General features: G+C 54.0%; 56 protein-coding genes (2 of these 56 running past the window's edge). 33 read left to right on the top strand and 23 right to left on the bottom strand.

Annotation, left to right across the window (positions count from 1 at the left end):
* The 11 genes from SYNCC9902_RS03070 to SYNCC9902_RS03115 form a co-directional block, all read left to right on the top strand.
* Positions 1 to 932, top strand: the end of a protein-coding gene (locus tag SYNCC9902_RS03070; protein ID WP_011359419.1) for a DNA-directed RNA polymerase subunit gamma. Its footprint begins 973 nt before the window's first position; 932 of the gene's 1905 nt are visible here — the last part of the coding sequence; the start codon falls outside the window, past its left edge; it ends in the stop codon at positions 930 to 932.
* A 47-nt stretch (positions 933 to 979) separates the two neighbouring features.
* Entirely contained in the window at positions 980 to 5074 is a 4095-nt protein-coding gene (locus SYNCC9902_RS03075) for a DNA-directed RNA polymerase subunit beta' (protein ID WP_011359420.1), read from the top strand.
* A 33-nt stretch (positions 5075 to 5107) separates the two neighbouring features.
* Positions 5108 to 5260 carry a high light inducible protein gene (locus tag SYNCC9902_RS03080; RefSeq protein WP_011359421.1) on the top strand — a complete coding sequence of 51 codons (153 nt, stop codon included), beginning with the start codon at positions 5108 to 5110 and terminating at the stop codon, positions 5258 to 5260.
* The gene (gene rlmN / locus SYNCC9902_RS03085) at positions 5257 to 6312 is read left to right on the top strand and encodes a 23S rRNA (adenine(2503)-C(2))-methyltransferase RlmN (RefSeq protein ID WP_011359422.1); all 1056 of its coding nucleotides are present in this window, start codon (positions 5257 to 5259) and stop codon (positions 6310 to 6312) included. The genes SYNCC9902_RS03080 and rlmN overlap by 4 nt, the downstream gene beginning before the upstream one ends.
* 217 nt (positions 6313 to 6529) lie before the next feature.
* Complete coding sequence (locus SYNCC9902_RS03090; RefSeq protein ID WP_011359423.1) at positions 6530 to 8293, top strand: sodium:solute symporter family protein; 1764 nt, start codon at positions 6530 to 6532, stop codon at positions 8291 to 8293.
* Positions 8290 to 8439, top strand: a complete 150-nt coding sequence (locus tag SYNCC9902_RS12365; protein ID WP_011359424.1) for a hypothetical protein — start codon at positions 8290 to 8292, stop codon at positions 8437 to 8439. The genes SYNCC9902_RS03090 and SYNCC9902_RS12365 overlap by 4 nt, the downstream gene beginning before the upstream one ends.
* Before the next feature lie 39 nt (positions 8440 to 8478).
* Positions 8479 to 9291: a HEAT repeat domain-containing protein gene (locus SYNCC9902_RS03095; protein ID WP_011359425.1), complete on the top strand. Its 813-nt coding sequence runs from the start codon at positions 8479 to 8481 to the stop codon at positions 9289 to 9291.
* A 62-nt stretch (positions 9292 to 9353) separates the two neighbouring features.
* Positions 9354 to 9557, top strand: coding sequence for a DUF2997 domain-containing protein (locus SYNCC9902_RS03100; protein ID WP_011359426.1), 204 nt, complete (start codon positions 9354 to 9356; stop codon positions 9555 to 9557).
* Positions 9557 to 9949 (top strand): DUF1257 domain-containing protein, encoded by a 393-nt coding sequence (locus tag SYNCC9902_RS03105; RefSeq protein WP_011359427.1) that lies wholly within the window; start codon positions 9557 to 9559, stop codon positions 9947 to 9949. The genes SYNCC9902_RS03100 and SYNCC9902_RS03105 overlap by 1 nt, the downstream gene beginning before the upstream one ends.
* 2 nt (positions 9950 to 9951) lie before the next feature.
* Positions 9952 to 10299, top strand: coding sequence for a ferredoxin (locus SYNCC9902_RS03110; protein WP_369776183.1), 348 nt, complete (start codon positions 9952 to 9954; stop codon positions 10297 to 10299).
* Positions 10299 to 11501, top strand: a complete 1203-nt coding sequence (locus SYNCC9902_RS03115) for an aldo/keto reductase (RefSeq protein WP_011359429.1) — start codon at positions 10299 to 10301, stop codon at positions 11499 to 11501. Before SYNCC9902_RS03110 ends, SYNCC9902_RS03115 begins: the two co-directional genes overlap by 1 nt.
* Before the next feature lie 7 nt (positions 11502 to 11508).
* Here the strand turns inward: SYNCC9902_RS03115 and rsmG are convergent, their stop codons facing one another.
* Complete coding sequence (gene rsmG / locus SYNCC9902_RS03120; protein WP_011359430.1) at positions 11509 to 12240, bottom strand: 16S rRNA (guanine(527)-N(7))-methyltransferase RsmG; 732 nt, start codon at positions 12238 to 12240, stop codon at positions 11509 to 11511.
* A 26-nt stretch (positions 12241 to 12266) separates the two neighbouring features.
* Here rsmG and SYNCC9902_RS03125 point away from each other — a divergent pair, with 26 nt between their 5' ends.
* Positions 12267 to 12809: a J domain-containing protein gene (locus SYNCC9902_RS03125; protein ID WP_011359431.1), complete on the top strand. Its 543-nt coding sequence runs from the start codon at positions 12267 to 12269 to the stop codon at positions 12807 to 12809.
* A gap of 16 nt (positions 12810 to 12825) precedes the next feature.
* Positions 12826 to 13023 (top strand): DUF3143 domain-containing protein, encoded by a 198-nt coding sequence (locus SYNCC9902_RS03130; protein ID WP_011359432.1) that lies wholly within the window; start codon positions 12826 to 12828, stop codon positions 13021 to 13023.
* 28 nt (positions 13024 to 13051) lie between these two features.
* Here SYNCC9902_RS03130 and bioA read toward each other — a convergent pair whose 3' ends face one another.
* From bioA to SYNCC9902_RS03160, 6 genes are all read right to left on the bottom strand, one after another.
* Positions 13052 to 14326, bottom strand: coding sequence for an adenosylmethionine--8-amino-7-oxononanoate transaminase (bioA, locus tag SYNCC9902_RS03135; protein ID WP_011359433.1), 1275 nt, complete (start codon positions 14324 to 14326; stop codon positions 13052 to 13054).
* Positions 14327 to 14456: 130 nt separating this feature from the next.
* Positions 14457 to 14612, bottom strand: a complete 156-nt coding sequence (locus SYNCC9902_RS12660) for a hypothetical protein (protein ID WP_198001748.1) — start codon at positions 14610 to 14612, stop codon at positions 14457 to 14459.
* Positions 14609 to 15268 (bottom strand): dethiobiotin synthase, encoded by a 660-nt coding sequence (bioD, locus tag SYNCC9902_RS03145; protein ID WP_011359434.1) that lies wholly within the window; start codon positions 15266 to 15268, stop codon positions 14609 to 14611. Before bioD ends, SYNCC9902_RS12660 begins: the two co-directional genes overlap by 4 nt.
* Positions 15265 to 16029 (bottom strand): methyltransferase domain-containing protein, encoded by a 765-nt coding sequence (locus tag SYNCC9902_RS03150; RefSeq protein WP_011359435.1) that lies wholly within the window; start codon positions 16027 to 16029, stop codon positions 15265 to 15267. Before SYNCC9902_RS03150 ends, bioD begins: the two co-directional genes overlap by 4 nt.
* The gene (locus SYNCC9902_RS03155) at positions 16011 to 16700 is read right to left on the bottom strand and encodes an alpha/beta hydrolase (protein WP_011359436.1); all 690 of its coding nucleotides are present in this window, start codon (positions 16698 to 16700) and stop codon (positions 16011 to 16013) included. Before SYNCC9902_RS03155 ends, SYNCC9902_RS03150 begins: the two co-directional genes overlap by 19 nt.
* Positions 16697 to 17842, bottom strand: coding sequence for an aminotransferase class I/II-fold pyridoxal phosphate-dependent enzyme (locus SYNCC9902_RS03160; protein WP_011359437.1), 1146 nt, complete (start codon positions 17840 to 17842; stop codon positions 16697 to 16699). The genes SYNCC9902_RS03155 and SYNCC9902_RS03160 overlap by 4 nt, the downstream gene beginning before the upstream one ends.
* A 42-nt stretch (positions 17843 to 17884) precedes the next feature.
* On the opposite strand from SYNCC9902_RS03160, the gene SYNCC9902_RS03165 reads away from it, so the two are divergent.
* Positions 17885 to 18820: a bile acid:sodium symporter family protein gene (locus tag SYNCC9902_RS03165; protein ID WP_011359438.1), complete on the top strand. Its 936-nt coding sequence runs from the start codon at positions 17885 to 17887 to the stop codon at positions 18818 to 18820.
* On the opposite strand, the gene SYNCC9902_RS03170 is transcribed toward SYNCC9902_RS03165, so the two are convergent.
* The gene (locus tag SYNCC9902_RS03170; protein WP_009790345.1) at positions 18817 to 19080 is read right to left on the bottom strand and encodes a hypothetical protein; all 264 of its coding nucleotides are present in this window, start codon (positions 19078 to 19080) and stop codon (positions 18817 to 18819) included. The genes SYNCC9902_RS03165 and SYNCC9902_RS03170 overlap by 4 nt on opposite strands.
* 240 nt (positions 19081 to 19320) lie before the next feature.
* On the opposite strand from SYNCC9902_RS03170, the gene SYNCC9902_RS03175 reads away from it, so the two are divergent.
* Positions 19321 to 22101 (top strand): DEAD/DEAH box helicase, encoded by a 2781-nt coding sequence (locus tag SYNCC9902_RS03175; protein WP_011359439.1) that lies wholly within the window; start codon positions 19321 to 19323, stop codon positions 22099 to 22101.
* Positions 22102 to 22103: 2 nt separating this feature from the next.
* On the opposite strand, the gene SYNCC9902_RS03180 is transcribed toward SYNCC9902_RS03175, so the two are convergent.
* Positions 22104 to 23501, bottom strand: a complete 1398-nt coding sequence (locus SYNCC9902_RS03180; RefSeq protein ID WP_011359440.1) for a class II fumarate hydratase — start codon at positions 23499 to 23501, stop codon at positions 22104 to 22106.
* 105 nt (positions 23502 to 23606) lie between these two features.
* Between SYNCC9902_RS03180 and SYNCC9902_RS03185 the strand changes: the two genes are divergently transcribed.
* The 4 genes from SYNCC9902_RS03185 (at position 23607) to SYNCC9902_RS03200 (ending at position 27113) form a co-directional block, all read left to right on the top strand.
* Complete coding sequence (locus tag SYNCC9902_RS03185) at positions 23607 to 24122, top strand: DUF1997 domain-containing protein (RefSeq protein ID WP_011359441.1); 516 nt, start codon at positions 23607 to 23609, stop codon at positions 24120 to 24122.
* A 75-nt stretch (positions 24123 to 24197) separates the two neighbouring features.
* On the top strand, positions 24198 to 24998 hold the full coding sequence (locus SYNCC9902_RS03190) for a hypothetical protein (protein WP_011359442.1): 801 nt from the start codon (positions 24198 to 24200) through the stop codon (positions 24996 to 24998).
* 18 nt (positions 24999 to 25016) lie between these two features.
* Positions 25017 to 25850: an ABC transporter permease gene (locus SYNCC9902_RS03195; RefSeq protein ID WP_011359443.1), complete on the top strand. Its 834-nt coding sequence runs from the start codon at positions 25017 to 25019 to the stop codon at positions 25848 to 25850.
* Positions 25851 to 25901: 51 nt separating this feature from the next.
* Positions 25902 to 27113, top strand: coding sequence for a sugar ABC transporter (locus SYNCC9902_RS03200; protein ID WP_011359444.1), 1212 nt, complete (start codon positions 25902 to 25904; stop codon positions 27111 to 27113).
* Positions 27114 to 27133: 20 nt separating this feature from the next.
* Here the strand turns inward: SYNCC9902_RS03200 and SYNCC9902_RS03205 are convergent, their stop codons facing one another.
* The 6 genes from SYNCC9902_RS03205 to SYNCC9902_RS03230 all read right to left on the bottom strand — a co-directional run bounded on the left by SYNCC9902_RS03205 (position 27134) and on the right by SYNCC9902_RS03230 (position 37234).
* A complete protein-coding gene (locus tag SYNCC9902_RS03205; RefSeq protein WP_011359445.1) occupies positions 27134 to 30619 on the bottom strand; it encodes a rhamnan synthesis F family protein in 3486 nt (1161 codons plus the stop codon).
* A 15-nt stretch (positions 30620 to 30634) separates the two neighbouring features.
* A complete protein-coding gene (gene rfbB, locus SYNCC9902_RS03210) occupies positions 30635 to 31762 on the bottom strand; it encodes a dTDP-glucose 4,6-dehydratase (RefSeq protein WP_011359446.1) in 1128 nt (375 codons plus the stop codon).
* A gap of 49 nt (positions 31763 to 31811) precedes the next feature.
* The gene (rfbD, locus tag SYNCC9902_RS03215; protein ID WP_011359447.1) at positions 31812 to 32699 is read right to left on the bottom strand and encodes a dTDP-4-dehydrorhamnose reductase; all 888 of its coding nucleotides are present in this window, start codon (positions 32697 to 32699) and stop codon (positions 31812 to 31814) included.
* Entirely contained in the window at positions 32696 to 33286 is a 591-nt protein-coding gene (gene rfbC, locus SYNCC9902_RS03220; RefSeq protein ID WP_011359448.1) for a dTDP-4-dehydrorhamnose 3,5-epimerase, read from the bottom strand. Before rfbC ends, rfbD begins: the two co-directional genes overlap by 4 nt.
* Entirely contained in the window at positions 33283 to 34215 is a 933-nt protein-coding gene (rfbA, locus tag SYNCC9902_RS03225; RefSeq protein ID WP_011359449.1) for a glucose-1-phosphate thymidylyltransferase RfbA, read from the bottom strand. Before rfbA ends, rfbC begins: the two co-directional genes overlap by 4 nt.
* 100 nt (positions 34216 to 34315) lie before the next feature.
* Complete coding sequence (locus SYNCC9902_RS03230) at positions 34316 to 37234, bottom strand: rhamnan synthesis F family protein (RefSeq protein ID WP_011359450.1); 2919 nt, start codon at positions 37232 to 37234, stop codon at positions 34316 to 34318.
* A gap of 239 nt (positions 37235 to 37473) precedes the next feature.
* Here SYNCC9902_RS03230 and SYNCC9902_RS03235 point away from each other — a divergent pair, with 239 nt between their 5' ends.
* Both SYNCC9902_RS03235 and SYNCC9902_RS03240 read left to right on the top strand, forming a co-directional pair.
* Positions 37474 to 38520 (top strand): hypothetical protein, encoded by a 1047-nt coding sequence (locus SYNCC9902_RS03235; protein WP_156771049.1) that lies wholly within the window; start codon positions 37474 to 37476, stop codon positions 38518 to 38520.
* A gap of 13 nt (positions 38521 to 38533) precedes the next feature.
* Positions 38534 to 40093 carry an LPS biosynthesis protein gene (locus tag SYNCC9902_RS03240; protein WP_011359452.1) on the top strand — a complete coding sequence of 520 codons (1560 nt, stop codon included), beginning with the start codon at positions 38534 to 38536 and terminating at the stop codon, positions 40091 to 40093.
* On the opposite strand, the gene SYNCC9902_RS12370 is transcribed toward SYNCC9902_RS03240, so the two are convergent.
* Both SYNCC9902_RS12370 and dusB read right to left on the bottom strand, forming a co-directional pair.
* Positions 40032 to 40373 carry a hypothetical protein gene (locus SYNCC9902_RS12370; RefSeq protein WP_011359453.1) on the bottom strand — a complete coding sequence of 114 codons (342 nt, stop codon included), beginning with the start codon at positions 40371 to 40373 and terminating at the stop codon, positions 40032 to 40034. The genes SYNCC9902_RS03240 and SYNCC9902_RS12370 overlap by 62 nt on opposite strands.
* Positions 40374 to 40426: 53 nt before the next feature.
* The gene (dusB, locus tag SYNCC9902_RS03245; RefSeq protein ID WP_011359454.1) at positions 40427 to 41497 is read right to left on the bottom strand and encodes a tRNA dihydrouridine synthase DusB; all 1071 of its coding nucleotides are present in this window, start codon (positions 41495 to 41497) and stop codon (positions 40427 to 40429) included.
* Between dusB and SYNCC9902_RS03250 the strand changes: the two genes are divergently transcribed.
* The 7 genes from SYNCC9902_RS03250 (at position 41496) to proC (ending at position 46725) form a co-directional block, all read left to right on the top strand.
* Positions 41496 to 41948, top strand: coding sequence for a DUF1823 family protein (locus SYNCC9902_RS03250; protein ID WP_011359455.1), 453 nt, complete (start codon positions 41496 to 41498; stop codon positions 41946 to 41948). The two genes, dusB and SYNCC9902_RS03250, sit on opposite strands and share 2 nt — an antisense overlap.
* Before the next feature lie 69 nt (positions 41949 to 42017).
* Positions 42018 to 43385, top strand: coding sequence for a ribosome biogenesis GTPase Der (der, locus tag SYNCC9902_RS03255; RefSeq protein WP_011359456.1), 1368 nt, complete (start codon positions 42018 to 42020; stop codon positions 43383 to 43385).
* 3 nt (positions 43386 to 43388) lie between these two features.
* Positions 43389 to 44297, top strand: coding sequence for an energy-coupling factor transporter transmembrane component T family protein (locus tag SYNCC9902_RS03260; RefSeq protein ID WP_011359457.1), 909 nt, complete (start codon positions 43389 to 43391; stop codon positions 44295 to 44297).
* A 15-nt stretch (positions 44298 to 44312) separates the two neighbouring features.
* Positions 44313 to 44579, top strand: coding sequence for a PipX family protein (locus tag SYNCC9902_RS03265; protein ID WP_011359458.1), 267 nt, complete (start codon positions 44313 to 44315; stop codon positions 44577 to 44579).
* Between the two features lie 4 nt (positions 44580 to 44583).
* Positions 44584 to 45246, top strand: a complete 663-nt coding sequence (locus SYNCC9902_RS03270; protein WP_198001749.1) for a YggS family pyridoxal phosphate-dependent enzyme — start codon at positions 44584 to 44586, stop codon at positions 45244 to 45246.
* 76 nt (positions 45247 to 45322) lie between these two features.
* A complete protein-coding gene (locus SYNCC9902_RS03275) occupies positions 45323 to 45889 on the top strand; it encodes a cell division protein SepF (protein WP_011359460.1) in 567 nt (188 codons plus the stop codon).
* Between the two features lie 8 nt (positions 45890 to 45897).
* Positions 45898 to 46725 carry a pyrroline-5-carboxylate reductase gene (gene proC, locus SYNCC9902_RS03280; protein ID WP_011359461.1) on the top strand — a complete coding sequence of 276 codons (828 nt, stop codon included), beginning with the start codon at positions 45898 to 45900 and terminating at the stop codon, positions 46723 to 46725.
* A 4-nt stretch (positions 46726 to 46729) separates the two neighbouring features.
* Here proC and cobI read toward each other — a convergent pair whose 3' ends face one another.
* Complete coding sequence (cobI, locus tag SYNCC9902_RS03285) at positions 46730 to 47524, bottom strand: precorrin-2 C(20)-methyltransferase (protein ID WP_011359462.1); 795 nt, start codon at positions 47522 to 47524, stop codon at positions 46730 to 46732.
* Here cobI and SYNCC9902_RS03290 point away from each other — a divergent pair.
* The 3 genes from SYNCC9902_RS03290 (at position 47508) to SYNCC9902_RS03300 (ending at position 49094) form a co-directional block, all read left to right on the top strand.
* Complete coding sequence (locus tag SYNCC9902_RS03290) at positions 47508 to 48068, top strand: 1,2-dihydroxy-3-keto-5-methylthiopentene dioxygenase (protein WP_011359463.1); 561 nt, start codon at positions 47508 to 47510, stop codon at positions 48066 to 48068. The two genes, cobI and SYNCC9902_RS03290, sit on opposite strands and share 17 nt — an antisense overlap.
* Entirely contained in the window at positions 48068 to 48499 is a 432-nt protein-coding gene (locus SYNCC9902_RS03295) for a hypothetical protein (protein WP_156771050.1), read from the top strand. Before SYNCC9902_RS03290 ends, SYNCC9902_RS03295 begins: the two co-directional genes overlap by 1 nt.
* Before the next feature lie 67 nt (positions 48500 to 48566).
* Positions 48567 to 49094, top strand: coding sequence for a methyltransferase family protein (locus tag SYNCC9902_RS03300; RefSeq protein ID WP_011359465.1), 528 nt, complete (start codon positions 48567 to 48569; stop codon positions 49092 to 49094).
* On the opposite strand, the gene SYNCC9902_RS03305 is transcribed toward SYNCC9902_RS03300, so the two are convergent.
* Genes SYNCC9902_RS03305 through hpf form a run of 5 tightly spaced genes read right to left on the bottom strand, consistent with a single transcriptional unit; the run spans position 49095 to position 53802 of the window.
* Positions 49095 to 50270 (bottom strand): glycosyltransferase family 4 protein, encoded by a 1176-nt coding sequence (locus tag SYNCC9902_RS03305; RefSeq protein WP_041424854.1) that lies wholly within the window; start codon positions 50268 to 50270, stop codon positions 49095 to 49097.
* Positions 50271 to 50302: 32 nt separating this feature from the next.
* Positions 50303 to 51685, bottom strand: coding sequence for an MFS transporter (locus tag SYNCC9902_RS03310; RefSeq protein WP_011359467.1), 1383 nt, complete (start codon positions 51683 to 51685; stop codon positions 50303 to 50305).
* A gap of 28 nt (positions 51686 to 51713) precedes the next feature.
* Entirely contained in the window at positions 51714 to 52487 is a 774-nt protein-coding gene (gene recO, locus SYNCC9902_RS03315) for a DNA repair protein RecO (RefSeq protein ID WP_011359468.1), read from the bottom strand.
* Positions 52488 to 53168 (bottom strand): deoxyribose-phosphate aldolase, encoded by a 681-nt coding sequence (gene deoC, locus SYNCC9902_RS03320; RefSeq protein WP_011359469.1) that lies wholly within the window; start codon positions 53166 to 53168, stop codon positions 52488 to 52490.
* A 46-nt stretch (positions 53169 to 53214) separates the two neighbouring features.
* Positions 53215 to 53802, bottom strand: coding sequence for a ribosome hibernation-promoting factor, HPF/YfiA family (gene hpf / locus SYNCC9902_RS03325; RefSeq protein ID WP_011359470.1), 588 nt, complete (start codon positions 53800 to 53802; stop codon positions 53215 to 53217).
* A gap of 11 nt (positions 53803 to 53813) precedes the next feature.
* Here hpf and lipB point away from each other — a divergent pair, with 11 nt between their 5' ends.
* Together lipB and SYNCC9902_RS03335 are read left to right on the top strand one after the other, a co-directional pair.
* A complete protein-coding gene (gene lipB, locus SYNCC9902_RS03330; protein ID WP_041424856.1) occupies positions 53814 to 54509 on the top strand; it encodes a lipoyl(octanoyl) transferase LipB in 696 nt (231 codons plus the stop codon).
* 31 nt (positions 54510 to 54540) lie between these two features.
* Positions 54541 to 56232, top strand: the 5' portion of a protein-coding gene (locus tag SYNCC9902_RS03335; RefSeq protein ID WP_011359472.1) for an AMP-binding protein. The gene runs 246 nt beyond the window's last position; only the first 1692 of its 1938 coding nucleotides appear in the window; its start codon is at positions 54541 to 54543; its stop codon lies beyond the right edge, outside the window.

Here is a 56232-nt window from a genome sequence, read left to right on the forward strand (position 1 = left end):
GCACGGTTGTTGGTGCGAATAATCGGCCGCTGAAATCACTAAGCGACATTATTGAAGGTAAGCAGGGACGTTTCCGTCAGAACCTTCTCGGCAAGCGTGTTGATTATTCAGGCCGCTCCGTGATCGTGGTGGGTCCAAAACTGAAAATGCATCAGTGTGGATTGCCAAAGGAAATGGCGATTGAGTTGTTCCAGCCATTTGTGATTCACCGTCTGATTCGTCAGAACATCGTTAACAACATCAAGGCGGCCAAGAAACTCATTCAGCGTGCCGATGATGAAGTGATGCAGGTTCTGCAAGAGGTGATTGATGGTCACCCAATCATGTTGAACCGGGCTCCAACCCTGCACCGATTGGGCATTCAGGCCTTTGAACCCAAGTTGGTTGATGGTCGTGCAATCCAACTCCATCCTCTGGTTTGTCCGGCGTTTAACGCCGACTTTGACGGCGACCAAATGGCCGTCCATGTTCCGCTTGCGATCGAGGCTCAGACCGAGGCCCGCATGTTGATGTTGGCTAGCAACAACATCCTCTCTCCTGCAACAGGGGAGCCGATCATCACTCCATCGCAGGACATGGTGTTGGGGTCTTATTACCTAACCGCCTTGCAGCCCGATGCAACCCAACCCGAATTCGGCGATCGCAGTGCAACGTTTGCAGGCCTTGACGATGTCATTCATGCCTTCGACGACACCCGCATTGGCCTCCACGATTGGGTCTGGGTTCGTTTCAACGGAGAAGTTGAAGATGATGATGAACTGCAGGAACCACTGAAGTCGGAAACCTTGAGTGATGGAACACGGATTGAACAGTGGACTTACCGACGCGATCGCTTCGACGAAGAGGGAGCGCTGATAAGCCGTTACGTCCTCACCACTGTTGGCCGGGTGGTTATGAATCACACCATCATTGATGCGGTGGCCTCAGCCTGAATCACGCCTGACTTTTTTCTTTCCATCCACCTGATCCGCGCGCAGTCATGACCACTTCCAAGCCCCGTAAGCCCTCGAAAGCCAAAGCTGCCAAGGCGGCCAAAGCAGCTAAAGCTGCTCTGGAAAAGATTTCAAAGCCTCTTTCGAAAACACCACCACCATTTCGAAATCACATTATTGATAAAAAGGCTTTAAAAAACCTTGTGGCTTGGTCGTTTAAGCATCACGGCACAGCTGTGACGTCTTCGATGGCGGATGATTTGAAAGATCTAGGGTTCAAATATGCAACCCAAGCGGCTGTTTCAATTTCAGTTGACGATTTAAAAGTTCCCGCGGCGAAAAAAGATCTGCTTGGTCAGGCAGAAGAGCAGATCACCGCAACGGAAGAGCGTTACAGGCTTGGCGAAATTACTGAGGTGGAACGCCACACCAAGGTGATCGATACCTGGACAGAAACGAATGAGCGTCTGGTTGATGCCGTCAAAAAGAATTTTGATGAGAACGCACCGCTGAACTCGGTGTGGATGATGGCCAACTCTGGGGCCCGGGGAAATATGTCCCAGGTGCGTCAGTTGGTGGGTATGCGTGGCTTGATGGCCAACCCACAGGGTGAAATCATTGACCTGCCGATTCGTACCAACTTCCGAGAAGGATTAACGGTTACTGAATACGTGATCTCCTCTTATGGAGCGCGGAAGGGACTTGTTGATACGGCTCTGCGCACGGCCGACTCGGGTTATCTCACCCGTCGTTTGGTAGACGTTGCGCAAGACGTGATTGTTCGAGAGGACGATTGCGGAACGATGCGCCACATTGTTGTCGAAGCAGAAGACAGCAAATTTGCCAAACGTTTGGTTGGCCGTTTAACGGCTGCGCAGGTGGTGAGTGCTGAGGGTGAGGTGCTGGCTGAGCGTGATACCGAGATCGACCCTGCCCTCTCTTCAAAAATTGAGAAGGCAGGCATTACAGCTGTCAGCATCCGTTCTCCCCTTACGTGTGAAGCGAACCGCTCAGTTTGCCGTAAGTGTTATGGCTGGGCTCTGGCTCACAACGAATTGGTTGATTTAGGCGAAGCCGTTGGCATCATCGCGGCCCAGTCCATTGGTGAGCCAGGAACCCAGCTCACGATGCGGACGTTCCACACCGGTGGTGTGTCCACCGCGGAAAGTGGTGTTGTGCGATCCAAAGTTGCCGGCGATGTTGAATTCGGTAGCAAAGCGCGGGTTCGTCCGTACCGAACTCCTCATGGAGTTGAGGCCCAACAGGCAGAGGTGGATTTCACGCTCACAATTAAGCCATCCGGCAAGGGGCGCCCTCAGAAAATTGATATCACGCTTGGCTCTTTGCTGTTCGTCGATAACGGTCAGGCCATCGAATCTGATGTCACCGTTGTGCAGATTGCAGCGGGTGCTGTGCAGAAGAGCGTTGAAAAAGCAACGAAGGATGTGATCTGCGATTTGGCTGGTCAGGTTCATTACGAAGACAAAATTCAGCCAAGAGAAGTCACTGACCGTCAGGGAAACATCACTCTCAAGGCTCAGCGTCTTGGTCGGATGTGGGTTCTCGCCGGTGATGTTTATAACCTCCCCCCCAACGCCCTGCCTGTTGTGGACGGCAAGTCCACGGTGACGGAAGGTCAAGTTCTTGCCGAAGCCAGCCAACGCAGCGAATTCGGTGGCGATGTTCGTCTACGCGATTCCATTGGTGATTCTCGAGAGGTCCAAATCGTCACCACGGCGATGACCCTCAAAGATTTCAAATTGCTGGAAGAATCCAATCATTCCGGTGAACTTTGGAATCTTGAGGCGAAGGATGGCACCCGTTATCGCTTAAATACCATCCCTGGCAGCAAGATTGGTAACGGTGAAGTGATCGCCGAACTGGCTGACGATCGCTTCCGAACTGGTACGGGCGGTCTCGTCAAGTTTGCACCCGGTTTGGCGATTAAAAAAGCACGTTCTGCCAAAAATGGTTACGAAGTCAATAAAGGTGGCACCTTGCTGTGGGTCCCGCAGGAAACCCACGAAATCAACAAAGATATTTCGTTGTTGATGATTACTGATGGGCAGTGGATTGAGGCTGGTACTGAGGTTGTTAAAGATATCTTTAGCCAGACGGCAGGTGTTGTTACTGTTACCCAAAAGAACGATATTCTTCGTGAAATTATTGTTCGTGGTGGAGATCTTCGCCTGATCAGTGATAACAAAGCGCTCGAACGCTTTGAAGGCGACGGACAAATGGTCAACCCCGGCGATGACGTCGCTAAGGGGGTGTCTGTCGACACGATGAAATTTGTCCAGACAGTTGAAACTCCCGAGGGCAAGGGGCTCCTGCTCCGTCCAGTTGAGGAATACACCATCCCCAATGAAGCTCAGCTTCCTGAGCTATCCCACTTGAAGCAGGCGAATGGGCCTCATTTGGGAATCAAAGCCACTCAGCGTTTGGCTTTTAAAGACAACGAACTGATCAAGTCGGTTGAGGGTGTTGAACTGCTGAAGACCCAACTACTGCTGGAAACCTTCGACACCACTCCACAAATGACGGTGGATGTGGAAAGGGCACCCGACAAGCGAGCCAAGACAATCTCTCGTCTGCGTTTGGTCATTCTCGAATCGATCTTGGTTCGTCGCGACACCATGTCGGACTCCAGCCATGGCTCGACCCACACCGATCTTCAAGTGGAAGATGGGATCTCTGTGAAGGCTGGCGATGTTGTTGCTACAACTCAGATTCTGTGTAAGCAGGAAGGTGTTGTTCAGCTGCCTGAAGCCACGGAGGCTGAGCCTGTTCGTCGCTTAATTGTTGAGCGTCCTGAAGACACCACCACCATTTCCACGTCAGGCAAACCGTCCGTAGCGGTGGGTGATCGTGTTGTCGATGGTGATTTATTAGCGAGCGGACAACCTTCGGATTGTTGCGGTGAAGTCGAAGCTGTTGATGGCAGCAGCGTCACGCTTCGCCTTGGTCGTCCGTACATGGTGTCTCCCGACTCCCTGCTCCACGTTCGCGATGGTGACTTAGTTCAACGGGGCGACGGCTTGGCTCTCTTGGTGTTCGAACGCCAGAAGACCGGAGACATTGTCCAGGGTCTTCCTCGGATTGAGGAGCTGCTGGAAGCCCGTCGTCCTCGGGATTCAGCCATTCTTTGCAGGAAGCCTGGAACGGTTGAAATTAAGCAAGGGGAAGATGACGATTCCCTTTCCGTCAATGTGATCGAGTCCGACGATGCGATCGGGGAATACCCGATCCTTTTGGGCCGCAATGTGATGGTCAACGATGGCCAGCAGGTGACGGCTGGGGAATTACTTACAGACGGTCCGATCAATCCCCACGAGCTTCTGGAATGCTTCTTCGAAGACTTCCGTAGCCGCAAGCCTTTGATGGATGCTGCTCAAGAAGCGATTGCGAATCTGCAGCACCGGCTTGTCACTGAAGTTCAGAACGTCTACAAGTCTCAGGGTGTCTCGATTGACGACAAGCACATCGAAGTGATTGTGCGTCAAATGACCAGCAAGGTTCGGGTTGAAGACGCTGGCGACACGACCCTTCTCCCTGGAGAGTTGATCGAGCTAAGGCAGGTCGAAGACACCAACCAAGCGATGGCTATTACGGGTGGTGCTCCGTCTGAGTTCACTCCGGTTTTGCTGGGTATTACCAAGGCGTCCCTCAACACAGATAGCTTTATCTCTGCGGCGTCCTTCCAGGAAACAACTCGCGTTCTCACTGAAGCTGCGATTGAAGGGAAGAGTGATTGGCTCCGTGGTCTCAAGGAGAACGTGATCATTGGTCGCCTGATCCCTGCTGGCACCGGTTTCAGTGGCTTCGAAGAGGAGCTCCAGAAGGAAGCTGGTCCACACCCCGACATCCTTTCGGAGGACCCTGCGGGATACCGCCGGATGCAAAATCTGCGTCCGGACTACACCGTGGATATGCCCCCCGCGGCCAGCTCGAGTGCCTTGCTCGCTGATCCCAGTGATGCTGATCTAGAGGCCACACGGACCCGCCACAACATCGATCCTTCCGCCAGCACGAATGCTGCATTTACACGGCCGGATGTTGATAACGAGCTCAAGGAAGAGCAAGTTGTTGATGCCGAGGCTGTTGAAGGTCTTCAAGAAGAGGGCTTGCTCTCTGACGATTGACCGTTCACCTTTGCGCTCGTTATTGATTGATCCATGATTGAACCCACCGAAATCCCCCAACGTCGCTTACCCCGTTATGGCTTCCATGGCCATACCGAGAAGTTGAATGGGCGCATGGCCATGCTTGGTTTCATTGCCCTGTTGATTGTGGAATTCAAGCTCGGTCATGGGTTGTTGAATTGGTGAAGAATGTCTTGCTCGGTCGCAGTGCGGCCGAGTTAGAAGACTGGGCGGTTGCTCAGGGGCATAAGTCCTTTCGAGGACGCCAAATCCACGATTGGCTGTACAACAAAGGCGTCAAATCTCTTTCAGAGATCTCCGCTCTTCCAAAGCAATGGCGCACTGAGCTTGAGGCTCAAACCTTCCGGGTTGGCCGTTTGAAGCTTGTGCATCAATCGGTTGCAGCCGATGCCACAACAAAGTTGTTGTTGGCCACAGACGACGGCGAAACCATTGAAACGGTCGGTATTCCAACGGACCAACGACTCACGGTCTGCATCTCGAGCCAAGTGGGGTGTCCGATGGCCTGTCGTTTTTGCGCGACTGGCAAAAGTGGCTTGCAGCGATCGTTGGCAACCCATGAAATTGTCGATCAGGTTCTGAGTGTGCGTGAGGCGATGGATCGTCGTCCGTCCCACGTTGTTTTTATGGGGATGGGAGAGCCCTTGCTCAATAGCGAAGCGGTGTTGGAGACCATTCGTTGTTTGAATACAGACCTTGGCATTGGGCAGCGGCGCATCACCGTGAGCACCGTTGGTGTGCCCAAAACACTGCCCCAGTTAGCAGAGTTGGCGATGGAGAAACTGGGGCGAGCTCAATTCACCCTTGCGGTGAGTTTGCATGCCCCCAACCAGCAGTTAAGGGAAGAGTTGATTCCTACAGCTCATGCGTATCCCTATGACGATTTGCTGGACGATTGTCGACACTATTTAGATCTAACAGGTCGTCGTGTCAGCTTTGAATATATTCTGCTTGGTGAGTTAAATGATCATCCCGAGCACGCTGCTGAATTGGCTGATCGAGTGGGTGGCTTCCAAAGCCACGTCAATCTAATTGCCTATAACCCGATTGAAGAGGAAGAATTTAAACGCCCAACCTCCCAGAGAATTGAGGCTTTCCGTCGTGTTTTAGAACGCCGTGGCGTTGCCGTCAGTCTTCGGGCAAGCCGCGGTTTGGATCAAAATGCTGCCTGTGGTCAATTGCGTCGGCAACATCTGACTGGATCTGATCTAACTTAAGCATCCGTGAGGTATTTTGAGGCGTTAATTATTCGTTTTTTGTTAAAATATTTCCTGGATTTTTAATTTTTATCAACTGTATTTGTTGATGATCTTTGCGGTGTTTGATGTTGTTTGGTGGTGTGATGATTTCATGTCGATCTGCATGCTCTTAGGTCTCTTCTGCCCTGATCGTTCCCTCCTTGTTCAAGACTTGAGGCATTGGTGGACAGGGTGAATGGCTGCAGTCGACTGGCTTCTTCTTGGCCTGTACCTACTGCTGACATTTCTGTTGGGCCTATGGCTTGCCCGCCGCAATCGTGGTCAAGAGGATTACTTCGTCGCAGGCCGGCGTCTGAACGGCTGGTTGGCCGGCGCATCCATGGCGGCGACAACCTTTTCGATTGATACCCCGCTGTACATCGCAGGACTCGTTGGTAGTCGTGGCTTGGCGGGCAACTGGGAATGGTGGAGCTTTGGCCTGGCCCACGTTGCGATGGCGGTGGTGTTTGCGCCGCTTTGGCGCCGGAGCGGAGTGTTAACCGATGCGGCCTTCACTGAATTGCGCTATGGCGGTGCTGCTGCTGCCTGGCTTCGCGGGATCAAGGCCTTTCTTTTGGCGTTGCCCGTGAACTGCATTGGGATCGGTTACGCGTTTCTGGCGCTGCGAAAGGTGGTGGAAGCGTTGGGGATCGTGCGCGGTGAGCCGAGCTTTCTGGGGCTGTCCGACACCGTGTGGCTGCTCGCAATTGTTGCCTTGTTGGTGGTCAGCTACACGGTGGTTGGTGGGCTGTGGGCGGTGGTGATGACTGATTTGGTGCAGCTCGTGCTCGCCTTGCTGGGTGCCTTGGCGGTTGCTGTCGCTGCTTTGCATGCAACGGGCGGTATGGCATCACTGCTCGATCAACTTCAAGCCCTGAATCGACCTGAATTGTTGTCGTTGGTTCCTTGGACTTGGGACGAGAAGGGCTTCACCTGGCTCGATGGAGCAGGGATCAGTGTGCCGATGTTCACCGCTTACATCGCTGTGCAGTGGTGGAGTTTTCGTCGCAGTGATGGCGGCGGTGAATTCATCCAACGCATGCTGGCCACCCGTGACGAACAGCAGGCACGGCTAGCTGGCTGGGTTTTTCTGGTTGTGAACTACTTGATTCGCAGCTGGCTCTGGGTGGTGGTGGCTTTGGCTGCCCTCGTTTTATTACCTGCCCAGGCGGATTTAGAGCTTGGTTATCCAAAGTTGGCGGTTGATCTCTTGCCTCCTGTGGCGCTTGGGCTGGTGGTGGTGTCCCTCGTTGCCGCTTTTATGAGCACCGTGAGCACGTCGGTGAACTGGGGCGCCAGTTACCTCACCCACGATCTCTACGAACGTTTCATTCGGCCCCAAGCAGGCCCACGGGAATTGCTTTTGGTTGGACAGGCCACCACGGTATTGCTGCTCGTGCTTGGCGTGATGACGGCCTTAGTGAGCAACAGCATCGGGTCGGTGTTCCGACTCGTGATTGCCATTGGCTCCGGTCCAGGGGTGGTGTTGGTGTTGCGCTGGTTTTGGTGGAGGGTCAATGCTGCTGCTGAGTTGTCCGCGATGCTCTGCGGCTTTCTCGTTGGCGTGCTCACCTCGATCACCCCTTTGGTGCGCATCGATGATTACGGCGTGCGCCTGGCCGTGATCACAGGGGTTTCCGCTGCCGTATGGCTCACCGTGATGTTGTGTACTCCTCCGGAATCTGAGGCTGTACTTGAGCGATTTGTGCGCCAGGTGCGACCGCCGGGTCCTGGTTGGGCCCACCTGCGTCGCCGTTTTGAGGTCACCCCGATTGAAAGCTTCCCAGTGATGCTTCAGCGTTTTGTATGGGCTTGTGGGCTGTTATTCGGGGGATTGTTGGGCACCGGCGGATTCCTGCTGCATCAACACATCACCGGCTGGTGTGGCCTCAGCGTGCTTGTGGTGTCATTTCTGGTCTTGCGTCGGCCAGCGCTCGCCGTCCAATCATCATCAGAATGAATAACGAGCTTGGCTGTCCCTTGTCTTTTTTTCGTTCCACGGTTCTCCCAGCGCTGATTGTGTTGTTGTTCGCCTTGGCGTTGTTCGCTGTTAGCGCAAGGATCTGGTTGCCTGGCGACATGCTGGCGCCTGCTCCAGTGGGTTAAGCACTCAAGGCATTTGACCGGGTCCCGTAGCATCGACCTATGACGGACGATCGAAGCCAACAACGGGATCGAGGCCCCGCCAGCCTGTCGTTGGATCCAGATCTATTGGCGCGCGAGCTGGCTGCTGAAGAAAGCCTTGATCCGCTCGATGCGTTTGAGCCCGACGTAGCAGTTGATGATGCTTCGCCATCGATTGCTTTGGCCTGCGATCAGGGCCTGCTCGCCCTCCGTGGCAACCACGACCAGCGCCTGCAAGGGCTGCAAGTGTTCTGTGAACATCGCGATCCCAGGGCGCTTCCCCTGTTGCTTCCCCTTCTGCAACGCCCTTGCCCAGTGGAGCGGATGAGTGCGGTGTATGCCCTAGGTCGTAATCCGTCGCCGCCGGCGGTGGAATCGCTGCTACGCCTTTTGCAGGTGGATAGCAATGCCTACGTCCGCAAAGCAGCAGCTTGGAGCTTGGGGAATTATCCCGATGCGCCGATTCTGAATCCCCTGATTCATGCCCTGCAAACCGATGTTGCTGCGGTTCGGCTGTGGTGCCCTGGATCCTTGGCTGAGTCGGGTAGCCGTTCGCCTGCAAAAGCGGATCCGGCGGCGAGTCAATTAGTGGCCAGCCTTCAAATCGATAGTGAACCGGTGGTTCGTAGTAATTGCATTTGGGCTTTGGGCCGTTTGATGGATCATTTGGTTGAGCCTCGTCAGCAGGAGATCGTTGAAGTGCTGGTGGAGTCGTTGTTGTACGACGGTGAAAGTTCCGTACAGGACGAGGCTCGAACCGCCCTTGAGCAGCTGGAAGACCCCATGGTTTTAGAGCGCCTCCAGACCTTGATGAACGATGGATTTCTGATCTAGCGGTCGAGACCAACGACTTCTCAAGACCACCATTAGATTGCGCCACATCTCACGTAGGTCGAATGCCCCAACGCACGGTTCGTTTCACCATCCGACCTGACGGTCGCGTGGAAGAAAGAGTCGAAGGGGTAACCGGCTCTGCGTGCCAGCAGCTCACCGAACGCTTGGAAGCTGCGCTTGGAACCGTTGAACGCCAAGAACCCACTGCTGAATCATTCCAGCAGCCGAATACCCAATCCCAGTCCCTTCCTGCGCAATTAAACTGATGTCGCATTTCAGCACCGTCAAAACAGAACTGCGCCAGCTCGATCCTTTGGTCCAGGCTCTGAAAGACATGGGTTATCCCCCAGAACAGGGCGAGCGGCCTGTACGTGGTTATCAAGGGCAAACAGTGACGGCTGATTTGGCCGTCACGATGCAAGTGGGCGGCGATCTTGGCTTCCGCTGGAACGCTCAATCTGGTGCCTACGAATTGGTCACTGATTTAGATCTCTGGAAGCAACAAATCCCGATTGAACGGTTTTTGGCAAAGCTCACCCAGCGCTATGCCCTGAATACCGTATTGGCAGCCACTGCGAATGAAGGGTTTCAGGTTGCTGAACAAACCCAAGCGCAGGATGGCTCAATCGAACTCGTGGTTACTCGCTGGGACGCTTAATCCTGGCTGATCCATCCCTCGCTTTTTCTGCTCCAGCAACCCATCCTGTTCAGTCGACTGGACGGGAACCATTGCTTGGTGGTGATCTGAGGGATCAAGCCGTTTGGGTCGACGAGGCGGTTTGTATTGGTTGTCGTTACTGCGCCCATGTCGCCACAAATACGTTTGTGGTGGAGCCCCATCTCGGTCGTTCCAGAGCTATTCGTCAGGATGGAGATAGCACCGAGCGAATTCAAGAGGCAATCGACACTTGTCCCGTTGATTGCATTCATTGGGTTCCGTTCGAATCCCTCGAAGCGTTGAAACGAGATTTAATGCGACAAAACCTCCAAGCACGTCCCCAGGGCTGATGGCTTCGCTTCCAACGCGACGCTTTGGGCGGACAGAGCTGGATATTCCCCTGTTATCGCTTGGGGCCATGCGGTTCCAGCAGAGTTGGAGCGATCTTCCGGCAGAGGAGATCTCAGAAACATCGCAATCGCAGTTGCAAGCCACATTGAATCGGGCTGTCGCTGAAGGATTTCATCATGTAGAGACGGCTCGGCACTACGGCACCTCGGAACGACAGTTGGGTTGGGCCTTGCCCAAAGCACCCGATGCCAAGCGTTTGCTGCAAAGCAAAGTTCCTCCCCGTGACGATGTCGTTGCCTTTGAAGCGGAGCTGGAGCTGAGCTTTGAACGCCTGGACTGTGACCGCTTGGACCTTCTGGCCATTCACGGAATCAACTTGCCGGAACATCTTGAGCAAACGCTTCGTCCTGGCGGTTGCATGGAGGTGGTCCGTCGCTGGCAAGCAGAGGGCCGGATTGGTTCGGTGGGCTTTTCAACCCATGGACCCACCGAGTTGATTGTGGATGCGTGTAACACCGGTGCTTTCGACTACATCAATCTGCATTGGTATTACATCCGTCAGGACAATGGCCCCGCTTTGGATGCGGCCCGTCGTCAAGACATGGGTGTTTTCATCATTAGTCCTACGGATAAAGGGGGCCACCTCCACAGCCCATCCCAGAAATTGTTGGACCTTTGCGCGCCACTGCACCCGATTGTGTTTAACGATCTGTTTTGTCTTCAGGATGAACGCGTGCATACCATCAGCGTTGGTGCCGCTTCACCGCAGGACTTTGATCGCCATCTCAAGGCGATTGAGCTCTTGCCTCAAGCCGTTGATCTGATTGAACCGGTGCATCAACGCCTGGAGAGGGCGGCTGTGGATGCGCTAGGTCCGGAATGGATGGCCACATGGCATGTGGGGCTTCCCTCTTGGCAAGACACTCCTGGAGAGATCAACTTGCCCGTTTTGCTTTGGCTCCACAATTTGCTGGAGGCTTGGGACCTTCAAAGCTTTGCAACGGCGCGGTATCGACTGCTTGGCCAAGGGGGGCATTGGTTTGCTGGATCCAATGCCGATTCCTTTGATGATCAGGTCAGTGCGTCGGCCCTTCAGGCGGTGCTCGGGGCTAGTCCTTGGCGAACCAGGATTCCAATGATCTTGGCGCAGCTCAAACAGCGGTTGGCGGGCGACTCTCAAAAGCGGCTCACCAGTCTTTGAGGCTTCCTCAGGAGCCCAGCGGTGTACGGCTAGGAATACCCACGGCCCGCGGATAGGACGATGGACACGAACCAATGGGCTGCACCCGCAAGAGGTGACGGATGCCGCGCTTGGCCGGCAGTTGACACGTCTGTACGCCAGTCAATTGAGCCTTGAGCGGTGATATCACGGAGCTGAATTCTGTGGTGTCCTCCTCGGACCATTGCCCCCGAAACAGCAGTGCTTCCCCTTTGGGTTTCAGAAGGGGCACGAGGTATTCCGCAACCACAGGCGCTGCCGCCACTGCTCGAGCCATGGCGAGGTCGAACTGGCCGCGGCAGGCGCGATCATGGCCGGTCGTTTCGATGCGTTCGGTGCGAACGGCCACGCGATCGGCGAGGCCAAGCCTGCTGGCCATCGCCTCCACCGCTGCCGTTTTGCGGCCCACAGAGTCCAGCAGTGTCATGTGCGAACCCGGCAAGGCAATGGCGATCGCTAATCCTGGAAACCCACCACCTGTGCCGACATCAATGCACGTTCTGGGTTGATGAGGTGTTTTTAACTCATGAGCCAAGGGCCACAAGCTGTCAAACACTTGATTGATCCAGTAGTCATCGCCCTCCACAAGTCGGGTGAGGTTGACTTTCTCGTTCCATTCCCGCAACAGGGTTTGCAGCGTTGCAAGCTGATCCACTTGCTCCGTCGACGGTTGCCAACCGAGTGCCGTCCAATATTCAGCTCCCGGTGTGGCATCGGCCATGGGCTGCGTGGGCAACTTTTCTTAAGATGAAGGACCAGATCAAGTCTGTGCCGGACGTCTCCATCAGCCACTACCAACGGCTCGGTGTGGCCCCAGGAGTCGATCCGGAAGCATTGCGCCAGGCATTCCGGCGCAAGAGCAAAGCATTGCATCCCGACACTACGGCGCTGCCTGAAGCTCAGGCCAGCCTTGCGTTCCAACAACTCAAGGAGTCCTACGCCCTCCTGGCGGACCCTGGGCGTCGCGATGCCTATGACGCCATGCTCCGCGAAACTACTGCGAGGCCTCACGTCGTCCAGAAGTCCACCTCTGACCCTTGGAACGGGATTGGTGAGCGGCGTCCGCTGTCAGGAGGTGAATGGTTTTCCTTGGTTCTACTGAGCTTGGCTCTCCTTCTCAGCTTGCTGTTGGGATTGGGAGTGGCGGTTGTGCAAGGCCGGGATTGGCAAGTGTCGCCGTCCTGGCTCACCGATGAGCAGACTTTGAGAACCTCCAATGTGCGATCCGATGTCGTCCTCCCTCCCACCGGAGAGTTCACCACTGAATCAGCACTCCCTCCGAGCGCTTGAGCAATGGCTGCTTCAATTGGGCGCCATCCGGATCGACAATGATCCGTGCCGATGGCAATTGGAACGCCCTGATTGGAGCGCCGTTCTTCTCTTGGACCGTGAAGACCTCAAGGTGATTTGGCAGGCATCTGGGACCAGCACTGACACGCAATGCTCCCTCCCCTACGGGCTATCACGCGCTGACGTGGAGGCGGCGATTCAGGCTGGTCCTTAGTGCGTGTCCTTCTCCAGGACTTCATGGATCAGAGTTGATCGAGAGCGGTTTGGATGGCCTTGTAGCACTGCTCAAGTTGGGCATCAGTGATGCAGAGCGGCGGTAAGAGATACACCACCTGGCCTAGAGGACGAAGAAAAACGCCGTGCTCCATGGCGATGCGTTTAACCGTGGGGCCTGCCGGGTTGAGGTAGCCAGCGGTTCCACCAACCACCAAATCGAATGCAGCGACGGTTCCCAGCAACCGTGGTCGTTCAACGCGCGGGTGTTGGGCAAGAGCTTCAAGCTGCGGCCGGTGCCGTGCCTCGAAGTTTTGGAATGCCGTTGGGTTTTGTTCGAGCAACGTCAGGCTGGCATTGGCGGCAGCACAGCCCAGGGGATTGGCCGTGAAGCTGTGGCCATGCCACAGCGTGAGGTTGGGGTCGTCTCCAATGAAGGCTTCGAACACCGCTTCACTGGCCATGGTTACCCCCATCGGTAAGCAGCCTCCCGTGAGTCCCTTGGATAGCGCCATAAGGTCCGGACGAATCCCGGCGCGGCGGCTAGCAAACCAGTCGCCGCAGCGTCCAAATCCAGTGAGGACTTCATCGGCAATGAGCAGGGCTCCGGCAGCTTTTGTCCGGCGTTCAACCTCCCGAAGAAATTCCGGACGCACCATGGTCATTCCCCCTGCTCCCTGGAGCAGAGGCTCGAGGATCACTGCCGCCGTTGGGGTTTGAAGGGTGTCTTCGAGGATTTGAAGTGCGGCTGTTTCCTTTCGGTCAACGTCGTCGTCGTTCCACCAGGTGCTGGGCCAGGGCACTCGGGCGACGGGAAACAATTTGTCTTCGAACGGAGCGCTGAACAAATTGCGCTCGCCAACGGCCATGGCTCCGAAGGTATCTCCGTGATACGCACCATCGAAGGCAACGATCTGATGCCGTGGCTGACCTCGGTTTGCCCACCATTGGCAGGCAATTTTGATCGCCACCTCCACAGCTGTTGAACCGTTGTCGGAGAAAAACAGCCGTTGGAGGCCGGTGATTCCACTGAGTCGAACAGCCAATTGCTCGGCGGGTTCATGGGTGAAATCGGCAAAGATCACCTGCTCCAGCCGTCGTGCTTGATCGGCGATCGCCTCAGCCATCACTGGATTGGCATGGCCATGCAAGGTCACCCACCAGCTACTAATCGCGTCAATTAATGGGGGCCCCTCTTCGCGCAACAGCAGGGCACCATCACCGGCTGTAACCCGCTGCGCTGCAGCCGCACTGGCCATTTGAGTGAATGGAGGCCAGAGATTGGGGTGACGCTGAAGCACCATGGCCGCCTACTGCAGTGCTGTCAGTTTGGAACCTCAAGGACTGGCCATCACTGCCATGGGCTTGCCCAGAAGCTCGGGCTGTCTCAATTGTTGTTGTCGCTTGGCTCCTTCATCCGGTCCATCAGCTCGGCTACCGACACATCTCACTCGAGCGCTCACCCTCCGTGGCGATCGCTCCGCAATTCACCCAGCGGACGAGTTGCACTTCGATATCCGTAAATAACACCAGGATTCCGACACACAGCGCTGATACAGCAACGGTTGCCAGCGTTTGACGTGAATTCAACGCGATGTCCGATCCAACAATTCCTGAAACTTAGGGCTGAGCCGTTGGTCCTGCCATTGCTGTTGAAGTGCATCCCGGTTGAGGGGATGAAGCGGGGGGAGTTGGGCCAGCACGGGAATGCCGCCAAACGTTTCCAAGGTGGTGGGATTGTCGCTGTGGTGCGGTCCATTCAGGATCAGTCCAAGAACCGGAAGATTGCGGTGTCGGAGGGCTTCCAGGCTCAGCAAGGTGTGGTTCAACGTTCCGAGGCCGCTGCGCGCTACAAGGACGATGGGTAAGCCCCAATGTTGCAACTGGTCGATTTGTAGGAGCTGCCGTGTGAGCGGAACCATTAAGCCCCCTGCCGTTTCCACCACAAGCGCACCATCGCAAGGTGGGATGGTCAATTGTTCTGGCACGAGTGGGCTTTGATCGAGCTCGGCGGCCCAATGCGGCGACACCGGCTGGCTGAAGGCAAACGCTTCAGGGAGCAGTCGCTGCGGGGGAAGGTCAAGCAGGTTGCGGACCCGTTCGCGATCTCCGCCGCCGTCTAAACCGCTTTGGATTGGTTTCCAATAGCTGGCCTCAAGGCCTTGCACGAGCCATGCGCTCACCACGGTCTTACCGACATCGGTGTCGGTTCCGCAAACCACGATGCGACGCGATGGGGACGTCATCGGCTCAAGATCAGAAGCTGAATTCTCCAGGACAATGCAAACCGGTTGGTGATGCTGGCCTGTGGCCATGCCTTGAAAATTCGACGCCAAGCCCCCGGTGGAAGTCGGTTTGCGGTAGTTGATCCAGCACCGATTTCGATCATTGGTTTGAGTAATGAAGCTGGTGAATCTGCGGTTTGGCTGAATTGGAGCAGTTGTTGCCGTTGGACCATCCCCGGTGGAATGGCGGCCGTCAATTCGTCACCCACCGGTAATGACAACGCACTGCAGAGTTCGCCTGCGGCAACGGCGGCGGCGTGCCACTGGGGAAAGCTGCCTTCGATGGGCACCGCGAGCACGAGCCAGCTGCCCGGTTGCAACGACTGAATCCACATTCGCAGCGATTGAACGGGATTTGGCAACCAGTGCAGGGCAAAGCTGGAGCTCAGCAATTGAGGCTGTTTGGGCCAGGGCGGCAACCCTCGGCTGAGGTCCCACTGCAACGTTGTGGCGCTGGGCTTTTGTTGTTGCAGCATTGCTGCGCTGCCATCCACGCGCAGAACGGACTGCCCTGGGTGGGTGACCTCCAAGGCATCGGCCAGTCGTCCCGTTCCACTTCCCAGATCCACCCACAATCCCCTGGGAATCCGTAGCTGGCGGCAATGGCCAGCGAGTCTCCAGGCCATGCCCTCTTGCAGGCGTGCTGCATGGTTGTACCGATCGGCAGCGTCGCTGAATTGCTTCAGGACGTCTTCTGAGGCGATCACAGGCTTTCGATCCATCGCTCCACAACCGCCAAAACCTCAGTGGTGATCAAGGCATGTCCCCAATCGGGACCGCGGTGGATCCGCTCCACTTGGCTGCCGAGTTGATCGAGGAGCTGCTGGTGGCTGTTGGGGTGCACGACTGCATCTTGCCCTCCCTGAATAACCAGAACACGGGCTTTGGAGGGCCATCCGAGAGGGAAGTTCCGACATGTTTCCAGCAAGATCAGGTCGTCATGGAGGCGTTGCCGTCCCTCTGAAGAGATGCCCTTGAGCAGTGGTGAAGGAGGACAGGCGCTCAGGGAGAGGGGCTGATTAGACCGTTGAAAGAAACGCTTCAACATGGCTTCTTCACCCTCTGATCCAAGGGCTGCCCGCATCCCCTTTAGGCCAGCTTGTGTTGAACGACCGTTGCGTCCTTCGGGCACGAAAGTCGTAAAGCACCCCAGTAAAACCAAGGCTGTTGCTTCTTGAAGGAGTGGTTCTGGCAGGAAATGCAGCCCGAGGGAATGCGCAATCACAACGCGCGGACCGGCCTTATCGGTCCAACTCGGCCGTGTTGGTGTGTTGTTCCCGTAGCCCCGTTCCATCACCTGCATGGGCCACTGCCGTTGCTCCATCAAGCGCCGCCAATAGGTCCATTGTTCGGCGTGTCCGGCCCATCCATGCACCGCGAGGATCTGTGTCATCCGGCAGCGAGAGCACCGAGCAGCAGCTCCAACGTGTCATCCGGTAGGTCTTTGCGCAGCACTAGGCGCAGTCGGGAGGTTCCTTCTGGAACCGTTGGTGGTCGAATCGCGATGCTGAGGAGTCCGTGCTGCTCGAGTTGTTGCTGGTAATCAAGGGCCGCCTGATCACTGTTCAGCAGTAGGGGCAAGACGGGTCCGATTCCAAGCGGACGCTGCCACCCAGCCAATGCGAGGGCGGTTCGCCAGGCCTCTGACCGTTGGATCAATGCTTGTCCCCAGTGCGGGTTCGCCTTGATGAGATCGAGGGCCGCCTGGGCCCCAGCTACTAACGGTGGAGCCAAAGCGGTGGTGTAACGAAAGGCACCGCTGGTTTGCAGGAGCCGTTCTCCCATGGCCGCATCTCCCGCCAGAAACGCACCGCCGCTTCCGAAGGCTTTTCCGAATGTTCCGCTGATGAGATGAACCGGATCATTGACCCCCCAACAGAGTCCCCGCCCCCCGAGGCCCAAGACCCCCAAACCATGGGCCTCATCCACTAACAGCTGAGCCCCATGTCGCGCGCATAGTGCGGCCATGGCCTTCAAATCCGGACTGGTTCCCTCCATGCTGAACAGGCTTTCGCTGATCACCACGGGCGCCGTGTTGTTTCGATCTAGCCGATGAAGCCGGCGATCGAGATCCTCAAGATCGTTATGGGCAAAGCGCTGTAGCCGTGCACCGCTGGCGCGGACGCCCACGAGCAAGGAATAGTGAATCAGCCGATCAGCCAGCACAGTGGTGTGGCGCTCGGCGAGAGCCGCGACCGCAGCGAGGTTGGCCTGGAAGCCACTGGGGAAGAGCAACACCTGGTCTCTTCCGAGCCATTCGCCCAGTTCCTCCTCCAAGTGGGTGTGCCGTGGCCGCGTCCCTGTGACCAAGCGCGACCCACCTGCGCCAACGCCATCGACATCAAGGGCGAGGGCCGCGGCTTCAATGACCGCTGGATGACGCGCGAGGCCGAGATAGTCGTTGCTAGCCAGATCCCGGAGGCTCTTTCGACCAGTGCTGCTGCCCTTGAGTTCCCATGGCTGATCCCCCGGCCGCCAGCTGCGCAACGACCGGCGTCGGCTTGATTCAACGGAGCTGATTGGCTCGCTGGTCATGCCATCAGTCTGAATAAGGATGGTTCAAGGTTTGAGTCGTCGATGAATTCCGAGCGTTTCACCCTTCTGTTTCCTCTTTGGACCTTGATGGGGGCGGGGTTGGCCCTGCTCTACCCGCCACTTTTTACGTGGTTTAGGGGTGATCTGATCACCATGGGCCTTGGGGTGATCATGTTGGGGATGGGGCTTGGACTGACGCCTCAAGATTTTGTACGGGTTGGGCAGCGTCCCCGTCCTGTGGTGATTGGGGTGCTGACGCAGTTCATTGTGATGCCATCGATTGCAGCCCTATTGGCCTTTGCGTTGCACCTCTCGCCGCCCTTGGCGGTGGGCTTGATTTTGGTGGGCTGTTGTCCAGGTGGAACGGCAAGCAATGTTGTGGCATTGATTGGTCGTGCCGATGTGGCTTTATCCGTGGTGATGACCACGGTGAGCACGCTGGTGGCGGTGGTCCTCACACCCCAACTCACAGCGTTGTTGGCCAGTCAGTACGTACCCATTGATGGTGGGTTGTTGCTGATCAAAGTTCTGCAAGTGGTGCTGTTCCCCGTGGCATTGGGTGTTCTGCTCAAGCAGGGGCTGCCGCGGTTAGCGAGTCGAGTGGAGCCAGTGATGGCTCCTTTGGCTGTGCTTGCCATCGTGATGATCGTGGCGAGCATTGTTGGCAGCCAAGCCAACGTGCTGCAACAGCAGGGGGCAAGGTTGTTCTTGGCCTGTGTACTGCTGCATGGCGCTGGGTTTCTGCTGGGTTGGTTGGTGCCCCTTTTGGTAGGTGAAGGGGTTCTCGTTCAACGCACCATCAGCATTGAAGTGGGCATGCAGAATTCGGGCTTGGCAGTGGTGCTAGCCCGTAGCGGTGGATTTTCCAGCCCAATCACTGCGCTTCCCGGGGCTATTTCGGCGGTGATTCATTGCCTAATAGGTAGTGCGTTGGCGGCCCTCTGGCGTCAGAAAAGCCGTCAACAATCCAAGGCCTAAGTGCTGGGTTGCTGTTGGGAATGCAGTTGTGTCAGCAATCGTGCGGCCAGTCCTCGCGAGATGCGTCGCGCCACGAGGAGGTCGCAAATCCATTCGAACAGTGGTGGTGCCTCGCTCACCCCCCTGAGCCGTTGCTCGAGGGCTTCCAATTCCTCCGTATGGCGACAACCGCGCAGGGCGTCGATCAAAGTGTCTTCGGATGGAAGGGTCTGTAAAAGCTGGCTGGTAGCCACATCGTTACGCCGGAGTGTCTCAGTCATGGCACCGATGCGGTGCTTCTGTCATCTCTTCCGCCATAAAAGCGCCTGTTTTTGCCACAAAGCTTGAGGCTTTCTCGGCGAAATCAAACCGGTCTCGTTGTGGGATGTTGCCGCCTGATTCGGTTTATGGATTTTGCATGCATTTGCGATCCATCGGTTTACAGGCTCGGTGTCTTAGAGCACTTTCTCCCGAGGCGCGTTCTTTCAGGGTGCGGTGGCGATGCTCCCTAAGATCCAGTGATGACGAAAGCTCAGCCGGAACCTTCAACTCAGGCGTCCGATGCTGCAGCTTCAGGGTCCGGGCTTGACCCCAGCCAATGCTTTGCATTTCCGCTGGATGACTTTCAGTTAGAAGCCATCGATGCGCTCAACCAAGGGCACTCAGTTGTGGTGAGTGCCCCCACTGGATCGGGCAAAACCTTAGTGGGTGAATACGCCATTTATCGAGCCCTCGCCCATGGCCAGAAAGTTTTTTATACGACTCCCCTTAAGGCACTCTCCAATCAGAAACTTCGTGATTTTCGAGAACAGTTTGGCGACGAGAACGTTGGTCTGTTGACCGGTGATTTGAGTGTGAATCGGGAGGCCTCAATCGTGGTGATGACCACGGAGATCTTTCGGAACATGCTCTATGCCGAGGCTGATGAGCATGACGATCCACTCGCTGATGTGGAAGCTGTGGTGCTTGATGAATGCCACTACATGAATGATTCCCAGCGAGGCACCGTTTGGGAGGAATCAATCATTCATTGCCCGCCTCCCATTCAACTTGTTGCCTTGTCGGCCACCGTGGCCAATGCGGGCCAACTCACCGATTGGATTGAAAAGGTGCATGGGCCCACAACGCTGATCGTCAGCGACCACCGCCCTGTGCCTCTGCAATTCAGCTTTTGTAGTGCCAAAGGATTGCATCCTCTGTTGAATGAGGCCGGCACCGGATTGCACCCCAACTGCAAAGTGTGGCGGGCTCCGAAGGGACAAAAGCGCAAAGGGCGCTCCAACAAGCCACCTCAGCCTGAAGCTCCCCCGATCAGTTTCGTTGTGGCGCAGATGGCGCAACGAGACATGTTGCCGGCGATCTACTTCATTTTTAGCCGCCGTAATTGCGACAAATCGGTTCGGGATTTGGGTGCTCAATGCCTTGTCACCCAAGACGAACAGGCACGCATCCAGGCTCGGTTTGCGGCCTACAGCGCAGCCAACCCAGAGGCTGTGAGGGATGGCATCCATGCCGATGCCCTGATGCGAGGGATTGCCGCACACCATGCGGGCGTGTTGCCCGCTTGGAAGGAGCTCATTGAGGAACTGTTTCAGCAGGGGTTAGTGAAAGTGGTGTTCGCCACAGAAACCCTTGCTGCGGGGATCAACATGCCGGCTCGGAGCACCGTGATTGCCTCGTTGTCGAAGCGAACGGAACGGGGCCATCGTCCGCTAATGGGGAGCGAGTTCCTGCAGATGGCTGGTCGCGCTGGTCGGCGCGGCTTGGATTCGCAGGGGTATGTCGTCACGGTCCAAAGCCGGTTTGAGGGGGTTCGGGAAGCGGGTCAGCTGGCCACCAGTCCGGCTGACCCCTTGGTGAGTCAGTTCACCCCCAGTTACGGAATGGTCCTCAATCTTCTTCAGCGTCACAGCCTTGAGAAGGCCAGGGAGTTGGTGCAACGCAGCTTCGGTCGCTATCTCGCAGGTTTAGACCTGGTTGATGACGAAGAGATGCTCTCCCAGCTGCGGCTTCAGCTCAGCCAGCTGGATGGAGTTGCCGGTGATGTTCCTTGGGAAGATTTTGAGGACTATGAAAAGGAGCGTGGCCGGCTGCGGGAAGAGCGCCGTTTGCTGAGGATTCTCCAGCAACAAGCTGAAGAGACTCTCGCCAACGAGCTCACTCAGGCGTTGCAATTCGCCAGCAACGGCGCCTTGGTGAGTTTGAAGTCAGCCCAGCTTCGCGGACGGGTTACCCCAGCAGTGATTGTTGAAAAGGTGAATGGGCCTGGCCAATTTCCCCGACTGCTCTGTCTCACGGACGACAACGTATGGATTTTGTTGCCCTGTCAGGGCGTCGTCAGTCTTCACGCTGAACTGAGCTGCCTTCAGGTGGATGGGGTGGTTCCTCCGATGTTGCAGCGGTCTGGGGAGATCCGCCATGGGGATCAAGCCAGTGGGCAGCTCGCTTTGGCTGTGTCCCATATGGCGAAACGCCACGACATGACGACCCCGCAATACGACCTGGCGGGTGAGGTACTCACCCAGGCTCGTTTGGTGCAGCAGTTGGAGTTGGACCTCGAGCAGCATCCAGCCCACCGTTGGGGTGACCGCAAGCAACTCAAAAAACACCGTCGTCGCATGGAGGAGCTGGAGCACGAAATCGCTGAGCGGCAGCGGTTGCTTCATCACCGTTCCAATCGTCACTGGGACATGTTTTTGGCGTTGAAGGACATCCTTCAACAATTTGGCTGCCTGGATGATCTCGATCCCACGGAAGTTGGACGCACCGTGGCGGCCTTGCGTGGAGACAACGAGCTATGGCTTGGCCTTGCTCTGATGAGTGGACATTTGGATGAGCTTGATCCGCCCAATCTGGCTGCCGTGTTCGAGGCGATTAGCACCGAGGTGAATCGACCGGATCTTTGGAGTGGCTTCCCCCCCTCTGGCCCCGCGGAAGAGGCGTTGCAGGATTTATCCGGGTTGCGTCGGGAGTTGCTCCGCGCGCAAGAGCGGGCCAGTGTTGTGGTGCCGGCCTGGTGGGAGCCTGAGTTGATGGGCCTTGTCGAGGCCTGGGCGAAGGGAACTTCTTGGGTCGATTTGATCGCTAACACGTCCTTGGATGAAGGAGACGTGGTTCGCATTATGCGGAGAACGGTCGATCTTCTCGCCCAGGTTCCCTACTGCGAAGCGATTAGTGAGCAGTTGCGGAGCCATGCCAAGCAAGCGCTGAAGGCAATCAATCGTTTCCCCGTGGCTGAACTGGAGGATCCTCGCGCTGCAGTGTCTGGAGGACTGAATCCCGCGACGGAGCGGGCGGCCTGACGTTATTCGTGAGGGATTGCCATCTTGATCGGGTCCACTAATTGATCGAAGTCAGAGGCGCTGATGTGCCCCAGCTTTAGGGCTGCCTCTTTCAACGTCAGCCCTTGCTCGTGGGCATGTTGTGCGATGGCGCTGGCTTTTTCGTATCCAATACGAGGCGTTAACGCTGTCACGAGCATGAGCGATCGCTCCACAAACGCTTGGATTTGCTGGTGGTTGGGCTCAAGACCAACCACCAAGTTTTGGCGAAAGCTGTTGATTGCATCGCTGAGCAGGCGAATGGATTGGAGGAGGTTGAACCCGATCAGCGGCTTGAACACATTCATCTGCAGATGACCCCCAGCACCTGCTGCAGCCACCGCCGCATCCAATCCAATCACTTGGGTGCACACCATGGCCATGGCCTCGCATTGTGTGGGGTTGATTTTTCCCGGCATGATCGAACTTCCTGGTTCGTTGGCAGGTAGTCGCAATTCCCCGAGTCCTGCCCGTGGTCCGCAGCCCAGCAGTCGAATGTCATTGGAGATGCGTAGCAAGGCCACGGCTAATCCACGCAGCTGCCCCATCGCATGAACCAGGGCATCGTGACCTGCCATCACAGCGAACAAATTGTCAGCGGGGTGGAACGACAAACCGGTGGCGCTAAACAGCTCCTTCGCCACATCCGTACTGAAGCCTTTGGGGGCATTCAATCCTGTACCCACCGCAGTTCCCCCTAAGGGCAACGCTGCCAAGGGGGTGAGACTGTCTTCAATCCACGACCGGCAAAGCTTGAGCTGATCGCGCCAGGCCGAAACTTCATCTCCAAGGCGAAGGGGCACTGCATCTTGAAGGTGGGTCCGGCCAATTTTGACAATCGGAAACCAAGCCTCGGCCTTGAGATCAAACGCGTCAATCAGAGCTTGAACAGCAGGAAGCAGTGAATGGGTGAGCTGCTGTGTCGCTGCTACGTGGATCGCGGCAGGAAAGACGTCGTTGGTGGATTGTGAGCGATTCACATGATCATTGGGATGAACCGGCTGATGGCTACCGAGGGGCGTCCCTTCGCGACGGGAAATCAGGTTGCTGATCACCTCATTCACATTCATGTTCGTTTGGGTGCCACTCCCCGTCTGCCAGACCTTGAGGGGGAATTGATCGTCATGCTTTCCCGTTGCAATGGCGTTGGCTGCGGAGGTGATCATGTCGGCGAGCTCTTGGCTGAGCACGCCATGACGCGCGTTGACGGCTGCACAGCCTTGTTTGATTAAGGCCAACGCATGGATCAGTTCAACGGGAATCTGCTCATTGCTGATCGCAAAATTGCGAAGAGAGCGTTCCGTTTGAGCACCCCAGAGGGCGTCGTCACTGACTTCGACAGGACCAAGGCTGTCGTGCTCGGTGCGGAACGATCGGGTCATTGGAACTTCCCGGGCTGTTCATGGAGATCCTGATCATCCATGATGGGCTCCGCGGCCTGAACTTGGTCCGAGGTCGTTTCATCGAGTTCTGCTTGCTTCTGCCTGTTGAAGGTTCACCGCTCCCATCGCCTTGATCTAGATCTTCCTGGAGGAACGGCGGCTCAACTTGAGGCTTATCTTTCAGATCCAACTCGACCACTCAAAGCACTGCTCAATCGCAAGAAAATCAAACAGGCTGAAGATGGACGTTTTTATTATATATCTAGGCCCTATTCATTATTAATGTTCCGCATTCAGCCGGAAGTAATCTTTCGTTCATGTTGGACTGATGCCCGTCTGCAGATTGAATTTGAAGATTGCACAATACGTGGACTTGGAAATCTCGATTCGTTGGTGATGTTTTGTTGTCGAGCCACTATTTTTCCTAGGGATATGGGGCTTGTGGCCGAGGCTGATTTGAGCCTGGAGATGAAATCAGAATCCGCAACAGTTTGGATCCCAAGAGGGGTGCTTCAAGCGATGGGTGAGAAAGCATTGCAATTAATTGTTGAACGTCTTGAAAAACGCTGTCGGACGGGCTTGTTGAGGGGAGCAAAGGGATGGATTTTGGAATGCACTTAAATCCTTTATATAGTTTTATTTTTTCTACATTGCCTGGTTATTGTGATAAGAATCTGGTAAGGTTCTTGGCATGTTGTGTCGATCCACCAGGTGTTGAATTCTTCGAGTTCGGCTGAGCCGATTTTGGTATTCGATGAATTTGTTTTGCGGGCTGATAAGTCTGATTCAAGTGTTGTTATTTCCTCTCCTTGGAATTGGTGGCTTAATCCTGGAGATAGGCTTTCCGTGATGACGACAAATTCATTTTTGAGCTATCAATTAATGGCAACTCTTGCAGACTTCGTTAAGCCTGTATCCGGAGAGGTGGTGAAGCGGGGGACGGTCAGCTGGCCCCTAGGAGGTGAGGGTGGATTGGATGGCAAGCTGAGTATCGATCAAAGTCTAGATTTCTTATCTAACATTTATAGTGATTGCTTTGAGAAGTCACGTGTAACATTGCAGGAATTTTACGAAGTTCTGCAAGCTCAGTCAATTGAGCCCTCCTTAAAGTTAAAAGAATTGGATAAAGATCAGAAGGATTATTTTTATATGGCGTTGTCAATTTTATTTTCATTTGATGTTTATCTTGTGCCAAAATTTAGGTATCTTATGTCAAGAAAAGCGGTGCCATTGAGAGCACTTTTGCACCGTCAACTTGAGGGCTGTTCTTTGATTTCAACTGGCGGAAATAACCGTTTTCGACGTGAGTTTTGCAATAAAGGACTAGTGCTTGATGGATTTGGTGAAGTGATATTTCAGGGTGACTTAGAGCAGGCTATTGTCTTAATCGATCAAAAAAATGACGATTCCGGCAAGGTAGACTCTGATGAAGATCAGTTTGATTTTGGAGATAGCCTGAAAAATTCTGATCAGGATGAACCAAATGATGTTCTTTAGTCCGAACTCCTTAATCTCATGAATTTAATTAAAAGAATAATTTATGGGCTGCGCCGACAATGGATTGTGATCAATTCAGTTGCGGTATATGATCGCAATCGGCAGGCTGCTGGAAGCTCCTTGGGGGCCTGGGAAAATTTAATTGGGCCAGCACAGATGATGGCCTTTTTTATATTAATGCGCGTAGGCTTTAGTTTTTTGAGAGGAAATAATAGATTTGCTGCTGGTGGTTCAACTGATATGTATTTCAATATTGTTGTCTTTATGTCGACGGGCTTTTGCATTGCATTTTTATTTAGAAATGTCGCAATTAAGTCTCTTTCCGGCCTGAAATTAAGAGCGCCTCTGTACTACTCGAGAATTAAGCCTTTGGATATTTTATTGGCTCTTTCATTGAATGATATGCGTGCCTTGGCAACGTTATCTTTAGCAATTCTTGGACTTGTCTATTACTTCACTTGGAGCTTTCAGCTTGATAGTCCTGGTTTGGCGATCAGTGTATATCTCCTGACGGTAATGATGGCATTGGGATTTGGATTGTCTGTTGTTTTTCTCGGCAAACTCAACAAGTGGATATTGAAAATTATCAAGAGATTGATCCAGCGAGTTATTATTTTTACCTCTGGAATTTTCTTTGCAACATTTGAGATCCCAGCTCATATTCGACCTTTTGTTACTTGGAATCCAATCCTTCATGGAGTAGAGCTTTTTCGCTATTCGATCAATAACGAATATCCCATTCCCGATATTTCGTTGTCATATCTCATGCTCTGTTCTATACTCATGTTGAGCTTCTCATTAATCCTTTACAGGACCAATGAGTCTCTGCTTTTGGAATCTAACGATGACTGAACTTCTAAGTCATTTTCCTTTTTTTAAGCACTTCATCCTTTACTTTTTTTTATGGCTAACCGCTCTATTTCCCCCTTAAAAAGTACTGCGGCGTCATCTTTCGGATCAGTTGATAAGTTCATTCGGTTGAAGTTGTCTGCATTTGATAACTCGTCTAATGCTTGGCAAGGCAGGTTCGAAATACTTAAAAAGCCTAGAGTTTTGATCTCGTTATTTTTAGCTACCTCAGCTTTTTACTGCTTTGCTATTGGTCGAGATCGATATACTTCAGTGTCTGAGTTTGTGATTCAGCAAGCTGCTCCATTGGAGACATCCTCTGCATCAGTCTTGGCGGGTGCGGCTGCAGCTCCTCAAGTTTTAACGTCCTTAGTTGATGGTCAATATTTACAGGTTTATCTCGCTTCTTCAGAGGTAAAAAATAGATTGTTTCCTAATTCAGTATCCTTAGAGAAAGATTATAAGCAATCATTTCCAGATGTCTTTTCAGGACTTTCTACAGGAAGCTCCTCACCTCAGCAACTCAGCTTTTATCGAAAGCAGCTTCAAATCTCACCACAGCCACTCAGTGGTTCAGTCATTATTCGGACAGTCGGATATGCTCCTGAACAAGCATTCAGTTTAAATCAGTCTCTGATACTTCAATCACGTCGTTTTGTGAATGAAGTCAATCAATCGATTAATGCTGACCAAAATATTTTTGCAAAGAAAGAAGTTGAACTGGCCGAAAACAATCTAAAGGAGGCTTCTCGTAGATTAGAAATTTTTCAAGACAAGTTTGGTCAACTCAATGTTGCATCCGAACAGGCTGCCACATCATCATTTATTTCAGAATTGGAATCAAGACTTGTCGATTCAAAAGTAGAAGAAGCAACCTTACGTCGCCAGTATCGCGACCCCAATGCACCTGAAGTTTCCTTTGTCGCCGATCAAGTTCGAGAATTGGAGAAACAAATTACGAAAGAAAGGCAAAAGTCAGTTAGTGAATATGGTAGTGATTTGAATAGTCTTGCGATTCAGGAATCCTCCTTACTGTCGAATGTCGAATTCGCCACAGAATCTTTGCAATCCGCTCGTCTGGCAGCTGATAATAGTCGTCGTGAAAGTCAACGCCAGCTCAAGTTTGTAGTGATGTTGAGTCAACCGCAACGACCTGTGGCTCCAGATCAAAATTGGCGCTGGCAAGTCTTTCTTGGTTCGATCGGAATCATTGTGGTCGCTTGGGGTGTCGGAGGCTTCATCCTCGCAGCGATGAAAGAAGCCTGATCGACTTTCCTTGTTCGGGATTAGGGTCGGATGGACCCGATGCCTTTCCCGGCAAAGTAGTAACCACAGGCGCGAGCAAAATGAAGCTTTCGACGGGCAATTAGTTGCTCTTCCGTAATCTCTGGAAATAGTTCCTGAGCCTTTTTGTCATTCGTACAGCTCGACTCAATCATTGCCCTCACATCTTTCTTTGTGGAGGGGAGATATTCTCCGAGATGTTGTTGATAAAAATGCCATTCTGTATTGGCTCTGATGAGTGTTTCTCGAAAATTGTATTCGTGAGAGTGTCTTACGATGGCAGTTGAAGCGTAAGCCTTTTTAAATCCGTGGCGCAATATATCGATAGCCCAGAGCTGGTCTTCTCCATAAATAACCTCTGGTATTGGTACTTGTTCCCAGGCATTTTTGCGTAAGCATGAATTGTTATCAGAATAAAAACGTTCGTGATTACTGATCGGTGCATTAGGTTTTTTTCGACTTTCCTCTAATTCAATTGGTTTTCGATGACTTCGGAAAATCCACCGATTGAAATGTTGATCCAGATCATATGAAGTTAATGGGTTGTGCCCCTCATGGGCAATGTGGCATCCAAAAACACCAGCAATCTTTCGGTCCGTTTGAAGTGGTTCAATGAGGTTCATCAACCACATTCTGTTCGCAGGAATTGCATCTTGCGTAATGAATGCAACGAATTCTCCTCGGGCCAGGCTCACGCCAAGATTGCGAGTGCGCCCATGGCCGAAGTCACTTTTTGAAATCCGATGAATTCGGATTCGTTCGTCTTTTGGTAAATGGTTGATACATCCATCTGTTGAGGAACTATCAATGATTAATATTTCAAATTCAGCATCAAGATCTTGTTGAAGACAAGTCTCCACGACGCTGATTAGTTGATCGCCCCCGTTGTAGACAGGGATGACAATGGTGACGGTTGGATCTGCTTGAGGTAAGTTTTGATTCTGATCTGGTGGCAGTGCAGCTTCAAATTGAGTACGGATAAAACTTTCGACAATGGTGTTAGATCGATCCCATGTAAGACTTTTTGTTGCTGTTAGTCCTGCGATCGTTGCCTGTTCGCGCAGAACATCATCATTGAGAAGTTGACTCAATGCTGCTGCTAATGCTTCCGGGTTGGGTTGGGCAAGTATCGCTGTATTAGATGTATATGAGAGCCGTGTATGGGGTGCATCAATATCAACTACAGGTAAACCACAAGCCATCATTTCGTTCGGAACTAGGGAGTAATTTGTTCCTGATAAAACAAGACCGGCCGTGGATCTTTGATAGAGCTTTGATAAGGACTCGGAATTCAGAATTCCTGCATGTGTAATTTTTACTGGAATCCCTAGATCTGGTAAATAGTTTTCACCAAAGGTGATGATTTCAAAGCTATCTCCTAGATCAAAGAGTGCTCTTAAAGCCAAAAGTCCAAGCTGATATAAACGACGTGGTGTGCTGCGGCGAACATAAAAAGCGATGGTATTTTTAGATCTTATAATCTTTTTGGATTGATAATATGTATCAGTGTCGACAGCCAATGGAAATGAAATCGCAGAATTTCCCTGCTCGATCATCATATTCTTAAGCCAAGGGCTGGCACAAATGCAAGCAAATTTGTGGTTTGATCGATAAGTTTGTTCTGTTAGGACCGTTGATGTTCCTTTTGCGAAGAAAAATGGCTCATAGTCTTGAACGAAATAAAATCTCTTTGCGAACTTTCGCATGCCAAGTACTGGATATGTACTCATTCGATCAGTAGCAATCACAACATCACCACTCACTTTTTCTAAATCGTCATTGGTGTTGCCAAGCATGTAAACTTGGTCAGTCTTTAGTTTGATAAAGCTCTGATCAATGACCCTCTTGTGAAGTGAGCTTAGGCGACTTGGTTTGTCCCCTTTGATTTCAGAGTGAACCCAGATAGTGCAGTCATGGCCGCATCGCTCTAAATAATCGATGGTTCTAAAAATCGTCATATGTCCGCCTAAGCCACGCGTAAAGTTTGGAATTACCCAGTGAATTTGGAGTTGGTTTGGTGATGCATTGTTGTGGTTCTTCCAGGAAGGATTCAGGGTCTTCTCTTTAAACTGAATTACTTTTTCAAATCCATCAATTTGTAATTTATTTCGTCCTTCAATGACTTTCTTATCAGATTGATGTTGTTTGGATTCTGCATAGCCGCAGTAGCTCGTAATGATTTTTTTGTGGAAATATTCTGTACAGCATAGACCAATTAATCGTTCAATACTATGGGCGAGTGTCCCATCGATTTGTCCTCCTTCATTGTCGAAATCTTCGAATTTTAGATCCCAGTCTAGGATCGGCTTTAAAATATCTGGTTTACACCAAAACATATTGCCAGTGGGGAATAGGAATTCGCTGTTGCGATTAATTTGTTCAAGACCTAATTTTTTGAGAAGGGTTTTTGCTTTGTTGTAATTTCCGTCTTCATGGCCCCAGCAGGAATCGTGTTTAATTCCTAGGCTTAAGGCATAATTTTCGACTGGATAAACTATGGATATATCCTCTTTATTGAGCTCCTGAATATTTGTGTAGAACACATCAATGCTGCCGATAAGATTGTCCAGGCAGTGTTCAAACCATCCACTTAAGGCGTTGCTGTGAGGACTTTTCTTGGAATGAAGTTTGAGAATGTAATCGTATTTGGGTATCTCTTCCCGAAATCCAACGATGAATGGCGCAACGTCTCGTCCAATGTTGGGAAAGGATTTGACCTGCACATTCAGAGAATTTTCTAATCCCTTAAAGATTTCAGTTAGTCCACTAATTGCGTCATGAGTTGTTGAAATATGGATATCAATTTTTACGGGAATTTTTCGAATGTAGTCTGCAATTATTGGAGCTAGTTCTGGATAGAATATATGTAAAAATACGCCAAATTTTTTCTGTCCAATGCTCGAAATTAGCTTGCCATCATTGCTGTATGTGGCTTTCTTGATTCCTGCAGTCTTTCTCATGAAATGGATGTCGTCCATCGAATATCGACTCTCTTGGATGCCAAACTTAAGGAAGTGCACCATTGGATTAATCTCGCTTTCTTTGATATCTGGGTATTTGCTGAAGTAGTTGTTGGTGTCGAATAGAGGGCTTGGGTCAATGCCTGCTTTCCATCCCTTTGTGCAGTAGTGTTCTAGACAATTGCCTAAGTTGTTGACCTCTTTTAATTCTGTGTCGGGTAATTGTTTTTTATAGAAATTTACGTCAAATATGTAAGCGTAATGCGCCAGCTCACGTATGTCACGATATTGTGTCTTGCTGATTTGGTTGTTGTCAATTTTTCGAATATAGGCTTGAAGTTCAGGGGTGATTTTTTGACGTCGATTGTCTGGTGCTTTTGAATCTGTACTGATTCTGCGTTTCAGTTGCTGGCGAATAAATCCCGGAATGATACCTTCTCTACTGAGTCTGCGTGCCGTTGTGCGTAGGAGTTGTCGTCCTGAAGGGATTGATAGCTTGAATTGATTTTTCTTTGGAGCCTTAGCCATAGTCTTTGAATCCAATCAATTCGTCTTTGCCTGATTGATGCCGAGTCGCCCGCCGTCATAACCAGCCTGCTTACGGACTGTTTGGCACCAATCTTGATGGGATAAATACCAGGCGACAGTTTCAGCCAACCCTTCTTCGACGTTATGGCGGGGTTGCCAACCTAGCTCTGTGCTGATTCTTGAAGGGTCAATGGCATAGCGTCGATCGTGCCCTGGACGATCTTTGACGCGTTGAATCAGCTTCGCGTGTGGCGCTGATTCCGGTCGTTCTTGATCGAACTGATGGCAGATTGCATTGACCACCTCTTGATTCGTTTTTTCACCATGGCCACCAACGCAATAGCTGCGTCCAGATGTTCCTCGACAGGCTGCTAGTAGTAATGCATCCACATGGTCTTCAACATAGAGCCAGTCGCGGATGTTTAATCCATCTCCATAAAGGGGTATGGAATCGCCAGCGGCTGCTTTTAGAGCAACCACGGGAATTAATTTTTCTGGGAATTGCCACGGCCCATAGTTATTTGAGCAGTTGGTGAGAACAACGGGAAGCCCGAAGGTGTGGTGCCACGCTTGCACCAAATGATCGCTTGCTGCTTTGCTAGCTGAATAGGGACTACGAGGGTCGTAAGGCGTTGTTTCTGAAAAACGTCCCTCCCGACCAAGGGAGCCAAACACTTCATCTGTACTGATGTGATGCAATCTGAATTGCTCGCGTCGTTCTGGCGGGAGTTGCTCAAAATGTGATCGGACGGATTGGAGAAGGTTGTATGTGCCAGTCACGTTGCTTTCGATAAACACACCCGGCCCAGAAATGGAGCGGTCCACATGGCTTTCTGCCGCCAAGTGCATCACAAGGTCTGGATTGGCCTGCTGGACGGCTTTTTCAACGGCATCTGCATCGCAGAGATCAATTGGCTGTAATTGATGTCGCTGTTGATGTTCAACACCCAGCTCTTTGATCACCTCTTCGATCGATGTGAGGTCGCTCGCATATCCCATCTTGTCGAGGTTGAACACCACCGCGTCGCTCTCCCGTAGCAGCCGTCGAACGACGGCACCGCCGATGAACCCTGCACCGCCAGTGACCAGGATGCGTTGACGCGTTCCGAGCAGTTCTGCAGTGGTTGGCATGGACTTGGCCATTGAATCAGGATTAAATCAGCGGTGAAAAAAGACTGGCAGTGATCCGGTTTTAGTCAGCTTGGACTCGAAGCAGAAGCTGTTTCAAGGCTTCTTGCCAATGTTGTCCATCAAGCTGCAACGCCGCTCGTGTGGTCGTGCAATCGAGAAGGGAATAGTTCGGGCGTGAGGCAGGGGTTGGATAATCTGCTGTGGTGATCGGATTTACCTTGGCGGGTGTGTCCACCAAGCCAAGTGAGTGGCCGAGTTCACCGATGGCCACGGCCACGTCGTACCAACTTGCGGCTCCTGCATCACTCCAATGCATGATCGGTGGCAGGTTTGTTTGCGACCCCTGTGTGATCGTTGTCCAACATGCAGTGGCCAAATTCAAGGTGCTGCTAGGGCATCCCACTTGATCAGCAACAACACTCAGTTGGTCACGTTCGCGGTGAAGACGCAGCATCGTGCGGGCAAAATTGCGACCGACTGGGCCCATAACCCAGCTTGTGCGAAGGATGACCCCTTGCGGGTTGTTGGCTCCGAAGATTCTGTGGATGGCTTGCTCACCTGCGGCCTTACTTGTTCCATACACACCAATCGGCGTCGTGGGTTGATCGACACGGTAAGGAGAACCCTGTTGTCCATCAAAGACAAAATCGGTGCTCACCTGTAGGAGCCGGCCACCCTGGCGATCGAGTTCTTGCGCAAAGGCTTCAGGTGCTCCGGCATTGATGGCATGGGCTAACTCGGGTTCGGACTCCGCTTGATCGACAGCTGTGTAGGCCCCTGCGTTCAGAACCCAGTCGGGTTGATACTTTTGGACAGCCAATCGGCAAGCTTCCGCATTGGAGAGGTCCAGTTCCTGACGGGTTGTGGAGATGAGTTCAACCGCGTCAGGCTTTGAATCCAGTAAGGCTTGGCCCAGTTGCCCTCCCGTTCCGGTAAGCAAAATCTTCATGGGAACAGATCTCCTGATGCCTTTGCCGAGAGGAAGTCAGGGGCTTCAGCGTCTTTGTCAGACAGGCTGATGGCTGTGCCATTTAATTCCGCTTGTGGCCAATCAATCGCCAAGTTTGGATCGTCCCATCGGATGGCACGTTCACACGCTTTATTCCAAAAACCACGAGCTTTGTACTGCACTTCTGCGACGGGACTCAGGGTGAGGAAACCATGAGCAAAGCCCTCTGGGATCCAAAGCTGGGCTTTATTTTCAGCGCTTAAGACAGCACCAACCCATTGACCACATGTGGGCGACGTTTGTCGAATATCGATTGCTACATCAAAAATAGATCCCACACTGGAACGGACAAGCTTGGCTTGTGGTTCAGGGGCTAATTGATAGTGCAACCCTCTTAAAACCCCTTGAATTGATCTTGAATGATTGTCTTGGGAAAACTCCACGGATTGTCCGACCGCTTCGTTAAAGCGTTTTTGGTTCCAGCTTTCAAAAAACCAGCCACGGTCGTCGCCAAAGGCCCTGGGTGTAATGAGAAGCGGGCCCGAAATGGTGATTCCTTGCGATGTTTGCAGGGTTTCAACATTCATGCGCTCACCTCCAGGCTGGTTTGCAGAGCAGCATGATCACTCACACTTTCCTCGAGCATTTGCAGGAGATAGGTTCCGTAGCCGCTTTTTTTCAGCGGTTGGGCGAGCCGATTGAGCTGTTCGTTGTCGATCCACCCCTGCCTCCAGGCCACTTCTTCAGGACAGCCCACTTTTAATCCCTGTCGATGTTCGAGGGTGCGGATATAGCTGGCCGCATCGTTGAGCGAGTCGCATGTGCCCGTGTCGAGCCAAGCCATTCCTCGTCCCATTAGTTCAACTCGAAGCTGCCCTTCCTTCAGATACATCGCGTTGAGATCGGTGATCTCGAGTTCACCACGGGGAGAGGGTTCGACTTTTCGGGCACGCTCCACCACGGTGTGGTCATAGAAATAGAGGCCTGTAACGGCGTAACGACTTTTGGGATGGGTGGGCTTTTCCTCCAGGCTTAAGACCTTCCCTTGAGCGTCAAATTCAGCCACTCCATAGCGCTCAGGATCGCTAACGGGGTAGGCAAAAACCGTGGCTCCCTGCTGTTGTTCATTGCTGTTCATCAGCTGGGGAATGAGGTCGTGCCCGTGGAAGAGGTTGTCTCCTAAAACAAGGGCGGCGGGTGCTCCATCGAGGAAGTCGGCTCCGATCAGAAAGGCCTGGGCGAGTCCGTCTGGACTGGCTTGTGTGGCGTATTGGATTGCCATGCCCCAGGCAGAGCCATCTCCAAGCAACCGCTCGAACGCATCCCGATCATGGGGGGTTGTGATGATCAGAACGTCCCTGATCCCCGCCAGCATCAAGGTGCTGAGGGGGTAATAAATCATTGGTTTGTCGTAGACGGGCAGGAGCTGTTTGCTCACTGCTTGGGTGATGGGATGTAGGCGCGTGCCGCTGCCACCGGCCAGGATGATTCCCTTCCGCTTCGGTGCCGTTCCCATCCTGCTGTTGCCAGTCCCAACCTCGGCTTATTACAGCATGAGAGATCGTTCGTTTCCTTGAGAATGGCGTTCGAATCTTGGGTTTTGCCTCTTTGAGGGGTCAGGATTTTGGCTGTTGGAGTTGTGATCGGATTTGAGCGGCCAAGACGGGATTCCGTTCCGAGATCACCTGCTCCCAGGCATCAATCTCTTGATGCATCGGATTATCCCGAAGCAGTGAAACCTTCAGAAAGGGAAAGTTTTTTGCTTCAATTAACTCTTTCCAGGCTGTATGCAAAATATTTCCATTGGCATGTTTTGTGTAAAGACTTTCTGTTTTAAACCCGGCTTTTTGTAGGCAAACTGGTAGACCAACTTCGTATTTTTTGATCAAATCACGTTTGCGAGGCCATGATTCCAGTTGATTCCAAAAGCTTTGAAATGCATCACTTTGAATTACTGGTTTTCGAAATGCAAGAAAAGCAGATTGAAGATGGGGTGCATACATTTGGTCGTCGGTGAGTCCAATGACGTCTGCACTGCTTGCTTTTAGTCGTTGAAATAAATCGTCGAGGGGTGTGATTGGCCCCCAAAAACTGTCATTTGTGAGAATAAGTTGATCGATGTTGTCAATATCTCTTTTAAGCGAATGCAGGGCTGCCATCCAGCTGCCAAAGTCATATCCTTCGTTGCGGCGAATCAAAATGGCGCGGCAACATCTTTTGAGCTTTCGCAAGGTGTTCCAGTGCCATCGGAGGCCTGGCGAAGCCGAGACCAAAACGACATCTCCAAATTGTGCGTAACTCTCCAAAAGTTTGAGCAGATCTGGGCGTAAACGGTTGGTTGGATCAAAATGAGCCATCACAATCAAGGGCTTTTTGTTATTTGGTTTCCAGCCCCGTTGCTTCCAGTGGCTGATCTGCTGAGGCTTCACACGGCCAGACGACTGGGGTGCAGGATCTTTGGGTTGGAAGCGGTTGCTGTGGGGATGGATGTTGTGACTAAATAGTGGATCTCCAGTTTCAAAGAGTCCGGCGTGTTTATGTCGCAAATAACCCGACTCGCGTTGATGTCGGGCTAGGGCCTCTCCTGATTGATCTTTGCCGCGACTCACTGATTCATGGTGAATGATGTCAACAAACGGCGTGACAACAACAGAGCCTTCCAGTTGTCGCAATCGCAGGCATAGATCTACATCGTTGAAGACCACTGCGAGTTGTTCATCGAACCCACCAATTTGATCAAAATCAGCGGTTCTAAGCATCAAACAGGCAGCAGTGGCTGCAATCCACTCTTCTTGCACTCCCAAGGGAGTGAACATATCAATGGTGTTGAGTTCAGACAGGTGTTTGCCCGGCTCCAACACACAGCGTCGTTCCCCTTTGATGAGCACGACCCCATGATGTTGGATGCTGTTGTTGGGGTAACGCAGTCGAGCACCAACGGCCACTGTGTGGCTCACTGCAAAAGGATCGAGGAGTTTTTGAAGAATATTTTCCGAGCGGACTTCAATATCGTTATTTAGAAGTAAGAGATGTGTGCCCTGGCAATAAGGACGTGCAAAATTATGAATCTGTGCGTAATTAAAGTCGCAATCCAAACGCAGCACTGTGACATCGCTCAGAACGCGCTGATGATTGAGCCAAGTCAAAGTGTCTGTACTCGTGCTGCCGTTGTCGATCAAGATCAGTTCAAAGGGAATATCTCCAGCACAACGGCGAATCGACTCCACGCAAACTTTGGTGAGTGCTGCGCTATCGCGAAAGGGAATCAGAATTGAAACAAATGTGTTCTCTGGGGGAGTCCAATGCACTTGATGGCATCCAGACCATTTGGGATGGGCCGTAATTACCCCGCCAGTCGTCAGAAAATGAGCTCCGCGTTCTCGACAAATACTCAGAGATTCTTGACATTGTGCGGCACTGAAAACCAGACGATCTTTGGGGGATGCCACTTCTGGAACGGCGGGATTCGTGGTGATTTTTCGGCTCAGTAGAGCCTGGCTTAAATGCTCACATGTGTGGCGTTGTGCACTGACTTGAAGGCTGAGATCAAGGATCAGATTGTGAAGACATAGGCGTCGATTTGGGAGGTCTAATTGGCGCAATCGACTGAGTCGAAGCGTCACTAGCCCACCGATACACCCTCGGGTGAGTAGGCGCCAAGGCAGGGCGGATACGTGGTTTTGACGGTTGCCAGGGGGCTGTGTCGGATCGGCACTCCACTGCAATGTTTCATCAGAGCTGAACAACTCAGCCTTGTGTGAAGCTTCTGCGGCTCGACTCAGCAGTAGTGGTGCTTGTGGTGCCAGGCGGTCATCGCAATGGCAAAAGCTCACCAGAGCCTCGCTGGAGGAAGGCAGTGCCGACCACACCGAGTTGAGATCGTCGAGATGTCCATGGATGATGTGATTCCAGCCAACGGTGTTTCCGTCAGTGGTGTTGCTGTCAAGAGTGCTGGCAGCGTTGTTGGCTGGTCGAGGCTCCGTTTGTAAAACCACCAACACCAGTGGCAATGGATTGTTTGGTGAGTGAGCGGTTTGTATGGCTGCATCAGGTTCCGGTTGATAGCGGTCGAGATCTTTCCCAAGAGCACGCCGATGGCGGAACCGTTTCCAGCCGAGGGTGGCTAGGTGCTCAAGGGCGCAGGCTTTTTGGCGTTGAAGTTCTTTTTTCGCGGCTGGACGGAGACCATCGAGGTAGGCCTGTAAGTGGATTGGAGGTAGGTCTGCATACAGGCATGCCTCTCCATGGACGATCTGGGTGAGTCGCCCAGAGCTCACAAGCGTTGTGGCGCCGATGAGATCTGGATGGGCTTGAAGCAGGGCTTTTTCATCGATGCCGCTGTCTTGTGGTGCCCAGCTCTGGGGGCTCACCAGTAAAGGAATCGGGATCAGGCGAGGATCGAGGCAGGCCACTGGTAGGCCTGGATTTCGCTCCGCCAAGGCTGGCTGTAAGTCTTCCAAGCCAAATCCCCGCTCAACGACTTGTCGTAGAGCCTGCGTGAGCGATCGATCTGAAAGACTTTGGCTTGACACCATTCGCCTTGGGCTGCACCTAGTCAAGCCGACGCACCAGAGAGGGGCGGGAGCGTCCGCTGACTTCCCGCATAAAGTCTCAAAAGGGAACAGCGTTGGAGATGGCCGCACGTCGAGATTGGTTGCTGGGACGATTCCCTTGGGCACGATCCCGATCGAGTGTTGACTGCGCCGCTGCTGAGTGCAACGAATCATCGGATTGTGCAAGTGAATCTTCGCTAACCGAACGCGATCCCCATCTGATGGACGTGCTTCGTGAGGTCATTGCCCTCCGTCAGGCTGGGGATGTTCAAGCGTCTTTGGCGCTTGTTGATCGTTCCCTCGCAGAAGGGATGTCCAGCAATTATTTGTTGGATAACCGAGCCAGAGCCCTTGCCCAATTGAATCGTGAGAACGAAGCCATTCAGATTTGGGAGTTTCTTTCTGAATGTGGTGATTTGGAGTTGCAGGAGAAGTCCAAGCGATTGGTTTTCCAGCAAAAATGTCGCTATGTCTTGAATCGTGTCGTGTATTTTTCACGGCTAGGAGATGCACATGAAGCGCTCACTATTCTTGATCTTGCGCAGGCCGAAGGAATCGAGAATGACATGCTTCTGGATAACCGTGCTCGCATATTTGTGCAGTTAAATCGTCATATCGAAGCGATATCTATATGGAAAAAATTGTCTCAATCGAATCCCAAGAAATACAATGCAATTTTAATCAATCAATTGGTTGGTGCCTTGCAGTTGATTTGCCGATCGCAGGGATGGAATGTTCAATATTTTAATCGAGATCTTGAAACGTTGGATGCGCTAGAGAAAGGAGTTTTGAAAGAGTGTGAGCTACTCCGTAAACGTGGTTATGCCCAGCCATTGATCCAACTTGTTGATAAAGCATTAGAGAGTGGGTTTGAATCCCCATGGCTTGTTATTGCAAAAGCCAATGCTCTGATTGAACTTGAAAAATTTGTTGATGCCCAGAATCTTTTAAATCATTTCAAGGATTCTGTTCATGAACAACACGCTCTTGCTGCCATGGAACAAATGTTGGATGCTCTGTCTGGTGATGTTGAAGTCGAGCTTGTCCTGCGGGCTGCCGTTCGATTGAAAGCAAAGGGAGATCTGGATGCAGCTCAAGACTTGTTAGTGAAGGCGTTGCTGCAGAATCATTCTTGTGTGGTTTATGAAGAGACTTTGCAGCAGCTTTTGGTTGAACGGGGGGAAAAGAACCCTGCGCTTCAGGCCTTTGAATTGTTTTTAGGGGAAGCCGAGAAGATGCAAACCGCTGCACTCATTTCAGGCCAATGAGCAGGGAGCTTTAATGGCGCGTTGGTTTTGTCGCTTAGATCCGGCTTTTTATCCTGCTTGGCAGAGGGGTGATCTCGAGGCGCAGGCGAGATCTTTTGCCATCCAGGGTTGGCTCCTTTCCATTGATGTGGATGGCCAAGGCACGTCTAGTTCTTTTCTGAATCCTCCTGCTGCACCCGATCTCCCCTGGGCATGGGAATTAAATTGCAGCGATCCGCTCTCTCCTCAAGCGGAGCGAAATTTGCTGGCATCGCTTAAAGAGGCTTGGTGCTCAGAGCATGTTCTGCATCTTTTAGGCCGGCCCGTCATCGTATTGCGTGGTTTGAAAAATTTGAGCTCATTAAAATTTGCTCTTCAACGCTTCCGCAAATTGCATGATCAATTGTTGATTCTCAGTAGTGATCTTCGACCCATCAGTGGAATTGAAGAGAATGGTCTGGATGTTGATGGGTGGTTGGACTCATCGACCGATCAAATGATTTATATCCGAAATTTAAAGCTGGCTCATCATCGTTTGGCAGGCTCAGGCTTAGAAGTTCCTGGGGTTTGGGCGATGGATCAAGACCTTGAAAAGGTTTCGAGTGATTCGCCGAATGAGCTTTATCGGGAATGGCTCGAGCAAGCATCGGCCTGGAGTGAGTTGGCGAATGATGGGGCGATTGATGCCCCTGTATGCATACAAGATTGGTCGGGACACTGTCGCTTGATGATGCCTTCATCTTTGAAGGAGAAAAGTGTTGAGCCTGAGCGTTTGAATGTGACGCAAATCCCATCTACTGATGAACGTAGTTGGGGAGAGTCATCTCCAGGTCATCTGGCCCTCATGATTCATGGTTTTTATCCCGATGTTCTAGACGACATTCTTTTGAAATTACCGAGCTTTTGTGCGGGAATGGTTGGCACTCAGCTTGATCTTTATGTCAGCACTTCAATGGATCAGATAGATCAGGTTGAAAAGAAGCTTCGTGATCTCGATTTTGCGTGTGTTCGCTTGTTTGGTGTGGAGAATCGTGGGCGAGATGTGGCGCCATTTTTGCTGCATTTGCTGCCGGCCGTGGCTGCCGCTGGTCATCATTTTTTTGTGAAGCTACATACTAAAAAGTCGCTTCAGTTTGGTATCGACGGGCTCGATAAGTGGTCGCGACATTTGATTGAGTCGCTGTTGAGTGCTGCTGGACTGGAGGCGATTAGATATCAATTCTTGGATGATGAGGATTTGGGATGTTTGTGCCCATCAGGAACCCTTCTGCCCCTGGCAATTGCTTTGTTTAAAAATAAGACTCACTTGCATCATTTATTGAGTCATTCTGAGATCAATGGGCGCTGGGCACTGATGCAAACATTTGTGGCTGGCAGCATGTTTGCTGGCCGCGTTGAGGCTTTCCGCTCATTGCTCGATCAAGGCTTTTCGTTGGACGACTTTGAACTTGAAGGTGGCCAGTTTGATGGAACATTTGCCCATGCTCTTGAACGTTTGATCTCGCTGGAGGTGAAACGTTCGGGTTGGCAGATTAAGGAGATGTCTGGCAGTCCCGAGGCGGTTCCAGGTTTTGGTTACGGCTTGGTGGATTGAGCTGCTGAAGCAGGGAAGCAATTAATGCCTTGGCGCGATGTTGTTGGTGTTGATAACTGTCGATCAGTAAGGCTTTATTTTGGGATTTTTGATAGTGGTACTCAAGTTCATTCTGCGTATTGATGAGTTCTTCGTGTGCGCTATTGAGTTTATTTTGGAGCGATTGGATTTCATTTTCTTTTGCGTTTAAACTATCTTTTAATTTATTGATTGTTTGTTTGGCGTCTTTCAGCTGTTGTCCAAGCTCGGGCTGGTCTGAAGGATGGTGTAGGGAGTTCAAGGTGATTGTGATTGGTTTGGGCTGTTAGGTCTCGGTCAACCAGTCGACTCTACTTATTTTGCTTCTTGTGCGATCCCGACTGTGCGTAAGGAGTTGATGGCGTTATCGATTAATTGGTAGGCATCGTCTGGTGTTGTTGCGCGCATTAAGGAATGGCGGAGTTGTGGTGCTCCTGGGAACCCAGTGCATGTCCAGCTCATATGTTTTCGTGCAATGAGGAGGCCGTGGGATCCTCTGGATGACACCAAATCGTGCAACTGTTCTTTGGCTAAGTGAAGTCTGGCACCACTGTCTGGTGTTGCAGGAATCGGTCGATTCATGAATGCGGCTTCAATTTGTCCCACCAGCCAGGGTGACCCCATGGTTCCGCGACCCACCATCACGCCATCGGCTCCTGTGATCTCTAAACACCGAAGTGCATCGGTGGGGCTGTTGATATCTCCATTGGCAATCACGGGAATCGTTAAGGCTTGCTTGACTTCCGCGATCGCATTCCAATTCGCTTGGCCTTTGAAACCCTGTTCCCGGGTTCGTCCATGCAAGGTCAACATTTGGGCGCCAGCATTTTGAAGTTGTCGGCACCAAGTGATCGGGTCCGAACTGCTCCCACACCAACCGAGGCGCGTTTTTACGGTGACCGGAATCGATACAGCGTCAACGACCGCCTCCAAAATCTGAGTGGCGAGATTCGGGTCACGGATGAGTCCTGAACCTCCGCCTTTCTTCGCGATTTTTCGGACTGGACATCCCATGTTGATATCGATAAGAAAGGCCCCAGCCTGTTCGGCACGGCGTGCTGCGTGGGCCATCGCGTGAGGGCGGTGATCGAAGAGTTGAACCGCGATGGGGCCTTCCTCGGCCTTGAGGTCGTCCATTTTTCCGTAACCGTGGCCGAGCTCCAGGCTTGTGGCGTTCACCATTTCTGTGAACAGCAAGGAATCCCGAGACCATCGCCGCACTAACCCACGAAAAATCTTGTCGGTTACGCCCGCTAAAGGCGATTGCAGGACCCGCGAATGAAGCTGACGGCAGGTGCCATTGCCCGGAAGATGAATGGGTGTTTGCAGGCTTTGGTTCAAAGGTTGGGGATGATCAAGACCACTCCGCTCAGTTTCATCAGCCATGGGTGATCTTTGGCCTGTGAGTCGCGCACTACTGCAACAGATTCTTGAGGATCGTTGCACCGATCGTTTCGTTTGCGAATGCATTTGGACGCGGCTGGGATACGTACCCGTCGGTGATCAATGGCACGCCGGTCCCACCACATCCAAAGAGTGGTCTGATGCGTTTCCCCTTGGTCCTGAATTGATTGCTCAGCGCCCAGCATCTGTTCGTTTAACCCGCTCGATCCCTAAGCCTCTCAAGCAGCTTTTAAAGGAGCAGCTGGGTTTTGCCGGCTACAAGATCGGTGGGTTGTACCCCCGGCGCACCCGCCGCGCTACTGCCGTGAGTTGGTTGCTGGCATGGCTCGCCCAGCGAGGGGAGCCTTTGCCGGATCAAGGTCCTCTGGCCCAAGAAATGCCTGTCCCTAGTGATCCCGTAAAAGGGCATCCGGGAGATCTCCTGATTTCATGAGATCAAAACCGCTACAGAATCAAGATTCCATGGGTCTGTAGGGTCGAAGATTGATCTGAATCAAGCTCCTTGGCGCGTCCTGTCGTCGCAATTATTGGACGCCCCAATGTTGGCAAGTCCACCCTGGTGAACAGGCTCTGCCGAAGTCGTGAGGCGATCGTGCACGACCAGCCCGGGGTGACTAGGGATCGCACCTACCAAGACGGTTACTGGGGAGACCGTGAGTTCAAGGTGGTCGACACCGGTGGGTTGGTGTTTGACGACGACAGCGAGTTTCTTCCTGAGATTCGTGAGCAAGCGGCATTGGCCTTGGATGAAGCCAGCGTCGCCTTGGTGATTGTTGATGGAAAACAAGGACTCACCGCGGCCGATGAATCCATTGCGGAATTTTTACGTCAGCAGCGTTGTCCCACATTGCTGGCTGTTAACAAGTGTGAGTCCGTCGAGCAGGGACTCGCTATGGCGGCTGAGTTTTGGTCGCTGGGACTTGGGGAGCCTTATCCCATTTCAGCGATCCATGGAGCAGGCACCGCCGAGGTCTTGGATCAAGTCCTAACTTTTTTGCCACCTAAGGATCAGGAAGGTGATGAAGAAGAGCCGATTCAGATGTCGATTATTGGACGCCCCAATGTTGGTAAATCAAGCCTTCTAAATGCCATTTGTGGTGAGCAGCGCGCCATTGTGAGCCCGATCCGAGGCACAACGCGCGACACCATTGATACCAATATTGTGCGGGAAAATCGCCCCTGGCGGCTTGTTGATACAGCGGGCATCCGACGCCGTCGCAGTGTGAATTACGGCCCTGAATATTTTGGAATTAATCGCAGTTTTAAGGCGATTGAACGCAGTGATGTTTGTGTGTTGGTGATTGATGCCCTCGATGGGGTCACAGAACAAGATCAGCGTTTGGCCGGACGGATCGAGGAAGACGGTCGGGCTTGTGTGGTGGTGGTCAATAAGTGGGATGCCGTTGAAAAAGACAGCCACACCATGTCGGCGACGGAAAAAGAGTTGAGGGCCAAGCTTTATTTCCTCGACTGGGCTCCGATGCTGTTTACATCGGCGCTTACTGGACAACGGGTAGAGAGCATCTTTGCTCTGGCTGCCTTGGCGGTGGAGCAGCATCGCCGTCGTGTCACCACCTCTGTGGTGAATGAGGTGCTGAAAGAGGCCTTGAGTTGGCGCTCACCACCCACCACGCGCGGCGGCAGGCAGGGAAAGCTGTACTACGGCACGCAGGTGGCCAGTCGGCCTCCCAGCTTCACCTTGTTCGTGAACGATCCAAAATTATTTGGAGACACCTACCGCCGTTATGTGGAGCGGCACATTCGTGAAGGCCTTGGCTTTGACGGAACGCCGTTGAAGTTGTTTTGGCGAGGCAAGCAGCAACGCGATGCTGAAAAAGAGTTGGCCCGTCAACAGAACCGCAGGGGTTGAGCGATGGACTGGTTGCGTCAGATCCCGATGGGGCAGTACGTCGATGGCTCTGAAGGCTGGCTTCGGCGTCTAGACCCCCGTTTGAAGCTGGCGTGGTCCCTTGTTTTCCTGCTGACACCCGTCTTGGCCGGTCCTTGGTGGCGTGTTGGGCTCGTGCTGAGTTTGTTCGTGATCACAGCCCTGAGCGGCTTGCCCCGCAAGCTCTGGTGGCGATCGCTGGTAGTGCTGGTGCTGCTGGCCCTTGCCGTTGGTTTGCTGTCCATGCTGCTCCCTGCGGTGGATCCTCCAGCGGCGTTTTCCCTTCGAAACCCCCTCGAATTGCCCGATGCCACGACCGACGGTCCCAGCTGGGATTTGATCAGGCTTGGACCGCTGCAATGGGGCAACTTCAGCCTTGGTCCGCTTGTGGTGGATCGCGCCTCAGCTCAGCTGGGATTACGCACGTCGACCTTGATTTTTACCGTGATCCATAGCGTCAACCTTGTGCTCATCACCACCACTCCAGAAGATCTCGTGTGGGGGCTGAGCTGGTACCTCACACCCCTTGCCGTCTTTGGACTTCCGGTGGAGAGGCTGGGATTTCAGTTGCTATTGGCGCTGCGCTTTTTGCCACTCGTTCAAGAGGAGCTTCAAAACCTGCTTCGTTCGATGGCAAGCCGAGCCGTGAATTTGCGCACCTTGGGCTTCAAAGCTGGCTTTGGGATTGTTCTTGCAGTGGGTGAGCGCCTTCTTGCCAATATTTTGTTACGTGCGGAACAAGGCGCTGATGCCTTGGTGGCCAGAGGTGGGCGGATTTTGGGTCCTTCGCGGTTTCGGTTACCAGCGGAGCGGCCTGCACCCCTTCTCAATGCCCTCGCCCTTCTGGGCCTGCTAATGGTGGTGGGTCTGCGTGGTCAGTACGGTGCTCTTTAACTTGGCTTTGTAGCGATGGCTTCCGAGCGCTACCTCAACCATCCCACCTTTGGGATGCTCTATCGGGTCGCTCCGGCGGGTGAAGGGCGTGATGTATACGCCACCTTGTATGCCCAGCGCATGTTCTTCCTGGTCACCCTTCAACCGCGTGGAGCGCAGTTCGAAGTCATTCCCTATGGGGATGCCCGCCATCATGCCGAGGTGAATATCAGCCGGTGTCGGCGTGATGGTTCGGACGATTTGGTGAGTTGGCGCCAACTCTTTGATCAAACTTTCATCTGATCCATTGACCGATTCTCTGGCTGATCGCTGGACAACTGTGACGGGGGAGCTGCCCCCGAGGGCCCGTTTGTTGGCGGTGAGTAAGGGCCACCCTGCTGCGTCGATTCGTGCTGTTGCTTCATTGGGGCAACAGGCCTTTGGCGAAAGTCGGTTGCAGGAAGCGGTTGAAAAGCAGGCCTTGCTCTCGGACCTAACCCTGCAGTGGCATTTCATAGGTCGATTGCAACGCAACAAGGTGCGTGGCGTTGTGAAGGCGTTTTCTGTGATCCATTCGGTTGATTCCTTCGCTCTGGCTGAGCGGGTGTCGAGGATTGCTGTTGAGGAGGGGTGCTGTCCTGATGTGTTGCTCCAGGTGAGGTTCCGCGAGGATCCAACGAAGGGAGGAATGGAGCCGTCTGAGCTGCTTTCGGCTTGGCCCCAGTTGCGCGCACTGCCGTCTTTGCGGCTCATGGGGTTGATGACCATGGCTCCGCTCGGCCTGGAGGGAGAGGAGCGTCAAACCTTGTTTCTTGAGTGCCGATCCTTAGCTGATCAATTGGGATTGCCGGACTGCTCCATGGGAATGTCAGGGGATTGGACGGAGGCCGTTGCGGCTGGAAGTACGTGGTTGCGTTTGGGATCTGCCGTGTTTGGCCAACGGGATGTGCCAAAACCTGGTGCGGGCTGACTTGCCCGGTCGCGGCTGAAACGGTATCCAGGGACATGGTTGTTCAACCAAGTTTCAGCCCGAGAGGATTTTTAAGGTGTCGCTGATCTCCCGCCTTCGTGCCGTTGTCGCTGGTGACGACTATCTCGATGGTGAACTCGATGATTTCGCCTACGAAGATGAGCAACAGGATCAGGACCAACGTGCCACGCAGGCTGACGGTGGCGCGCTAGCCACCCTGGGGGACAGCAACCCCTTCGACTTGGGTGGAGACCTGCCAGGGTCCAACGTGATTGGCATGCCAGGGATCAGTACTGCAGCGGCAGAGGTGAACCTGATGGAGCCCCGCAGCTTCGATGAGATGCCCCGGGCGATTCAAGCGTTGCGCGAGCGCAAGACGGTGATCCTGAATCTCACAATGATGGAGCCAGACCAAGCCCAGCGAGCCGTTGATTTTGTGGCGGGTGGCACATTTGCCATCGATGGCCATCAAGAACGCGTTGGTGAGAGCATTTTTCTGTTCGCACCGAGCTGCGTCACGGTGACCAATGCCAGCCAGGACGAAACGTCTGCTCCCACTGTTGTGAGTCGGGAGATTGATGTGGCAGAGCCGTCGGAATCCGCCTCGGCACCGTCTCCTGCCTGGGGCGCCGCAGCTCTCTGAATTTTTCTGTGCCGACGAACAACATCCAGCCTGCATTTGGAGTAATCGGCCTGGGTCGTATGGCCCAGGCTCTTGTCGTTCCACTGCTGGCCAAGGGGCATGTCGATCCTCACCAGCTCTTGGCTGTGGTGGGGTCCGAGACGACGGCAACGCTTCGTCGTACAGAACTGCCTCAAGGCGTTCAGATTGTGGCTGCAGCGGACTCACGTGCCATCGACGTTTGGACGGCGCCGTTGCAGCTTCTGGCTGTAAAGCCCCAGCAGCTTGATGCAGTTGCTCAATCCAGTGCACCTGCGCAGGGTCGCCCCCTCTTGATTTCTGTTTTGGCAGGGGTGTCCCTAGACCGGCTGCAACGGTTGTTCCCGGGGCACTGCTGTGTGCGGGCTGTGCCCAATACGCCTGCATTGGTGGGAGCTGGCCTCACGGCTCTGGCTTGGGGCGATGGTGTGAATGCTGAGCAGCGACGTCAGGTTTATGACTTGTTTGGTGATGTCGGGGAAGTTCTTGAACTTCCCGAATCCAAGCTCGATGCTTTTCTAGCGCTCACCTCATCCGGCCCAGCTTTCATTGCCTTGGTGGCGGAAGCCATGGCTGATGGGGCTGTGTTGGCGGGTTTGCCGAGGGATTTGGCCCAGCGGTTAGCCCATCGCACTCTGGCGGGAACGGCGGCGCTTCTGGATCAACGGGAATTGCATCCTGGCGAACTCAAAGACATGGTGGCTTCCCCCGGTGGTACCACCATTGCTGGCCTTCGACAGTTGGAGCAAGCAGGCTTGCGCTCAGCCTTAATCGAGGCGGTGATGGCGGCTGCGGAGCGAAGCCGTCAACTGGGCTGATGGCTTAAGGGAGGACGTCGGGCCAAGCCTGACGAATCAACAGCAGAGAAAAGTAGGGCCTTTGGCTGGCGGCAACGGTGTCAGCAGTTTGGATCTGCTGGTCTGGCCATCCCACTTTTTCGGCGAATAGAGCTTTCTCAAGCAACTTTCGTTCATCTAGTAGGGGTTGGACCCACTCCCAGCGATGGCCCAACTTGAGGAGGACCAAGACGCGCCCCTTCTCCTTCGCTTCATCAAGCTCGATCGTCAATTCGGCGGGACTTTCCGGACAGGGGCGCAGCAGCAGTTGATCTTGCTGTAACGCCAGTGGCCAAAGACCAGCGGCCGCCGCTGCTGAAACCGATGAGACGCCAGGGATCACATGGCAGGGACAGTCGGGCCATTGCTGTTGCAAGGCCATCAGCACATAGCTGCATGTGGCGAAGAGGGAGGCATCGCCTTCGCACAGCAGAACAACTTGTTGTCCCTCGGTGACAAGCTTCCGGAGGGTTTGGGCTGCGGCGTGCCATGCCGCGCGCCTGGGTTCAGCTCCATCCACCATCGGGAAGAGCAGGGGCAAACACGTGTGGTCGTCGCGGATCCACTGGGCAGCAATGCGGGCGGCCATGCTTTGAGCGGCCAGACGAGCCACGGGGTAAGCGATCACGTCGCTGGTTTCGATGGCATGGACGGCGGCCAGGGTCAACAGGGACGGATTGCCGGGGCCGACCCCCACAAGCGTGAGCGACCCTGGGGACTTGGGATCGATGATGGTCAGCAGTGGAACGCCCGGGAGCCAGGCGATGAGTCGTCTCAGCATCTTTCCAGATGGATCGACGTCGATGGATCAGAGCTCGCCAACGCCGCTGTTGGTGACGGAAACTCCCGCTGAGATTCAAGCTGAACTCGCGCGGCGTGGGATCGGCTTTGAGCAGTGGCCTGCACTGCAGGAGTTGCCACTTGCAGCAGATCAGTCGTGGATTTTGAAGGCCTATGCCAACGAGATTGACCGCGTGAAGCGGGACGGCGGCTACGCCACGGTTGATGCGATTCGGATGACCCCCGATCACCCCGAGCGGGTTGCCCTGCGCAGCAAATTTCTGGCGGAACACACCCATGCGGAAGATGAAGTGCGATTTTTTGTGGAAGGACGGGGTTTGTTCTGCCTGCACCTCGGTGCAGAAGTGCTACTCACCCTGTGTGAACGGGGGGATTTGATTCGGGTTCCGGCTGGAACGAAGCATTGGTTTGATATGGGAGGCCAGCCAGCGTTCTGTGCTGTGCGCTGGTTCAACAACGCGGTGGGTTGGGTGGCAACATTTACGGGGAACACAATTTCTGAGCGCTTCCCCACGTTGGATTGATGCAGAAGGGTTTCGAGATGGGGAGGCTCCGTTCTGCCGTTTCTGTGGGTTTGATGACCGCTGCTTGGTTCACTGCATCGGTGACGGCTTCGGCTGTGATTGGGCTGCCTGGCCGGACGGAGCAAAACGCCTTATCCCCGGTGGTTCAGCGTCGCGTCGCGACGGTGATCTTGGCGCAACGCATCCGTGCTTATGCCGCGATGGCCCAAGCCCACAGCCTTTGTTTAGTCCGCCAGGGAACGTTGAGTTCGTCTGAAGCTGTGCATGCACTCAACATCTCTCTTCGGGATTTGGGGATTGATCCGGTCGTTTTGAAGAACCCTCTGGTGGAGGCGGTGAGTCCCCAGTTCCAAGGGCTGCTCGGTACGGATTGCGGCCTGGATCCAAAGCATGAGCAAGAGGCGCAAGCCTTGCTTCGCAATGAGCTCTAAATCAAGCCCAGGTGGCCTTGATCGTGGGGTTGATGCGTAATCTCCGCTTAGGGGTGGACGTGTTCCGATGTTTTCCGGCTGGGGTTTGAGTTGGGCGGGTTGGTTGGACAATCGCCGTGGCGAATGGTGGCTGGGCGCTCAGTTGGCATTGATTGCAGCTCATCTTCTGCCCGTGTGGCCGGTTCCAGCGTTTTGGGGACTCGTGAGCTGGCCGCGCCTGTTGTTTGGTTTTGGTCTGCTGCTGTTGGCTTTTGGGCTCATTCGGGCGGTTCAGGCCTTGCTTTCTCTTGGAGCAAGCCTGTCGCCCCTACCAGTGCCAAAGCAGCACAATCAGCTGATTCGCACTGGGGTGTATGGCCATTGCCGACATCCGATGTATCAGGCGGTGTTGCTTTGTTCCCTCGGGGTGGTTGTGGCCACTGGCAGCCTGTTTCATCTCGGATTGTTCCTTGTTTTGGCGATGGTGTTGCGCGGCAAGGCTCGTTTTGAAGAGTTGGCTTTGCGCCAGCTGCATCCCGACTACGTCGCCTATGCCGCAATCACTCCAGCGATTGTTAGAGATTGCCCAGGGTTGGACTGGCGATGCATCGAATGACTAGGCGGCGACCCTGAAGTCGTCGAGTAAATCGCGATACAGCTTCTCCATCGCGTCGATGTTGCAACCGATGGTGTAGCGCTCAATCGCTCGTTCACGGGCTCGACGTCCGAGTTCTGCCGTCAGAACGGGCTGATCTCGCAGCACAGGCAGCAATGTGCGGAGTTGGGTGGTCACCCCCTGGGTACTCATCACAATCCCGGCCCCTCCGGCTAAGACCTCGCCATCGGCTCCAGCATCGGTGGCGACGCATGCCGTTCCAGTTGCCATCGCCTCAAGCAAGGCGAGGGATAAGCCTTCGACGAGGCTTGGCAGTAAAAACACCTCTGCGCACTGCAGCAGTGCGATCCGCGTTTCTAAATCGGGTTCGTAACCCCACCAGAGGATCTGTGGATCACTGAATTGGTTCTGCAAACTGCTGGTGAGGGGGCCGTCACCTACCACCACCAACCGACAGCCTTCGGGCGAGACCAAGCGCCATGCCCTCAATAGGGCTTCAACATTTTTCTCGGTGGCAAGCCGCCCCATGTAGAGAAAAATGCGCTCGTTTCCAAGCCGTTGACGCACGGTTTTTTGCAAAAGTGAAACCGTGCTCTGACTGGCAGGACACCAGCGATCGGTGTCAACACCGTTGGGAATCACGGCGAGTGTTTTTGCCGGGACCCCAAGCTTGATCAACACATCTGCCTGGAGTTTCGAGAACACGATCACCCTGTCGTAGCGGGCTAGGAAGGGTGCATAGAGCTGGTAAGAAAGCTGTTGGGTGCCGGCGGACAGATTGCGTAATCCAGCATCGGCATCAAAGGCGGGATGGAAGGTTGCTACTAAAGGAACCCCCAATTGCTGGCACAGCTCTGGAAGACGAAAGTCAAGGGGGGACAACGTGAGACTGGCGTGAACCAAATCGGGTTTGATCCGCTCCAGAGAGTCCCGAAGTTCCCGTTGTGCGCCCAGGGAGGGAATTGTGTACACCTGGGATTTCACCAAGTACGGCAGGCTCACATCTGGATCAGTTCCCAGTAGAGCTGCCGCACCCCGCTCAGGACTGAGTGGGGTGTCGAAATGAATGAAATGAGTTTGATGGCCGCGCTGACGGAGCGCCTCAGTGGTGCTCAGCCCGTAGGACACGTTCCCGCAGAAGGGCGACTTCTTACCAAGCCATGCAATTTGCACCAACCGGGGTGGACCTCCTCAGGCGACAGCAAAAGTTAGCAGCGTTGCCATGGCTTCTCGAGTAATGCCGCGATTAAGGCGAGCCCCGCAAGAAGTAACAACACTGGTTTTAGGCCAAGACTGCTGACGAGAGTGCCCGCCAGCACCAGGGGAAGACTCAAGGCGATATTGATCAGGTTGTTCTGTAACCCGAAGACGCGGCCGCGCTCTGCTTCTGGGGTTTCCTCTTGAATCGTGGTTTGGGCGGGAATGGCCACCAGCGCGGCTCCAATTCCCAAGATCCCGCACAGGGCCAAGGTGAAGATCAGGGATCCGCGCAGTTGGCTCAGGAGCACCAGCGTGAAGGTGATCGTGCCAAGACCTGAGGCGGTGAGGCGTCGTCGGCTGAATTGATGACCCATTTGCGCAATCACGATGGCACCGATCGCAAGGCCCACTCCGCTCATGGCCAGGAGCGCACCGAAACCGGACGGTCCGAGGCTGGAGATCAGGGCGGCGAGCTGGAGCGCCAGCACGTAAAGGGCTGCCAGCAGGCTGTACAGAAGAACCAAGTGCAGCATCGCTCCGCGAACGGAGGGCACCTCACGCAACACCTGTAGCCCCTCACCAATCTCGGCCCAAACAGACGTGGTTGGGGGTGGTTTTGGTGTCTCTCTCAGGGACAACCGCGCCAAGCTCAGTGCTGCGAGGCCATAGCAAAGCGGAAGCAGAACAAATTCACCGCCATCGATACCTGCAAAGGCAAAAAGATGATGCAGTGCGCGCAGAATGGGTTCCCCCAGGGCGAATCCCAGAATCGTTGCCCCCATGCTGGTGGCTTGATAGAGGGAATTGGCTGCAAGAAGGTGTTGGTTCGGGACCAACACTGGAATCGCTGCTTGCTCAGAGGGAGCAAAGAACTGGGTCAGGATCGATTCAAGGAACGTCATTCCCACCAATCCCCAGTACCCCCATGGCAGGCCAAGCCAAAGGGGCCCAGGCAGAAGAAAGAGGGGGGCGAACACCACCAGCAGGGCTCGTAGTGCATTCGATGCCACCATCACCCGCCGTTTGGGCCATCGGTCGGCCCAAACGCCCGCCAGAGTTCCAAGAACCATGGCGGGGATGGTGTTGGCAACAAAAATGCCTGTGGCCAACAGGGTGATCACCTTGGTGCGGGTGCTGATATCGAGCCCGTAATCAGAGGCCATATCCGCCAGAACCCCGGTGCCGCCGCCACCCATCACCAGAAGGTGTTGATCGATCAAAAAGACCATCAACACGATGTAGAACTTGTCCGCAAGCTGGGAAAAAATTTGACCCAGCCAGAGTTTGCGAAAATCGCCCAAGGCCATCACGGCTTGGATCCCGCGCTTGCCTTCCGGGTTGCTGCTGGTGGGCAGGGCGGGTTCTGGGCTGGACAGGCTTGGGCCGCTCAAGGAGTCAATGCGTCGCGGCCATGATGGCTTATGCCGGCGTGATCAGTGTTTCGCGCAGCATGGCGAGCGCTCGACTGCGGTGGGCTAAATGGGTGCGCACCCAAAGTTCAACGACCCGTAGTAATCGCAGCCAAACCCGCTGGGGCCCCATCAGTTCCCCATCCTGCCGCCGTGGCAAATCGGCTCGTACGAGTCGCTGTAGAAGGGCCAGTTCCGACGGGTTGAGCTCGATGGCGGAATTCGGTTGGGAATGGATGGCGAATCCGTCCTCTGGCAACAGGCTGCAGCGCCAGTCCCACTGGCCTAGGGGTGCGTCCAGCGGTGCACCACTTAGACAGCAACTTTGCATGGGTAGGCCGTAGCCGCCCAGGGTGAGCAGGTGAATCGAGGCTTGAACGGTGCCTGCCAAAACAAGATCAGCATCGTCGGCATGGCTTTCCAAGCGTTCCAAATGGAGCAGAACGGTGCTCAGCAGGCCATTCACGGGGTCGTCAGCTGCCAATTGCAGGCAAAGGTCGCAAAGGGCTTGAGCGGCAGACAGGGTTTCCAAACGTTGCCCCAGCCTTGAAAAACTGCGCAGCACTCTTAATTGGCGAACCCGGCCCAGACCACTGCGCCCCCCCACCTGAAGTTCCAGCAGGGTGAGTGGGGCGGCGGCTGCCAAGCTGCTTTTGGGACGTCGTGCGCCAGGTACGGCAAATCGGGTTAGTCCCTCTGCATCACTGAGCAGGCTCAGCAGACGGTCGTGTTCCCCAAGCGGTCCCACCTTTAGGGCTAAACCCTCCAAGCGTCGGTCCGCCATCTAACCCATCGGTTGGCGGAGGGATTGAAGCAATTGGGGCGCACTGCTGGTCCCCAGCAGGTCGGCACCGGCTTCGACTAATTCTGCAACGCGATCGATGCTGTGAATCCCACCGGCGGCTTTGATGCCGCAGCGTTTGCGGCAGAGCCCCATCAGTTGCTTCACCTGCTCCGGATGACAGGCCGGTCCGAAGCCATTGCCGGTTTGGACGCCCGTGGCGCCGGCATCGATGGACGCTTCCACCGCGAGGGCGAGTTGATCCTCCGTCAAACGGGCCATGTCGAGGACCACCCTCAGCGGCAATCCCAGACCACAGAGCGCGCCTAGCTCATCGGCAAAGCTGGTGATACTTCCGTTGGCAAGTGCTCGGAAATCAGGCACAACATCCAGCTCTTCGGCGCCCTGGGATGCGGCCCATTCAGCCTCGGCCTGTTTGAGTTCAGCGGGCAGGGCACCGAATGGAAATCCGATCGCTGCTATCAATTTCGGCCCCCCTTCTGATGCTCCTAACCGCTGACGCAGCACTGGCAACAGCTGCAGGCTGGTGCAGATGGCTCGAACATTTTCCTGGCGGCTGGCATCGCACAACTCATGGAGTTGTTCGTCGTTCAGCAAGGGATCGAGGATGGCCTGATCCAGAAGAGGGGGTAGGTCCGGAAGGTCCTTGGGGATTGCGGCCATGACAGGGCTCAGTTGGTTGTGCTCTCTGTTGATTCCGCGAAGTTCGTTACTCCCTCGCTTGGATCACGCCATAACCGCCGTGGTTTCGGCGATAAATCACCTGCAAATCGCCGGTTTTACTGTCCCTAAAAAGATAGAAATCGTGGTCGATCACGTCCAGTTGATGCCGAGCGTCATCCAGCGTCATCGGTGGCATTGAAAAGTATTTGCGTCGCACGCCTGGCTCGGGAAGCTGTGCCTCTTTCCCGTCAACGAGAGATCCCTCAACAGCGCTCTCATCGCTGACTTCCTCGGTGCTGGGCGTCAGGCTGGCGCTGTGGCCGTGGCTGTGGTGGTGATCCGCATGACGCTCTTTCCATTTGCGCAGCTGTCGCGCCAGCTTGCCGACAACTAAATCAATGCTGGCGTAAAGGTTTTCGCTGCGTTCTTGGGCACGAATCACCGTGCCGTTTGCAAACACCGTCACCTCTGCGGTTTGCTGGGGGACCCGTGGGTTCCTCGCCACAGACAAGTGAACATCGGCTTCGCGGATGGCATCACCGAAATGGGACGTGGCCCGTTCCAGTTTTGTGTTGGTGTACTCCCGCAGCGCCGGAGTGATCTCGAGGTTGCGACCATGGATCAGCACCTTCATCCTTTGCACCTGTGCCGGTGGATATCGGCAAGCTAGTAACGCGTCGCTCTTCGGAACACCCCGCGGGTGCATTTCTTTTTGAGCCGTCCGTGCTGATCCCGTTTGAGCGGGCTTGGCGGGATCAGCAGCTCTGGCAGCAACGCCTGTTTGAGGAGCCGTCCTCCCCCGAAGCGGTTTGGATTCTGCAGCACCCCGCCTGTTACACCCTCGGGCGTGGTGCCAGTGCCCAACACCTGCATTTCGACCCCAACGAACCACCAGCCCCGTTGCATCGCATTGATCGAGGCGGGGAGGTGACCCATCATTTGCCGGGTCAGTTGGTGGCATATCCCGTTTTGGATTTGCAACGGCATACACCAGATCTCCACTTGTATTTGCGGCAGTTGGAACTGGTGGTGATTGATGTGTTGCGTGATTTAGGCCTCCAGGGCGAATGCTTACCGGGCCTTACGGGTGTGTGGGTGGGACGGTGCAAGGTGGCGGCGATTGGTGTGGGCTGTCGCCGTTGGATTACGCAACATGGGTTGGCTCTCAATGTGGATTGCGAACTCCAGGGTTTTGCCGAAATCACACCCTGTGGATTGGTTGGCCATCAGGTCGGTCGACTGTGCGATTGGATGCCTGGGCTGAGGGTGAGCGATGTGCAGCCTTTGCTTCGCCAGTCCCTCGCTGCCCGCTTCCACCTGGCGTGGATCCCGCAGGCGTGATACGCCTGTGCTGATCGATGCAACGTCTCGGATGACGGCCAGCTGGACCCCTACCGCTCGGGAAACGACGTCGCTGCAACGTCATGGCCATACCCAGAGCTTCACCCGGGTGGATTCCATGTGGCCATGGTTGGCGGATCGGTATGGAACGATCACCGCCCTCGATGCTCCCCACGCCACCCATCCAGAACAGTTCAGTTTTGGTGAATTGGCCGAACGCATCGCGACGGCTGCTGCCGCGTTTGACGCCAAGGGTGTTCGAAAGGGTGACGTTGTGGCGTTGTTTTCTGAGAACAGTCCCCGCTGGTTGGTGGCCGACCAAGCCCTGATGCGTTGTGGTGCCGCTGATGCTGTTCGGGGTGCGTCTGCCCCTGTTGAGGAGCTCCGTTACATCCTTGAGGATTCAAAGGCCACAGCCCTTGTGGTCCAGAACGCTGATCTGTGGCGCCGCTTGGCATTGACGCCGGCGCAGCGAACGCGCTTGAAGGTGGTGGTGCAGCTCGAGGGTGATCCGGTGGATGGACTCACCGGTTGGGACACGCTGCTGTCGTCTGCGGCTGGCCTCTCTCCGGTGACGCGTACGCAAAACCTTGATGGAGACGGGAAGATCGCAGCAAACCAGGTGGCCACGATTTTGTACACCTCAGGTACGACCGGTCAGCCGAAGGGGGTGCCGCTCACGCACGCCAATTTGTTGCACCAAATTCGCTCCTTGGCCTGTGTGGCCTATCCCAAGCCAGGGGATCCGGTGCTGAGCGTTTTGCCGATTTGGCATGCCTATGAGCGCAGTGCCAGTTACTTCTTTCTGTCGTGTGCCTGCACACAGACCTACACCACGATTAAGCAACTCAAAAAGGATCTGCCCAGGGTGCAACCGATTGCGATGGCCACCGTGCCACGGTTGTGGGAGTCGGTGCAGGCTGGCTTCGAGGATGTGGTGAAAACGTTTCCGCCTTCCCGACAACGCTTGCTTCGAGCTGCCCTCAGCAACAGTTCTGCTCAGCGACAAGCCCTGCGTCGGGCGAGCAACTTGATGTTGGAGCCTGTGCCCTGGGCAGGACGATTCCAGGCCGCTGGGGTGGCCCTTCTCCGCTGGCCGCTACATGCTTTGGCATCGGCCTTGTTGTGGCCCAAGGTGCGCCGTCAGCTGAGCGGCGGGCAGCTTGCTTATCCCATCAGTGGAGGAGGAGCGATTGCCCCCCACATCGATGCGTTTTTTGAAGCGGTGGGCATTGAACTTTTGGTGGGCTATGGCCTCACTGAAACCAGTCCGGTGATTAGTTGTCGGCGCCCTTGGCACAACATTCGCGGCAGTTCGGGTTTGCCGTTGCCAGGCACGGAATTCCGGATTGTGGATCCTGAATCTGGAACGTTGCTGGGGTGTCGCCAGAGGGGACGCGTTCTGGTGCGCGGACCGCAGGTGATGGCGGGTTATTGGGGCAAACCCGATGCCACAGCCAAAGTTCTTGACGCTGATGGCTGGTTTGATACTGGTGATCTCGGAATGCTCCTGGCGGATGGCTCGGTGGCTTTAACGGGCCGTGCGAAGGACACGATCGTCTTAAGCAGTGGCGAAAACATTGAGCCCGGACCGTTGGAGGAAGTCCTGGTGGCGAGTCCACTGATCGAGCAGGTGATGCTGGTGGGGCAGGACGAGCGCCAATTGGCAGCGTTAATCGTGCCTCGGGCCGATGTGATTGTTGTTTGGGCTGGTCAGCAAGGA

It is taken from the genome of Synechococcus sp. CC9902, assembly GCF_000012505.1.
GTDB lineage: Bacteria > Cyanobacteriota > Cyanobacteriia > PCC-6307 > Cyanobiaceae > Parasynechococcus.

Bases quoted from the DNA above. Each gene is read 5' to 3' on its own strand.
- hpf (WP_011359470.1), bottom strand. From the start codon at position 53,802: ATGAAGGTGCTGATCCATGGTCGCAACCTCGAGATCACTCCGGCGCTG.
- SYNCC9902_RS03105 (WP_011359427.1), top strand. From the start codon at position 9,557: ATGTCGCATTTCAGCACCGTCAAAACAGAACTGCGCCAGCTCGATCCT.
- deoC (WP_011359469.1), bottom strand. From the start codon at position 53,168: ATGGCCGCAATCCCCAAGGACCTTCCGGACCTACCCCCTCTTCTGGAT.
- SYNCC9902_RS03205 (WP_011359445.1), bottom strand. From the start codon at position 30,619: ATGGCTAAGGCTCCAAAGAAAAATCAATTCAAGCTATCAATCCCTTCA.
- SYNCC9902_RS03160 (WP_011359437.1), bottom strand. From the start codon at position 17,842: ATGACCAGCGAGCCAATCAGCTCCGTTGAATCAAGCCGACGCCGGTCG.
- SYNCC9902_RS03200 (WP_011359444.1), top strand. From the start codon at position 25,902: ATGGCTAACCGCTCTATTTCCCCCTTAAAAAGTACTGCGGCGTCATCT.
- SYNCC9902_RS03115 (WP_011359429.1), top strand. From the start codon at position 10,299: ATGGCTTCGCTTCCAACGCGACGCTTTGGGCGGACAGAGCTGGATATT.
- SYNCC9902_RS03155 (WP_011359436.1), bottom strand. From the start codon at position 16,700: ATGACACAGATCCTCGCGGTGCATGGATGGGCCGGACACGCCGAACAA.
- SYNCC9902_RS03095 (WP_011359425.1), top strand. From the start codon at position 8,479: ATGACGGACGATCGAAGCCAACAACGGGATCGAGGCCCCGCCAGCCTG.
- SYNCC9902_RS12365 (WP_011359424.1), top strand. From the start codon at position 8,290: ATGAATAACGAGCTTGGCTGTCCCTTGTCTTTTTTTCGTTCCACGGTT.
- SYNCC9902_RS03295 (WP_156771050.1), top strand. From the start codon at position 48,068: ATGCAGAAGGGTTTCGAGATGGGGAGGCTCCGTTCTGCCGTTTCTGTG.
- SYNCC9902_RS03080 (WP_011359421.1), top strand. From the start codon at position 5,108: ATGATTGAACCCACCGAAATCCCCCAACGTCGCTTACCCCGTTATGGC.
- rsmG (WP_011359430.1), bottom strand. From the start codon at position 12,240: ATGGCCGATGCCACACCGGGAGCTGAATATTGGACGGCACTCGGTTGG.
- rfbD (WP_011359447.1), bottom strand. From the start codon at position 32,699: ATGAAGATTTTGCTTACCGGAACGGGAGGGCAACTGGGCCAAGCCTTA.
- SYNCC9902_RS03150 (WP_011359435.1), bottom strand. From the start codon at position 16,029: ATGGATCGAAAGCCTGTGATCGCCTCAGAAGACGTCCTGAAGCAATTC.
- SYNCC9902_RS03075 (WP_011359420.1), top strand. From the start codon at position 980: ATGACCACTTCCAAGCCCCGTAAGCCCTCGAAAGCCAAAGCTGCCAAG.
- SYNCC9902_RS03235 (WP_156771049.1), top strand. From the start codon at position 37,474: ATGGACGTGCTTCGTGAGGTCATTGCCCTCCGTCAGGCTGGGGATGTT.
- SYNCC9902_RS03240 (WP_011359452.1), top strand. From the start codon at position 38,534: ATGGCGCGTTGGTTTTGTCGCTTAGATCCGGCTTTTTATCCTGCTTGG.
- rfbA (WP_011359449.1), bottom strand. From the start codon at position 34,215: ATGGGAACGGCACCGAAGCGGAAGGGAATCATCCTGGCCGGTGGCAGC.
- SYNCC9902_RS03300 (WP_011359465.1), top strand. From the start codon at position 48,567: ATGTTTTCCGGCTGGGGTTTGAGTTGGGCGGGTTGGTTGGACAATCGC.
- SYNCC9902_RS03165 (WP_011359438.1), top strand. From the start codon at position 17,885: ATGAATTCCGAGCGTTTCACCCTTCTGTTTCCTCTTTGGACCTTGATG.
- SYNCC9902_RS03265 (WP_011359458.1), top strand. From the start codon at position 44,313: ATGGCTTCCGAGCGCTACCTCAACCATCCCACCTTTGGGATGCTCTAT.
- rfbC (WP_011359448.1), bottom strand. From the start codon at position 33,286: ATGAATGTTGAAACCCTGCAAACATCGCAAGGAATCACCATTTCGGGC.
- SYNCC9902_RS03125 (WP_011359431.1), top strand. From the start codon at position 12,267: ATGAAGGACCAGATCAAGTCTGTGCCGGACGTCTCCATCAGCCACTAC.
- recO (WP_011359468.1), bottom strand. From the start codon at position 52,487: ATGGCGGACCGACGCTTGGAGGGTTTAGCCCTAAAGGTGGGACCGCTT.
- dusB (WP_011359454.1), bottom strand. From the start codon at position 41,497: ATGGCTGATGAAACTGAGCGGAGTGGTCTTGATCATCCCCAACCTTTG.
- cobI (WP_011359462.1), bottom strand. From the start codon at position 47,524: ATGCTGAGACGACTCATCGCCTGGCTCCCGGGCGTTCCACTGCTGACC.
- SYNCC9902_RS03170 (WP_009790345.1), bottom strand. From the start codon at position 19,080: ATGACTGAGACACTCCGGCGTAACGATGTGGCTACCAGCCAGCTTTTA.
- rfbB (WP_011359446.1), bottom strand. From the start codon at position 31,762: ATGGCCAAGTCCATGCCAACCACTGCAGAACTGCTCGGAACGCGTCAA.
- SYNCC9902_RS03260 (WP_011359457.1), top strand. From the start codon at position 43,389: ATGGACTGGTTGCGTCAGATCCCGATGGGGCAGTACGTCGATGGCTCT.
- SYNCC9902_RS03180 (WP_011359440.1), bottom strand. From the start codon at position 23,501: ATGACCCGATCGTTCCGCACCGAGCACGACAGCCTTGGTCCTGTCGAA.
- SYNCC9902_RS03250 (WP_011359455.1), top strand. From the start codon at position 41,496: ATGGGTGATCTTTGGCCTGTGAGTCGCGCACTACTGCAACAGATTCTT.
- SYNCC9902_RS03290 (WP_011359463.1), top strand. From the start codon at position 47,508: ATGAGTCGTCTCAGCATCTTTCCAGATGGATCGACGTCGATGGATCAG.
- bioD (WP_011359434.1), bottom strand. From the start codon at position 15,268: ATGACGTCCCCATCGCGTCGCATCGTGGTTTGCGGAACCGACACCGAT.
- SYNCC9902_RS03090 (WP_011359423.1), top strand. From the start codon at position 6,530: ATGGCTGCAGTCGACTGGCTTCTTCTTGGCCTGTACCTACTGCTGACA.
- SYNCC9902_RS03230 (WP_011359450.1), bottom strand. From the start codon at position 37,234: ATGGTGTCAAGCCAAAGTCTTTCAGATCGATCGCTCACGCAGGCTCTA.
- SYNCC9902_RS03100 (WP_011359426.1), top strand. From the start codon at position 9,354: ATGCCCCAACGCACGGTTCGTTTCACCATCCGACCTGACGGTCGCGTG.
- bioA (WP_011359433.1), bottom strand. From the start codon at position 14,326: ATGGTGCTTCAGCGTCACCCCAATCTCTGGCCTCCATTCACTCAAATG.
- SYNCC9902_RS03175 (WP_011359439.1), top strand. From the start codon at position 19,321: ATGACGAAAGCTCAGCCGGAACCTTCAACTCAGGCGTCCGATGCTGCA.
- SYNCC9902_RS03195 (WP_011359443.1), top strand. From the start codon at position 25,017: ATGAATTTAATTAAAAGAATAATTTATGGGCTGCGCCGACAATGGATT.